Consider the following 57671-nt stretch of genomic DNA (forward strand, 5'->3'; position numbering starts at 1 on the left):
TCAGATGAATCTCGTTATACTCGCCGCCCATGATGCCGGTCGCAGCCGAGACATCATTCGCCACGATCAGGTCGCAGCCCTTGCGCGCGCGTTTTTCTGTGGCGTGCTCGATCACCTTTTCGGTTTCAGCAGCGAAGCCCACCACCAGCGCCGGGCGGCCTTCGGTCATGCCGGAAAGCCCCTTCAGGATGTCTGGGTTTTCGCCGAACTCGAACGACGGTGTACCGTCCTTGGATTTCTTCAGCTTCTGCGCGCCGCCGTTTTTCACATGCCAGTCCGCGACCGCCGCAACGCACACGGCGATATCTGCTGGAAGGGCTGCGGTCACGGCCGCTTCCATCTCACGTGCTGTTTCCACGTCCACGCGGGTCACGCCCGCGGGCGTTTCCTGCGCGCATGGCCCTGCCACAAGCGTGACATTGGCACCAAGGCGGCAAAGCGCCGCCGCAACCTCAAAGCCCTGACGGCCCGAGGACCGGTTGGCGATATAGCGCACGGGATCAATGGGTTCATGGGTCGGCCCGGCGGTCACGACCGCGTGCTTGCCGCTGAGCAACAGGTTGTCGCCACCGAAAAAGTCTTCGACCGCGGCGACCATATCCATCACTTCCGCGAGGCGCCCCGGCCCCACTTCGCCGCAGGCCAGCATGCCGTCGCCGGGCTGCACCACATGGATGCCGTCGCCCCTAAGCGTCTCAAGGTTTCGTTTGGTCGCCGGATGGTCCCACATCTGGGCGTTCATGGCGGGTGCGATCATCACAGGCTTGTCTGTCGCGAGAAGGATCGTGCTGGCCAGGTCATTGGCGATGCCGTTTGCCATCTTGCTCATGAGATCAGCCGTCGCGGGCGCGATCAAAATCAGGTCAGCTTCGCGGCTAAGGCGGATATGCCCCATCTCGGCTTCGTCCTTCAGCGAGAAGAGGTCCGTATAGCATTCATCACCCGTCAGGGATGCCACCGAAAGCGGCGTGATAAATTCCTGCCCGCCCGCGGTCAGCACACCGCGTACGCTTGCGCCGCGCTCCATCAGGCGGCGCGCAAGGTCAAGCGCCTTGTAGGCCGCGACCCCGCCGCCAATGATCAGCAGTATTCTCTTACCCTTGAGCATAAAGCGCCCTTTTCAAAAAACCGGTCCCCGACATATAGGCGGGAACCGGTTGTGTCTCAAGGCGGATTTATCCGCACAAGGCTGTGATAACGCCTCAGCTGTCGCCCGACGCTGCGCGGTTGTCCAGGCTGAACTCACCGCCGCCAAAGCGCATCAGGAACAGGAATGCACCTGCCATGGCCAGATTCTTCAGGAACATGGTCTGCTGGGTTTGGTCGGCGAAATCCGCATGGAACATCACGGCGGTGACAAGGCAGAAGCCCGCCAACAAGAAGGCCACAAGCCGCGTCTTGAAGCCGATCAGGATCGCGATCCCCGCCAGCAATTCAAAAAGCGCGGCGGGCCAGAAAAGGAAGCCCGGCACACCGGCAGCTTCCATATATTCGGTCATGCCCGCGCCGCCACTTGCGACCTTGGCGAAACCGGCACCGATAAAAATAAGCGACAGGAACAGGCGGCCCAAGGGGGCCGCGAATGGGTCAAACTTCGATAACAGATTATCCATAAATCCCTCCCCTGTTATGGAAGGGACAGTGTCTGCCAAATTGTGTGGGGGCGCAAGTACTAGGCGATAAGCGTTGGCGCAGGGTAGAAAGTCATCCCTATTTCCCCTATCAACCACAGAAACCAATTCCCTGCAGGAAGGCTTCCAAATGGCTAGCGAAACAAACAAGAATCATTGGATCAGGCTGGGAACCGTTGTTGGCGTGCATGTCGCAGGAGGGGTTTCCCTCCTTGCCTTAGTGCATATTTTTGACCTGACTGACGAGACGCTGACCTATCTGGCCTTCGGGCTGCTCATAATCGTGGCAAGCCTGTTAATCTGGTCTCTCATGTTGTTCAGGTGCCCCTTCTGTAGAAAGAACCTGATCATCAGAACTATAGTCCTGTTCGAGAGGAATATACCCTGCTCCAACATGTTTTGGGCACCAAATGAGTGTCCGAAATGTGAGAAGAGTTTGCCCTGATTTCTTCTTCCTAAAGCATCAGAATTTTGAGGATGGCGGCGCCGGTTATAAGGCCGAGCGCGAAAGGCCAAAGGCCGACCTTGGGTGCGGGCGCGGGTGCGGCTTCCCAGTCATCGTCTTCAGTCGGTTCTTCATCCTCTTCCGACAACCACTTTTCAATACGGTGCGGCAGGCGTTCAAGGAAGCGCGGAAGGTTCGCCACCATGTCGGCGAGGCGCGCTTCGGGAGACAGGTTGGCACGTATCCAGCTTTCAATCACCGGTTCGGAGATTTGCCACATGTTGGCCGTGGGGTAGAGATGCAGCGCCATGCCTTCGGCCATCACCATCGTGCGCTGCAGAAGAAGAAGCTGCGGCTGTGTCTGCATCGAAAAACGCTCGGTGGTGGCGAAAAGCTGGGCCAGCAGTTGCCCCGCGGAAATCTCTTCCACCGGCAGGTCCATGATCGGGTCGGCGATGGCGCGGAGGGCCTGCGCGAATTCTTCCAGGCTTTGGTTCTTGGGCACATAGCCCGCGTCGAAATGCACCTGCGCCACGCGGATGTAATCGCGCCGGATGAAACCATAAAGGATTTCCGCGAGGAACTGGCGCTCGCGCTTTGAAAGCCGCCCCATGATGCCGAAATCGATGGCGGCGATGGTGCCATCGAGCTCCACAATCAGGTTGCCCTGGTGAAGGTCGGCGTGGAAGAAGCCGTCCCGAAGCGCTTGCGTCAGGAACACCTGCACGACCTTCTTGCCCAGGGCTTCAAGGTCATGGCCCGCGGCTTCAAGCGCCCCACGGTCGGCGAGGCGCACGCCGTCGATCCACTCAAGCGTCATCACGCGGCGGGCCGTGTGGTCCCATTCGATATGCGGCAGGCGGTAGCCGCTTTCCCCGCGCATGTTTTCCGCGAGCTCTGCCGCCGCCGCGGCCTCAAGCCTGAGGTCCATCTCGCGAAGGGACGTTTCCTTGACCTTGTCGACAATCTTGGTCAGGCGCAGGCGGCGCGCTTCCTTGACATTCCGCTCGGCGATGCCCGCCAGCCAGTCAAACAGCTTCAGGTCACGCACGAAGCGGGCTTCGATATCGGGCCGCAGCACCTTCACCGCCACCGGCACGCCTTTTTCGGTCACGGCCTTGTGGACCTGCGCGATTGAGGCAGCCGCCACTGGCACTTCCCCGAACGACAGGAAATGGTCCTCTAGCTTGCCGCCAAGCTCGGCCTCAATCGTGGCGCGGGCTTTCGCGAACTTGAAGGGCGGCAGGCGGTCCTGCAAGGTGGTCAGCCCTTCTGCGAGCGGGCGGCCCACCAGGTCTGGCCGGGTAGCCAGCGTTTGCCCAAGCTTGATATAGGCCGGCCCCATGCTGGCCAGCGCAAGCGCCAGACGTTCGCCGTCTGACTTTGGCAGGCCGAACCTGTGCGGCACATAGAAAGTGAACAGGCGAAGAAGCCTTGGCGCCCACGCGGGCACCAGATCGATGCCAGCGAGCGCACGGATGGCACCGAAGCGGCGAAGGCCCACGGCCATCATATAAAGCTGGAAAAGATATCCAATCGTGCGCACGCGCCTGTCCCCTATCCGCCGCTTATTAAATCCGGGTGCCCTGATGGATCGCCACGATGCCCGCAGACATGGTGCGATATTTCACGCGACTGAAGCCAGCTTCCCTGATCATGGCCGCAAACTTGGTGGGCGTGGGGAAGCGGCGGATCGATTCGACAAAATATTGGTAGCTGTCGCGGTCCTTAGTGATGAACTCACCCATCGCCGGGATCGCGTTGAAGCTATAGGTGTCGTAGGCGTTCTGCAGCACGGGCACCACTTCAGGGCTAAACTCCAGGCAATAGAAGGTGCCGCCGGGCTTCAGCACGCGGTAAGCTTCTTCAAGCGCCTCGTTGATGCGGGTCACGTTCCGGATGCCGAAAGAAATCGTGTAGGCGTCAACCGACCGGCTGGCGAAGGGCAGCTTCATGGCGTCACCGCAGACAAACTCTGCCCGATCCGCGTAGCCCGCCTTCTCAGCCCGTTCCTTACCTACCGCCAGCATTTCGGCGTTGATATCGCACACCGTCACGGTGCCGCCCTTTGCCGCGTCAAGAAAGCGGAAGGCGATATCGCCGGTGCCGCCCGCGAGATCGAGCAGATGCATGCCGGGCCGGGGGTTGACCGTGTTGATCAGCGAATCCTTCCACAGACGGTGGATGCCCATGCTCATCACGTCATTCATGATGTCATAGCGCTTGGCCACGGAGTTGAACACGCCCTTGACCATGTCGGCTTTCTTGTCTTCGGCCACGGTCTTGAACCCGAAATGGGTGGTGGCCTCGCCCTCAGTTGGGGCCTGGGTGTGTGATTCGCTCATCTTATCGTCTTTGCTGCTTGACATTATGGTGGCTTGCCCTGTCATTTTGGCGGACCATAGCCCACGCGGCGGCCATGCGCCAGCCTCGTTTATAGTATAAGGACGAACGCGACAAAATGCCCGAACTCCCCGAAGTTGAAACCGTCAGGCGCGGCCTTGTGCCGGTTCTTGAAGGCGCTGTCATCAAAAGCGCTGCGGCAAACAGGCCGGACCTTCGCCTGCCCATCCCGGTCGATTTCGCTGAGCGTCTTACGGGCAACCGCATTGAGCGGCTCACCCGCCGGTCCAAATATATCCTGATCGAATGCGCCGACGGCCTTGTGGTGATCCTGCACCTGGGGATGTCAGGGCGCGTAACCATCACGCCCGCGGGAAGCCCTGCGCCTGAGGTGGGCAAGCACGACCATGTGGTGATCGTGACCGACCGCGGCGATCATATTGTTTACAATGACACGCGGCGCTTCGGCATCATCACCTTCACAAGCCGTGACGAGATGGACAGCCACCCGCTTCTGAAGAACATCGGGCCGGAGCCGCTCGGCAACCAGTTTAACCTAGATGTGCTGAATGCTGGCCTCAAGGGCCGCAAGAGCAGCATCAAGGCCGCGCTGCTGGACCAAAAGCTGGTGGCGGGGCTGGGAAATATCTATGTGTGCGAGGCGCTGTGGCGCGCGGGCATCAGCCCGAAGCGCACCGCCGACAGCGTGGCGGGCAAGCGCGCCGAACGGCTGTTTCCGATTATCCGGGAGGTTCTGACACAGGCAATTGAGGCCGGGGGATCAACGCTGAAGGACTATGCCCGCGTGGACGGAGAGCTTGGTTATTTCCAGCACAGCTTCCAGGCCTATGGCCGCGAAGGAGAAGAGTGTTCAAAGCCCGGCTGTGGTGGTACGGTCTCGCGTATTGTGCAGTCGAATCGATCCACATTCTATTGCCCAAGTTGCCAGCGATGAAGGGAAACCGGTAAACCATGCGCCTATTGCCAGCACTGTTGATCCTGCTCCTGAGCCTTTCCGCGCGCGCCGAGGAAAGCTTCATCGACGGATTCCCGGATGTACCCATGTTACCGGTGATTCGTTCCATTGAGGGTGAACCCGTTGTGTTCGACACCCCCGGCGGGACAGTGGCGGAAGCAACCTTGATGCTTGAAGGCACCGCCGCCAAAGCCATGGAATCATACAGGGAATCGCTGACCGCCCTTGGCTGGACATGTGACAATCCAACAACCGCAATGCATTGCTGGCGCGAAGAGAATCGGCTCACCTTCAAACATCCTGCCAACAATGAAGCCGGTGACCGGCTTATCTTGCGCCTCGAACCCAAGCAGTGACGAAATATGGGGCGCTACACCCCATTCCCGATAAAGGTCTTTTCAAATGGCTTCGAGGGCAGTAGGAGTCTCAGCCACAGATCAGAGCAATAGAAGGCTGAAAGATGACTTTCGAAACCATTCTGCTGGACAAGCAAGAAGGCGTGGGGCTGATCACGCTTAACCGCCCCGATGCACTTAACGCGCTGAACAGCAAACTGCTGCAGGAACTGGGGGAAGCGCTGCTCGCGCTCGACGCAGACGCCGAAATTGGCGCCATTGTTGTCACCGGCAGCGAAAAAGCTTTTGCGGCTGGCGCCGACATCAAGGAGATGTCGAGCCGGTCATTCGCAGAAGTCCTGAAAATGGATATGTTTGCTGAAATCAACAATGTGTTTGCCCGTGTGCGCAAACCTGTGATCGCGGCAGTATCGGGGTATGCCCTTGGCGGCGGCTGTGAAATCGCCATGGCGTGTGATTTCATTATCGCCGCAGAGAACGCCAAGTTCGGCCAGCCCGAAATCAAGTTGGGTGTTATTCCCGGCATTGGCGGCTCTCAGCGCCTGACGCGCCTCGTGGGCAAATCCAAGGCCATGGACATGATGCTGACAGGTCGCATGATGGATGCGTCCGAGGCTGAACGGTCCGGTCTTGTCAGCCGTGTGCTGCCAACCGAAGACATGCTCGATAGCGCCATGGAAGTGGCATCATCGATCGCGGACCTCTCTGCGCCAAGCGTGGCACTGGCCAAGGAAGCCACCAACCGGGCGCTGGAAACAACGCTCGCGGAAGGGCTTCTGTTTGAACGCCGGGCGTTCCATTCGCTGTTCGCGACAGAGGACCAGAAAGAAGGCATGAATGCCTTTATCGAGAAACGCCAGCCGCAGTTTAAAAACTGCTAGGGCGTAAATCGGCGAGAAAACTGGGCCTAGCCTATTGACTGGGGCCAATATCGGGTATATAGACCCGACCTCGAATTAACTGGCGGACGCGGCCATAAGGGAACGCGGCCCCGATTGAACAAAGAAAGCAAGGACTGAAGCGCTGGACGGTTTTTGGAGCGCGGTCCGAAAAAGGTAGAAGAAATGGCAAATTCTGCACAAGCCAAGAAACGCATTCGTCAGAACGAACGTCGTCGCTTGATCAACAAATCCCGCGTAAGCCGCATCCGCACTTTCGTGCGCAAGGTTGAAGAAGCAATTGCTTCCGGCGACAAATCGGCAGCTGGTGACGCCCTCAAGGCCGCTCAGCCAGAAATCATGCGCGGTGTGACGAAAGGCGTTATTCACAAGAAAACGGCTTCCCGCAAAGTTTCCCGTCTGTCCGCTCGCGTTAAAGCGCTCGCATAAGGACAGCGTCTGGCGCGACCCGATTCGCTGCCGACAGGAAAAAGAATCCGATCTAAGCCACGCCATCCCGGCGTGGCTTTTTTTCATTTTTGCAGAGCTCTCCGGGAACAAAAAGAGCACATCATTCAGGTCAATTTTAGTCGAATCAAGATGTTGTATGCCGCTCTGATTCACGCCATAGGGCTGTGAAGAATCTTTGTGTCAAGCGATAGATTCAGTTGCTGGGGCAAGACCCCAGATGTATCTTCCAGTCTTACGCGATGGGCCAGCCGGGCAACCAACCATCCCAATTTGGGAGCCGCCCGAATGTGGTTCAGGCCTGACAACCGGAGAGACCTGCCAGGGATCTCGAAGGGGGCTGGGATCACGCCGTCGCACTTGAAAATAACAGATCGGGACCATGGACCTGACTGGCGCTTTGCTGGAGAGGCAGGAGCAGTTGTGTCAGCATCAGGTTTATTGTGAGAATTGTCACTAAAGAGGTCCGGGCATTGGGCATTGTGCCGAGAGTAGTAAGGGGTTAGGTCGCCCGATGGCTGATAGGGAGAGCGATAAAATGGGGGCTTCTAGGGGGGCTGCATCCGCTATGGACGCAAACTTTGCCGCGTCGCCGTGGCCAAAGGTTTGCGACAAATTCAAGCATGAATTCGGCCAACACGCCTATACTACCTGGCTGGGGCAGCTGGGCTATCAGGGCGTGGACAGCGGCACGGTAGAGCTGACCGCACCAACAAAATTCGTCCGCGACTGGATCACCCGGCATTACGCGCCGCGGCTGAAGGACTATTTTCTTGCGGAAGATCCACGCATCAAGGGGTTGTCGATCCGTCTGGCAGCGCGTCAGGCCGCAGCTGGTGCAAGACCGGCTGAGCGCGCACCCGTTAGCCCAGTGGAGGTGGACCCTTCCACCGGCGCAGACGAAAGCGCCGCACTTGACCCCAAGTACACCTTTGACAGCTTCGTTGTCGGCAAATCGAACGAGCTGGCGTACGCCGCAGCAAAACGCATTGCCGAATCGGGCGAGGTGACCTTCAATCCACTGTTCCTGCATGGCGGCGTGGGGCTTGGTAAAACCCACCTGATGCATGCCATCGCCTGGGAAGTGAAGCGCCAGAACCCAACCAAGCGCGTGGTCTATATCTCGGCGGAAAAATTCATGTTCGAATTTATCGCCGCGCTCCGTTTCAAGGACACCCACGCCTTCAAACAGAAGTTCCGCGCCGTGGACCTTCTGATGGTTGATGACGTTCAGTTCATCGCCAACAAGGAAAGCACGCAGGAAGAATTTTTCCATACCTTCAACGCGCTCGTAGACAACCGCTGTCAGGTGGTGATCACCGCCGACCGGTCGCCAACCGACCTTGAAGGCATCCAGGAACGCATCATCAGCCGCCTGGGCTGGGGCCTGGTGGCCGACATCCACCCGACCGACTATGAACTCAGGCTCGGCATCCTCCAGTCGAAAGCCGAGCAGGCAGAGAGCGTGATCGTGCCCGCCGAGGTGCTTGAGTTCCTAGCCCGCCGCATCACGTCGAACGTGCGCGAGCTTGAAGGCGCGCTTAACCGCGTGATGGCCTACGCAACGCTTGTGGGCCGCCCAATCACCATGGATATGACCCGCGACGTGCTGCAGGACCTGATCCGCGCCAACGACCGCAAGCTGACGATCGATGAGATCCAGCGCGCCGTGGCCGACTATTTCAATCTGCGCCTTGCCGAAATGCTTTCCGAGCGCCGCGCCCGCAACATCGCACGCCCGCGCCAGGTGGCCATGTATCTGTCGAAACAGCTCACGAGCCGGTCCTTGCCGGAAATCGGACGCCGGTTTGGCGGTCGTGACCATACAACGGTGATGCATGCGGTCCGGAAGATCGAAGACCTGCGCCGCGACGACAGCCAGCTGGACGACGATATCTCGCGCCTGACCCGCCTTCTCGAAGGCTAGACCGTCGGCCTGACGGCCAAAATGGACGCAAAAAGTACGAAAGGGCCCCGATGGGCCCGTTAATTTTTGAGCCCAGCCCCTATATCCCCTTCAAAATCCCATCAATATATTTCGACACATGGACCGCGTATGCCACGGAACATCTGCCTGATCTTTACCTTTTTTTCCCTCATCGCCACCTCTCCCACTTCTGCATCCACCGAATCCCCCTGGCGCCTTCAACGCGCAATCGGCACACCCGACTGGCTGACAGTTTCCGGCGAACACCGCCAGCGCCTTGAGCTGGTAAACGGGCAGTTCCGCCCGGGTCGCACTGGCAATGACCAGGCCCTGATGATGCGGACCCTGATCCACGCCGTTGCCGGCCGCGGCCCATTCAAGGTCGGGCTGGAACTGGGCGACAGCCGGGTCTATTTCAACAGCAGTGACACGCCCATTGGCGGCGCAGACGTCAACACCGCAGACATTGTTCAGGCCTACCTCAGCGCTGAGACAGACAGCCTGTTCGGCACCGACACAAAAGCCATACTGAAGCTGGGCCGCCAGACCTTGAACCTGGGCAGCGGGCGGCAGGTGTTTCGCCCTGGATACAGGAACGTGGTGCGGCCACTGACCGGCGCTTACCTCCGGCTGGACACCGCAAATGGAGACGAGCTTCACGCCTTCTACAGCGTGCCAGTATCAACCCTGCCAAACGACCGGAATGCCATCCTTGATAACGGCCATGCCTTCGATAAGGAACTTTGGCAGCAGCGTTTCTTCGGCCTGCATTACCGGCGTGCTAATTTGCTTGGCGGTATCGCGCCGGACCTCTGGGGCGAGGCATACCTTTACGGCTTCCGCCAGGACGACCGCGAAAGCGCACAAACCCCTGACCGGCGGGTCACCGACATTGGCGGGCGGTTGTTCCGCGCACCCGCGTCCGGCGAGTGGGATATGGACGTGGAAGCCTCCTGGCGCTTTGGTGACCAGCTGGCTTCGGCCCTACCCGGAGAGACGGAAAGCCTGGACGTAAGCGCCAACATGCTGTTCGCAGCTGTCGGCTACACGTTTGAGACCGTCGCAGCCCCACGGCTGGCGCTTGAATATTTCGTCACCGGCGGGGACGACGACCCAGCTGACGCCACCTATGGCCGCTACGAACGCTATTTCAGCGACCGGCGCCGCGATCTTGGCAACACAGGTATCTTTGGCCCGCTCAATGCCGTGAACCAGGAGCATATCCGCCTGAATAGCCGGATGCACCTGTCGACAGACACCAGCCTGCAGGCCACCTATGCTGCGGCCTACCTGGCAAGCGGTACAGACACCTGGGACAGCACAGGGCTTCGGGACGCAAGCGGGGACAGCGGGGACTTCGTCGGCCACCTGATCGAGGGCACGCTACGCCACTGGCTGATCCCCGGAAGCCTTCACCTGGAGGCTGGCGGCTCCCTGTTTGTTTTCGGTGGGTTCACCAAAAATGTACCCGGCGGACCGGACGGCACCCGCGCGCTGTACGGCTTTGGTCAACTGACTTTCCACTTCTGATCAGGACGCCTGCCAGAGCGATTTTTTCCGCCTTGCCACGTCTGCCGGAATGGGGCTTGCGACTCGGCAGTTTTCCTTCGATTCCAAACCACAAAAAAAAGCGCCTTTTGGGCGCTTTTTCGTTTGGTTTAAGGCTGAAAATCGCTATTGTTCCTAAAGACACAAATCCTCATCCAGTAGGGTGTTGAAATCACCCGTCCCTGACCCGGATTTTAAGCATGAAATTCCGGCACGGGGGCACCGACTCGATTTCACCACCGGGAACTGGATGAGAGGGGAGCGCCCCAGCCGCGAGGCGGGGTTAATAAAGTTAGGCAAGAAGAATATTTCCATGAAAGTCACCATCGAACGGAATTCACTTTTGAAAACGCTGGGACACGTGCAGTCGGTGGTCGAGCGCCGCAACACGATCCCTATTCTGTCGAACGTGATGGTCGAGGCTGAAGGCGACATGGTCTCGATGACAGCAACCGACCTCGATATCGCGATTATCGAGCGCGTATCCGCGAGTGTTCAGCAACCGGGCTCCACCACGATCCCGGCGCACACGCTGTTTGACATCGTGCGTAAACTGCCAGACGGCAGCGAGGTTGAACTGACACTTGAGGAAGGCGAGCGCCTGGTGGTGAAAGCTGGCCGGTCCCGCTTTACGCTGGCGTGCCTCGACAAGGAAGATTTCCCGGTCATGAACGACGGCGACATGCCGCACCGTTTCGACCTGGCCGCCGAAGAGCTGAAGCGCCTCATCGACAAGGCCCGCTTCGCCATCTCGACCGAAGAAACACGCTACTATCTGAACGGTATCTACCTGCATGTGGCCAACAGTGAAGACGGCCAGCGCCTGCGCGCCGTCGCCACAGATGGTCACCGCCTTGCGCAGGTTGAACAGGAGGTGCCAGACGGCGCTGCCGGCATGCCGGGCATCATTATCCCGCGCAAGACCGTTGGCGAAGTCAGGAAGTTGATCGACGAATTTGAAGGCAATGTGAATGTGTCCCTGTCGGACACCAAAATCCGCTTCTCGTTCGACGGCGCCGTGATCACCTCCAAGCTGATCGACGGCACGTTCCCGGACTACAGCCGTGTGATCCCGGAAGGCAACGACAAGATGCTGGAAATGGACTGCCGCCTGTTTGCAGAGGCAACAGACCGGGTTTCCACCATCAGTTCCGACAAGACGCGCTCTGTGAAGCTGTCGCTTGGCCAGGACCAGTTGACCCTGTCGGTCAACAGCCCGGACAGCGGTACGGCAACGGAAGAGCTGGCGGCTTCATACGGCTCCGACCCGCTCGAGATCGGCTTCAACAGCCGCTATCTTCTCGACATCCTGGCGCAGATCGAAGGTGAGACCGTACAGGTGTTCCTCGCGGACCCATCCGCACCGACTGTTCTGAAGGATATGATCGACGAAGGCGCGCTCTATGTCCTGATGCCGATGCGGGTCTAAGGCCCCTTTGGTTCAGAGGCTTCAGGCCGGAAATGTTTGGGATTATTGGAAGACACGATGACCAATGGGGTACATCTTAAATCGGCGGGGTTCAGCCATGGCTGAACCAGCCCATGCCGTGGGTGAGGATGGCACAAGTCCTGCGCCCCAAAGCCATGGTGTCTTTGTCTCTTCCCTGATGCTGACGGATTTCCGGTCCTATAGCCGCACCAAGATCACGCCCACGGGGGACCACCCCCTGGTGGTGCTGGCGGGCCCCAATGGGGCCGGCAAAACGAATGTGCTGGAAGCCCTGAGCTATCTGGCGCCCGGCCGGGGCCTCAGGCGTGCGCCGCTTGACGAGGTCACCAGGCAGACAGCGCCAGGCCCCTGGGCCGTGGCTGCGACGCTGGCGCTGGAGGGCGACGATGTCCGCATCGGCACCGGGCTTGAGGGCAATATGGGCGAAGGGGCAACCCGCCGCCTGGTACGGATCGACGGGGAAGCGGTCTCGAGCACCAACCTGCTTGGCGACCGATGGTCGGTAACCTGGCTGACACCGCAGATGGACCGCCTTTTCATCGAAGGCCCGTCTGCGCGGCGCCGGTTTCTCGACCGCATGGTCCTTGGGCTCTACCCGGACCACAGCCGACAGGTCGGCGCCTATGAGCGGGTGATGCGCGAGCGTAACCGGCTTCTGTCGGATAAGGGCATGGGCGCGGACATGGCCTGGGTTTCGGCGCTGGAGACGCGGATGGCCGAACATGCTGTGGCTGTCGCGATCGCCCGGCTCGATTTCGCCGGGCAACTGGCGGGACAGCTGGAAGCGGCTGATGAAAGCCCCTTCCCGCGCGCGGAACTCGCGATCGACGGCTGGCTTGAGGGCCTGATCGCCGAAGGGATGGCAGCGGTGGAAGCGGAAAGCGCCTACCGCGAGAAATTGATGAGCCTCCGGGCGCGCGACGCCAGAAGCGGCCGCGCATCGGAAGGCGTACACAAGACGGACCTGATCGTCACCCATGCACCAAAGGGCATGCGCGGCGAACTATGTTCCACTGGTGAGCAGAAGGCGCTCCTTATCGCGCTTGTGCTCGCCAACGCGAAACTGCAGGCGGCCCAGAAGGGCCAGGCGCCGCTGATGCTGCTGGATGAAGTAGCTGCGCACCTGGACGAAAGCCGCCGCGAGGCGCTCTTTGAAGCGCTATCGAAGCTTGGCAGCCAATGCTGGCTGACAGGCACCGACCGGGAGCTTTTCACAGGGCTTGAGGGCCGGGCGGAATTTTTCGATGTGCGGGACGGCCAGATCCAGCCGCTGCACACATAAGGATAACAGGATCACAAAGGTATGAGTGAAGACATGACCGATACACCAGACGTAATGGCTGAAGAAGTGGCAGCAGAATATGGCGCGGATTCCATTAAGGTCCTGAAGGGCCTTGATGCCGTACGGAAGCGCCCGGGCATGTATATCGGCGACACCGAGGACGGCTCCGGTCTTCACCATATGGTGTTCGAGGTATCCGATAACGCGATCGACGAAGCGCTCGCAGGCCACTGTGACCTTGTGACCATGACGCTGAACCCGGACGGCAGCTGCACGGTAACCGACAACGGCCGCGGCATCCCGACCGACATTCACGAAGAGGAAGGTGTCTCCGCCGCCCAGGTGATCATGACCCAGCTGCACGCCGGCGGTAAGTTCGACCAGAACAGCTACAAGGTATCGGGTGGCCTGCACGGCGTGGGTGTATCGGTTGTGAACGCGCTTTCCGATTGGCTTGAGCTCCGGATCTGGCGCGATGGCAAAGAACACTTTATGCGCTTTGAAAAAGGCGAGCCTGTTGAAGACCTGGTGGTCGTGGGCGACGCAGCTGGCAAGAAAGGCACAAGCGTGACCTTCATGCCGTCTCTCGATACATTCAAATTCATCGAGTTCGACTTTGACAAGCTTGAGCACCGCTACCGGGAGCTCGCTTTCCTGAACTCGGGCGTGCATATCCTGATACGCGACAATCGTCACGCGGACGTCAAGGAAGTTGATCTCTTCTATGAAGGCGGCATCACGGCTTTTGTGAAATATCTGGACCGCAACAAATCCAGCCAGATTGGTGACCCGATCACCATCATGGGTGAAAAAGACGGCATTACGGCCGAAATCTCGCTGCAGTGGAACGACAGCTATCATGAAAATGTACTGTGCTTCACCAACAACATCCCGCAGCGCGATGGCGGTACGCACCTTGCGGCCTTCCGCGCAGCCCTGACCCGGACCATCAACAACTATGTGACCGAAAGCGGCTTGGCGAAAAAGGCCAAGGTTACGCTCGCGGGCGACGACAGCCGTGAAGGCCTGACCGCGGTAGTATCCGTAAAAGTTCCGGACCCGAAATTTTCCAGCCAAACCAAAGATAAGCTGGTGTCATCAGAGGTTCGCCCCGCGGTCGAAGGCCTGATGAACGAAAAGCTTCTGGAATGGTTCGGCGAGCACCCGAATGAAGCTAAAGCGGTTGTCCAGAAGATCATCGACGCCGCCACCGCACGCGAGGCCGCGCGGAAAGCGCGCGAGCTGACGCGGCGCAAGGGTGCGCTTGATATCGCATCGCTGCCGGGCAAGCTGGCGGACTGCCAGGAACGCGACCCGGCGCTTTCCGAACTCTTCATCGTGGAGGGTGACTCGGCAGGTGGCTCCGCGAAGCAGGGGCGGAATCGGAAGAATCAGGCGATTCTTCCGCTCCGTGGTAAAATCCTCAATGTGGAGCGCGCGCGCTTCGACCGCATGCTGGCATCGAACGAGATCGGCACGCTGATCACAGCACTCGGCACCGGGATCGGACGCGAGGATTTCAACCCTGACAAGCTCCGCTACCACAAGATCATCATCATGACCGACGCCGACGTGGACGGCGCGCACATCCGGACGCTTCTTCTCACCTTCTTCTATCGGCAGATGCCGGAAGTGGTGGAGCGAGGGCATCTTTATATCGCCCAGCCGCCCCTATATAAGGTCGGCCGCGGCAAGTCAGAAGTCTATCTGAAGGACGACCGCGCGCTCGATGACTATCTGATCGGCCAAGGCAAGTCCGACGTGGTCATCACCGACAGCACAGGCGCCCAGCACGCCGGTGGCGAGATTGAGCATCTGGCCAACGAAGCCCGTGCCATCAAGGCAATCATGGCGAATGTGCCCCAGCGCTATAACGCGACGTTGATTGAAACCATGGGCCTCTTGGGCGGTTTTGACGAGAAGTTGCTGGATGACCAGCCCGCCCGCCAGGCCATGGCCGACCGTATTGCGGAGCGCCTTAACGTGCTCGCGACCACTGAAGAAGAAAACGGCTGGTCCGGCACCGCGGCAGAGGACGGCGGCTATAGCTTCGCCCACGAAGTGCGCGGCGTGATCGACATGCACAAGATTGACGCCCATTTTATCGAAAGCCAGGAAGCCCGCAGCCTTCACAAGCGCATGGCAGAAGTGCGCGGCCTGTTTGCAGAGCCAATCACGGTCGCCCGCAAGGAAGAAGAGCGCAGCGTGGGCACGCCGCTTGAGATGCTTGCCATGATCATCGCCTTCGGGCGCAAGGGCCTTTCGATCCAGCGCTATAAGGGCCTGGGCGAGATGAACCCAGAACAGCTTTGGGAAACCACACTCGACCCTGATGTGCGCTCGCTCCTTCAGGTGAAGGTGAGCCAGGCGGATACAGCAGACGAGATCTTCTCCAAGCTGATGGGCGACGTAGTTGAGGAACGCCGTACCTTCATCCAGGACAACGCGCTATCTGTCGCCAACCTGGATATCTAAGGCTGTGTGTCGTGTCTGTCGGCTGACACATAAAGTGAGACAATTGACACATAAAGTGAGACTGTGTGACGCATAAAGTGAGACAAAGTTTCGCAGAAAAAAGGCAGTTAGCGAGGAGCTAGCTGCCTTTCTTGTTTCTGGGGGTACCTACCCGGACATGTTTTGTAGAGAAATCCCCGACCGGGTATTAAAAAACTCCCGACACCTGTCGGCTGACACATAAAGTGAGACAAGGTTTCGCAGAAAAGAGGCAGTTAGCGATCCGCTAGCTGCCTTTGTTGTTTCTGGAGGTACCTATCCAGACATGTTTGGTGAAGATATTAACCTCCCCAACAAACACTGCCATTTCTAGAGCGAGAGCTTTCGTCCCAAGCGATAGAAATCCACTGCTGCTTCGCTGAACAGCAGCAGGTGCATTAGACAGAGAGAATAATCTTTCCGTCTCTACCCCGCAGCGGTCGATACGCACCTCTACCTGCGGAATAAAAGCAACATGTTCGCCCCAGCCTACACATCATTTTACTTTGTTTTCTATCGACCTTTTTGCAACAGATCATTACCGTAACCCCATAAATTATAATATTTTAAGGGATCAATATTCGACTCCTCACGAATCTCGCCCTATAAGATTGTTTGAACTCAAATAATTTAGCCTCACTGACTAGTCACCTGTATTTGAGTACCCGCACCTGCATAGGCCGGAGGCTATGCCGCACTTGTGCACAAAAATAAAACTGGGAGATACTTTGTGATTACCGCCAAGAAGGCCCTAAAATTAAGCCTTTTGACATCCGCCCCCATCTTTGCTGCTGCTCATACAGTAGTAGCAGAAGAAGCCGAATATGGCGCCATCGAAGAGGTTGTGGTAACCGCCACCAAACGCGCCGCCAGCACACAGGACATTCCCGTGGCTGTACAGGCCATGGGCATGACCGCACTTGAACAAACTGATGTGGATGTCTTTACCGATTATCTGCTGCAATTGCCTGGCGTATCCGCTGGCGGCAGTGGCCCAGGCCAGGGCACTATTTATATCCGCGGTCTGGCATCCACCACACCCAACCTGACGACGGCTGGTGTGGCAGGCCTTGCGCCAAACGTGGCCCTCTATCTTGACGAACAGCCTGTAACGCAGGTTGGCCGTAACCTGGACGTTTACGCCGCTGACCTGAACCGGATTGAAGTTCTGCCCGGCTCGCAAGGCACACTCTTCGGCGCCAGCAGCCAGGCCGGTACGATCCGCCTGATCACCAACAAGCCGGATACACTGGAATTCCAAGCGAAAGTCTCTGGCGGCGTGTCCTTCACCAAGGGCGGCGAGATGAGCGAGAAGGTTGAGGCGATGATCAACTATCCGCTGATCGATGACAAACTCGCAGTGCGCGGTGTCTTCTATGTGGATAACCAAGGCGGTTACATCGATAACGTGCCTGGCACCATCACGGCCGCTGAAAGCGCGCGCTTCAAAGACACTGAACTGCGCCCGAACGGAACACCAACCAGCCCAGGCTTCCAGGCGGGCGCTGACATGTCTGGCGTCACCTTCCTTGAAGCCACTAACCTTCCGTATGTAGAAGAAAACTTCAACGACGCGTCCTATACTGGTGCGCGCTTTGGCCTGCGTTACTACCCGACACCTGACTGGGAAGTGAACCTGGGCCACACGCGCCAGCGGATCGACAGTGAAGGCGTCTTCTTCTTCGATCCTGAACTGGACGACCCGGATGAGCTCTCGGTACAGCGTTATTCGCCTGACGAAATCCGCGATGATTTCGACAACACGTCACTCACGATCGAAGGCCGCCTTGGCGCACTTGAGGTGGTGTATGCCGGCGCTTACCTGAACCGCGACACAGACCAGACGGTGGACTATACCGACTATCTGTTCGTGGGCCAGTATCTGCCTTACTACATCTGTGACGGCTCGGTTACTTATCCGGGTGACGCTGCCCCATCCGGCACCTGTCAGGCGCCGAACCTCTATGTGGCATCTGAAACGGAAACAGAGGTCTGGACGCATGAACTGCGCTTTAATACGCCGTCCGACAAACGCGCGCGGGCAACCTTCGGCGGCTTCTACAGCGACCAAAAACTGATCGAACGCAATGACTTCACCTACCCAGGTTCGCAGTTCGCAGAAAGCTTCACACCGGGCGTGTTCGGCTGGCCACAAAACGGCCCGCTGCCAGGTTCCAGCGTTAGCGATCCGACCCCACGGCCGCTTGGCGTGATCTTCTTTAACGACATCACCCGCACAGACAAACAGGTCGGCTTGTTTGGTGAAGCGACGTTTGACGTGATCCCGGATACGCTTTCCATCACGGCCGGCGCGCGCTGGCACGATGTGGATGTGCGCCTGAAAGGCAGCGCCAACTCGTCCTTCTATAACTTCGGCGGCGAAGACGTGAACGCCTTTGGCACCAACCTGGACACCCAGTTTGACGGCACCCAGGTGATCAACGGTGTACCAGTACCGAAAGGCGCAGAAGCCAAAGGCTGGGTATTCAAGGGGAACGTGTCCTGGACCCCGAACGACAATACGCTGATTTACTTCACCTATTCTGAAGGCTTCCGTCCTGGCCTGCCTAACCGGCCTGCTGGCGCAGGCGGCGGTGCCGTGCCAGCCGTTGTCCGGACCGACGAAGTGACCAACTATGAACTGGGTTGGAAACTGGACCTGTTTGACAATAGCGTGCGCTTCAACGGTAGCGCCTTCATTGTCGACATCAAGGACCTGCAGACCACCATTTTCGACCCGACTGTAACGAACCTGTTCTTCTCGGATAACGCAGCAGACGCGCAGATCAAAGGCATCGAAGGTGACCTGCAGTGGGCTTCCCAGTCCATTCCGGGCCTGAGCGCCTTTGCCGCCTTCTCCGTCCTCGACACAGAGATCAAGGAACTGGTGGGCGCCAGTGTGGCCATCGCCCAGCCAGGCGAAGACCTCTCCTACGCGCCAAGCTTCCAGGGTAACCTGCGCGTGCGCTACGAGTGGCTGATGGACAACGGCCTTGAGGCCCACATCCAGCCGGCAATCGCTTATTCCGGTTCGTCTTATTCGGACATCGTGCTGATCAACCGCGCCAAGCAGGACAGCTACTTCCTGATGAACCTGGCGTTCGGTGTGCGGAAAGACGGCTGGATGGTTGAAGTGTTTGGTGAAAACCTGACCGACGAGCGGGCACAGCTCAACAACAATCTGGTGTTCGACCGCGAGCGGATCACCACCAATCGTCCGCGTACGTTTGGTGTTCGCTTTTCGTACGAATACTAATCGGGGTAACAGCCCAAAAAATTACCGAAGGCGCTCCGACTTGGGGCGCCTTCGCTCTTTCCCCTTCACGCTCAGCCGCTATAGTAGGCCCATGCAGGACACGTCCCACACACAGGCGCTCAAACAGGCGCAAAAATTCATTTACGACGGGCGCTTCGATGAAGCCCTGAAAAGCCTGGACGGCGTACTTGATGCCGCGCCAGAGCATATCGACGCGCTCTATATGAAAGCCGTGTGCGAACGCTATGCAAACAATGCGGCTGCGGCGCTTGCAACACTGAAAACCCTTAAGCGCATCAGCCCTGATTTCGGTCGTGCACTGCAGGAAGAAGGCCATCTGTACCGCGCGCTTGGAAAAACCATGGAAGCCCTTTCGGCCTATCAGCTTGCATGCCGCGCCAACCCGGCGCTGGTCGCCAGCTGGCAAGCGCAGGCAGACCTTCTGCGGGCTATGGGCCGCACCGGGGAGGCCGGGCAAGCTGCCGCGCAGGCAGCGCGCCTTTCATCCCTGCCGCGCGAACTACAGGCCGTGACCAACCTTATTTATGAAGACAAGCTCCTGAAGGCTGAAAAGCTGTGTCGCACCTTCCTGCGGGCAAACCCGAAGCATATTGAGGGCATGCGCTTGCTCGCTGACATCGGCGTTCGCTTTGGCGTGCTGGATGAGGCCGAGTTCCTGCTGGAAAGCGCGCTGGCGTTCGAACCTGAAAATGTGCAAGTACGGCTTGATTATATCGCCGTACTTCGGAAGCGGCAGAAGTTCGACAGGGCACTTGAAGAAGCCAAGTCGCTGTTTGATAGCGATCCAAAAAATCCCGTGTTCCTCAGCCATTATGCGATTGAAAGCCTGCAGGCGGGAGATTATGACACTGCGCTTGAGATGTTCGACCGCATCCTTGAAAAGCTGCCACATGACGCCACCACGCTGACATCCAAAGGCCATGCCCTCAAGACCATCGGCAAGCAGCAGGAAGCCGTAGCATCCTACCGCGCAGCGTTCGCCGCACAGCCAAACCACGCAGACGCCTATTACGCGCTCGCGAACCTCAAGACCTACCGCTTTGAAGATACTGAGATTGCAGCCATGGAAGAGCAGATCAGCAGCGGCGCGCTACCGCTGGATGGACGCATCCAGCTTGAGTTTGCGCTGGGCAAGGCATACGAGGACTGCAAGGATTATGACCGCTCCTTCCCCCACTATGAGGAAGGCAACGCATTAAAGCGCCACCAGTGCCGTTACAAGGCTGACCAGATGCAGGAAGAGCTTGAAACGCAAGCCAGCGTCTGCACCAGAGAGCTTTTTGAAAAGCAAACGGGCCATGGCTGCCCTGCCCCTGACCCCATCTTCATTGTGGGCCTGCCGCGCGCAGGCTCCACGCTGTTGGAGCAAATCCTTGCGTCCCACAGCTTGGTGGACGGCACCATGGAGTTACCGAACATCCTGTCGCTGGCGCACAAGCTGCGGGCGCAGAAAAGCGTGCAAGCGGAAGACGGTTACCCCAAAAATCTGTGGCATTTGAGCGCCGATGAGCTGCACGCCTTTGGCGAACAATATATCGAAGACACGCGTATTCACCGGCATGATGCGCCGTTCTTTATCGACAAGATGCCCAACAACTTCCGCCACATCGGCCTGATCCAGCTGATTTTGCCGAACGCCAAAATCATTGATGCACGACGGAATCCGTTGGCCTGTTGTTTCTCTGGCTTCAAGCAACTGTTCGCTGAGGGCCAAGAATTCACCTATGGCCTGGCGGAGATCGGCCGCTATTACCGCGACTATGTCACGCTGATGAGCCATTGGGACAATGTGCTGCCCGGCAAAGTGCTGCGCGTGCAATATGAAGATGTGGTCTCTGACCTCGAGACCCAGGTGCGGCGCATCCTTGATCATTGCGGCCTGCCGTTCGAAGATGCCTGCCTTGAATTCCACAAGACGGACCGGTCTGTTCGCACCGCCAGTTCCGAGCAGGTGCGCCAACCGATCAACACCAAGGGGCTTGAACCCTGGCGCCCGTTCGACGCCCATCTGGGCCCACTGCGAGAGGCCCTTGGGCCACTCGCCAAAGCCTAGCAAAAAGCCTTATACCCGCGCGATGTTCAGGAAGTTGATGTGCTTGTCATACTGGCTGAGAATATCGTGGATCAGCTGTTCTTCGGTCAAGCCATACACGCAGTAATCCTGGCTACCTTCCAGAAGATGCACCTCAGCCCGGTAAAAACGCTTGGCTTCATCATCCCTACTGATATAGGCGAAGTCCGGCTGCATCAGACGCCTGGGCTCAATGGCATAGCGGAAGTCGATCTCGTCACCATGCAGGATTTTGATCTCTGTACCGCCGTGCAGAATTTCCACTTTCGCATCATGGTCACTGACCTGCATTTCTGCCGCGACTTTCTGAAGCGCGGGCCGCACCACGTCATCCAGAAAGGCTTCAACTTCGGCCTTGCCCGGATAGGAAAGAAGCGCGTTAAGGCGCTGTTTCCATGAAGCGCCCTTGCCAACGATCTGCACGTCTGGCACTGCCGACGCGCCTTTGGCTTTTGCCGCTTCCATCCGAAGGCCCTTCATCAGCCCAAAGCAGGCGATGATGATCACAAAGGTGAAGGGCAGCGCAGTGGTGATGGTGGCTGCCTGCAAGGCTGCCAGCCCACCCGTGAGCATCAGAACTGCTGCCACAACACCTTCTGCCACAGCCCAGAAAACACGGGGCCACAGGGGCGGGTCCATATGCCCGCCGGATGTGATCGTATCAATCACCAGCGACCCGGAATCCGAAGACGTGACAAAGAAGGTAATGATCAGAATGACCGTAACAAAAGAAACCACGCTAGAGAACGGTAGCTGCTCAAGGAAAGCAAACAGGCCCAAAGGCAGGTTATTGGCTATCACGTCGGCGATGCCCGCCCCTGCAGCTTCAAATGATAGTGCGCCATTGCCGAAGGCAGTCATCCAGATGAAAGTGAAAATGGAAGGCACTAGCAACACACCAATGACAAATTCCCGAATGGTCCGCCCGCGGGAAATACGCGCAATGAAAATACCAACGAAAGGCGACCAGCTTATCCACCAGCCCCAGTAAAACAGGGTCCAACTGCTCATCCAGGCATGGTCGCCGCTATAAGCGTTCAGGCGAAAGCTACGCTCAACAATCGTGCCTATGTAAAGGCCCAGGTTCTGAACAAAACTGTTGAAGAACAAAAGCGTCGGCCCAAGAATGATCACAAACAGAAGCAGCAGAAACGCCAGGATCATGTTCAATTCCGACAGCCGCTTGATCCCGGCGTCTAGGCCAGAGACGACAGACACGGTGGCGCAGGCCGTGATCACGACAATAAGAGTGGCCTGTACATCGGTGCCCACGGGCACATCAAACAGATGGTTCAGCCCGGCATTCACCTGCGACACGCCAAAACCAAGCGATGTGGCCACGCCAAACAGGGTGCCCACCACCGCCAGCACATCAACCCCGTGCCCGATCGGTCCGTGGATACGGTCACCCATGATCGGGTAGAGGGCGGACCGGATGGTCAGTGGCAATTTATGGCGGTAGCTGAAGTAAGCCAGAATAAGACCAACGATGGCATAGATCGCCCAGCCGTTGATCCCCCAATGGAAGAAAGTAAGCTGCATGGCTTCCTTTGCAGCCTCAATAGTGCGTGGGTCTGCGTCGGGCGGCGCCAGATAGTGGGTGATCGGCTCCGCCACACCAAAGAACAATAGGCCAATTCCGATTCCCGCTGAAAACAACATGGCAAACCACGACAGGAAGCTATAATCGGGCTTAGCGTGGTTGGGTCCAAGGCGCGTCTCGCCGTGTTGGCTGAAGGCCAGATACAGGCAGAAAACCAGAAAACCCGTGACCGCCAGCATATAAACCCACCCGGCAGTTTCCGAAATCCATAGCTGCAGTGAGGAAAACAAGGTTGCGGCGCTGTCGCCCGCGACAATGGTGCCAATAACGATCAAACTGATCGCGATGGCCGCAGGGAAAAACACAGGGGGCAAGATGCCAAGCTTTGATGCGTTTACCTGGTCTTCCTCATTCATCGCAAACATAAAGGGGCCGCCTAACTCTTTTGACTTCAAATATAATGGCCACACTTAACCACATACTAAAACAAAAGAAAACAGCCACTTTCTATGAGGGGTCTTCACATTTTTCAACATATGCCCAGACATAACAATTTGAATTCGATAGAACTCTGCGTTCTCCACTCAGGCACTTAACCCACCCTGAGCCAGCCAGACTGAATTCCACACCCGAGGACCGCTTCTGGCGAGTTTGAGACGCCTGACAGGGAAAACTGAAGGTCTGCTCTTGGATGGAAAGGCGGCCCAATTGATGAGACGAAGGTCAAACGTTAACTAAATCTTGTTTTTAAGTCGCCTGAGAAACAACCAAACGGCTGCAATTGCAGGTGGCGCCAATATTGCCGCAAGGATTTCCCAGCCTGAAAACAGGCCCGCTTTCTCCCCGCCCTTGAGCAAGAGACTAATGATGCCGAGTAGATAGTAACTAATGGCAACAACCGAAAGGCCCTCCACAGTGTGCTGCAGTTTTACCTGTTGTTCGGCGTTCGTTTTGATCGTTTTCAGAATGGCATTATTCTGAAGGCCCATGGCTATTTCCATATGGCCCTGAAACATGGCTGACGCTGAATCAATCCGAGCGAGCAGCTTGTCCTGCCGACGCCTGAGCGATTCACAAGTGGCCATTGCCGGCCCCATCCGTCGCTCCAGAAAAACGGAAGGGCGGGTTTTCCCCTCCATGCTTTCTTCCCTAAGATCCTGCAAGCGCTGTTGTACGATTGCCGAATAGGCATGCGTGGCAGACAAGCGATATTCTGTTTGGTCTATCAAACGACTAACCTCTGAACTGACTGCCTGAAGCTTTTCGAACCAGTGCTTGAGGCTTTCAAGCTCCATGTCCTGAAGGCTGGCGTCATGGATGATCGTTGAAAACCGTCCCTCAATTTCACTGAGGATACCATGAGCCTTCCGTGCGACCGGGAAGCCCAACATGGCCATCATTCGATAGGTTTCTATTTCCAGCAATCGCTGGGTGATACGTCCTGCCCTTGATGGAACCACAGAATCCAACCACAGAACAATTTTGGAAAACCCGTCCATATCAATTCGGAAATCAGTCCAGACCTTCGCGGTATCGCCGCCAATGATGGCACCCGCAGACTGGTTAAAACCCACAAGCTCACGGATAGTATTTTCGGGCAACGCCTGATTACCGCCAATAACATATAGCTGGCAGGCGACCAGGCGCTTTCCCTTGTGGGTATCCAAAATTTCGGTGATCCGGTTCGCCAGTTTCTTGCCGTCTTCCGACTCGTTCAACAGCACAAGCGTAAAGCTGGCGAACTCGCTATGTTGCTCCCACTTGATCTTGAGATTGTCTGTTTCCACGATGATTTGCGGTGACTCAAATGTGGACAGGTCTTTGTCGAGCAGCCTGAGCGCCTTTTTCACCGCCGCCCCAGGATTTGCCTTCTTCCGGAAGCCGGTCAGCCAGGCGAAATGCAATATCCGTCCCGGTGTGGGAATAGACAGCGGTGGCCTGCTGTGGATTTCCGCATCAATTTTATACCTTAACTCATGTTCTCTCATATCAGTATCGCCCGTACCCGTATTCTGGCCTGCATTTGGCTGGAAAGCGGAAGCTCACTTGCCGGTCAGGACAAGACCTGGAAATCTATTTTCCAGAAGGGCCTCCCCGCTGACGACCGCCCACCGACCTGTCTACTGACCGCACAGAGTGCAAAGGCGCTCTGCACCGCCACTTTTTCGCCAACTGAGCACTGCCTGCACCCAGCTCTGAAAACTTGTCGAAGCAAAAAGCCAGCCATTTGCAATCTATGTGTCACCCGACCGGGCTTGCTGGCAGGACACCAAAAATCAAAGTGGAAGTTTACTTATCAGATCGGCACCAATCCTTTCGGTTTTGACGCCGTATTTTGTCGTCCATTCGCAGAGAAATAAACTTAAGGCATTGATTTAATTGAATAATGAATAAGTGGCACATGCCTTGCGGATAGGACAGTTGGAATAGGGACAATTTGCCACACCGCTATAGGATAGGGGAGGAGAAGCTTGGCATGACCGAGACATTTTACGATGTAATGAGGCGGCAAGGTATCACGCGCCGCAGTTTTCTTAAATTTTGCAGCCTAACAGCCGCGGCCCTTGGGCTTGGACCGGCTTTTGCGCCGAAAATTGCGCATGCGATGGAGACCAAACCCCGGATACCTGTTTTGTGGCTGCATGGGCTTGAATGCACTTGCTGTTCGGAGAGTTTCATCAGATCCGCGCATCCGCTCGTGAAGGATGTAATCCTTTCCATGATCTCGCTGGACTATGACGACACCATCATGGCAGCGGCCGGTGATCAGGCTGAGGCTATTATCGATGAAGTGGTTGAGAAATATAAAGGCAACTACATTCTGGCCGTAGAAGGAAACCCCCCTCTCAATGAAGACGGCATGTTTTGCATTATTGGTGGCAAGCCGTTTGTCGAACAACTGAAATATGCAGCAAGTAACGCGAAGGCCATTATTTCCTGGGGGTCATGCGCATCCTGGGGATGTGTGCAGGCAGCGCGGCCAAACCCAACCCGCGCGACACCAGTGCACAAGGTTCCCGGCCTGCCGGACAAGCCGATCATTAAAGTACCCGGCTGCCCGCCTATCTCGGAGGTAATGACAGCCGTCATCACCTATATTCTCACGTTCGAGAAGTTCCCGGAGCTGGACCGTCAGGGCCGGCCGAAAATGTTCTATTCACAGCGCATCCACGACAAATGCTACAGGCGGCCGCATTTTGACGCCGGACAATTTGTCGAAAAGTTTGACGATGAAGGCGCCCGCAAAGGCTATTGCCTCTATAAGGTCGGCTGCAAGGGCCCAACCACCTATAACGCCTGCTCCACCGTTCGTTGGAACGGCGGCCTGTCCTTCCCGATCCAGGCGGGTCATCCCTGTATTGGCTGTTCGGAAGACGGCTTCTGGGATAAGGGCAGTTTCTATGACCGCCTGACCGACATCAAAGGATTTGGAATAGAAGAGAATGCCGATGAAATCGGCGGCACAGCGGCCACCATTGTTGGTGCGACCGCAGCTGCGCATGCGGCTGTCAGCGCCGTCAAACGTGCACGCGAAAAAGGAGGGGAAAGCTAATGTCGTCGATCACAACCCCAAACGGATTTAATCTTGATGACAGCGGCAAGCGCGTGGTCGTTGATCCGGTAACCCGGATTGAAGGCCATATGCGCTGCGAAGTTAACCTGGATGAAAACAATATCATCCGCAACGCGGTATCAACCGGCACCATGTGGCGCGGGCTTGAGGTTATCCTCAAAGGACGTGACCCGCGGGATGCCTGGGCCTTCACCCAGCGCATCTGCGGTGTTTGCACAGGCACGCACGCCCTGACATCGGTGCGCGCGGTTGAGGATGCGCTCGGGATCATGATCCCGGAAAATGCCAACTCAATCCGGAATATCATGCAGTTGTCGCTGCAAATTCACGACCACCTGGTGCATTTCTACCATCTGCATGCGCTGGATTGGGTAAACCCGGTGAACGCCCTTAAGGCAGACCCGAAAGCGACATCCGAACTTCAGCAGGCGGTATCGCCGCGGCACGCGAAATCTTCGCCCGGCTATTTCCGGGATATCCAGAACAGGCTGAAAAAGTTTGTTGAATCAGGCCAATTGGGGCCGTTCAAGAACGGCTACTGGACAAACCCGGCCTACAAACTGCCCCCGGAAGCCGACCTGATGGCCGTAACGCACTATCTGGAGGCCCTTGATTTCCAGAAGGAAATCATGACCACCCGTACCATCTTTGGCGGCAAGGATACTCACCCCAACTGGCTTGTGGGTGGTGTGCCCTGTGCGATCAACATGGACGGCCCGATGGCTGCAGGCGCACCCATCAACATGGAACGCCTGAACTATGTTTCCCAGATTATTGATCGGTCCATCGAGTTTATCGAGAATGTCTATATCCCGGACATTATCGCCATCGGCTCCTTCTATAAGGACTGGCTCTATGGTGGTGGTCTTTCCAGCACCAGCGTCCTTTCCTACGGCGATATCCCGGACAAGGCCAATGACTATAGCGCCAGTAACCTGATGATGCCGCGCGGCGCTATCATCAACGGCGACCTCAGTAAAGTGCATGAAGTGGACTTGCGCGACCCAAGCGAAATTCAGGAATTTGTTCCGCACTCCTGGTACCAGTATCCGGACGAAACAAAAGGCCTGCACCCTTGGGATGGCATTACCGAGCCGAAATACGAGCTTGGGCCAAACGCCAAAGGCACACGCACCCACATCAAGCAGCTGGACGAAAACGCCAAATATAGCTGGATCAAGGCGCCGCGCTGGAAAGGCCACGCGATGGAGGTGGGCCCACTTGCCCGCTATATCGTTGGCTACGCCCAGGGCCATGAAGAAATCAAGGAGCAAGTTGACAGCACCTTGTCCGCCCTGAACGTTCCCTTGAACGCTCTGTTCTCCACCCTTGGCAGGACAGCAGCCCGGGCGCTTGAGGCCCAGTGGGCTGCACGCAAGCAGCGCTATTTCATGGACAAGCTGATCGCCAACATCAAGGCCGGCGATACTGCCACGGCCAACACCGAAAACTTTGACCCCAAAACCTGGCCGAAGGAAGTGAAGGGGGTTGGTTTCACTGAGGCGCCCCGTGGTGCCCTCGCCCACTGGATCAAGATCAAGGACACCAAGATCGACAATTACCAGTGCGTTGTACCAACCACCTGGAACGGTAGCCCACGCGACAAGGAAGGCAACATTGGTGCTTTTGAGGCTTCACTCATGAATACCAAGATGGAACGTGCCGAAGAGCCGGTCGAAATCCTGCGCACACTACACAGTTTCGATCCATGCCTTGCCTGTTCGACCCATGTGATGGGCCCGGACGGCGAAGAACTAAGCACCGTGAAAGTCAGGTAAGGGAGATTATCATGAAAACACATACGAAAATTGGTCTGGCTTCAATCGCCGCCCTTACTGTAGCCGGGGCTGCATCAGCCCACACAGGAGGCAATCTTGCAGGTGTGGGCGCAGGGCTTCTGCACCCGCTGGTCGGGCTCGATCACCTGATCGCCATGTTTGCGGTTGGTTTATGGGCTTCGCTCGCACCAGCAAAAAAGGCAATCCAGGGGCCGCTGGCCTTCCTGGCAGCCCTTGTCGTTGGCTTCGGGCTTGGCCTTGGCGGCGCCTCTGCCTCCTTCATTGAGACCGGGATCATTGTGTCGCTGATTGCGCTTGGTGGCCTGATGCTTCTGCGCCACAAGGTGCCCATGGCTATGGCGCTTGCCTTGATTGGCGGCTTTGGCCTCTTTCACGGTCACGCGCATGGTGCCGAGGCCACAGGCGCTGTAGGCGGTTACATGGTGGGCTTCCTTGCCACAAGCATAGCCCTGCATCTTCTTGGCTATGCCGTAGGGTCGATTGTATCGCGCAACAAATATGCCGTTCCAGCAATGGGCGCGTCTGTTGCCGCAGTCGGGCTTATCCTGGCCAGCGCATAGGAGGGAGGCATGACGTCCACTCAAACTCCCAGCCATACCGAAGAGGCCGTATATGTCTATGAAGCGCCTATTCGAATCTGGCACTGGATAAATGTTTTTGCCATTCTGACCCTCTGCCTGACAGGTTATTTCATCGGATCACCGCCGCCGACAATGTCTGGTGAGGCATACGATTCATACCTGTTCGGCTGGATACGGTATCTGCATTTCGTCTCTGCCTATATTTTCCTGATCGGTTTCCTGTTCCGCCTCTATTGGGCTTTTGCAGGAAACAAGCATGCCAAAGAGATTTTCGCGCCGAAATTCTGGACAAGGAAGTTCTGGTCAGAGGTGAAGCACGAAGTTGCCTGGTATGCCATGCTGGCCAAGGAGCCCCTGAAATATACGGGGCATAACCCGCTGGCGGCTTTGGTTATGCATATCATGTTTGTCTGGGGCAGTGTCTTTATGATCATTACCGGCCTTGCCCTTTATGGCGAGGGAACAGGCATGGGCAGCTGGCAGTTCGACTATTTCTCCAGCTGGGTTATCCCACTGTTTGGTCAAAGCCAGGATGTGCATACATGGCACCATCTGGGCATGTGGTGCATTATCTGCTTCATGATCATTCATATCTACGCAGCGGTGCGGGAAGACATCATGTCGCGGCAATCGATCATATCGTCCATCTTCTCTGGCTGGCGAACCTTCAAGGATAGCAGGTCGTCTAACCAGAAATAGAACCAACCAGTTTCCGACTGGAACAGGTAGAAAATAGCGAGGCCCGCCTGGTCTCGCTATTTTTGTATTATATTCTTCCACCTATTGCGCATAATGGAATGTTACTTTCCACTTAATGAGGGGGTGGAATACAAACTTCCAGTATTTCTGCCAGTTTGGAAGCTGACATGCTTCTGGCACGGCCCTTGCCTTTCATGGCGACGGGAAGAGCGCCCCTTGAAGGGGCAACGGGGAGAAGTCGGCTATGGGTGAAACCCAACCATCCGTCCTGATATTGGGCATCGGCAACCTGCTATGGGCAGATGAAGGTTTCGGCGTGCGCGCCGTTGAAAGCCTGCATCAAAACTGGTCTTTTCCGCCCAATGTCAAAGTCATGGATGGCGGCACACAGGGCATCTATCTGGTTCAGCATATTCGTGACGCGGATATATTGATCGTGTTTGATGCCGTTGACTACGGCCTTGAGCCGGGCACGCTCAAACGCGTCGAGGGCGACGAAGTCCCGAAATTCCTGGGGGTCAAGAAAATCTCGCTTCACCAGACCGGTTTCCAGGAAGTTTTGGCCATGGCTGAAATGATGGGGGACTATCCCAAGCATCTGCTTCTCGTGGGTGTGCAGCCCGTTGAACTTGATGACTATGGCGGAAGCCTTCGCCCACAGGTAAAGGCGCAAATTCAGCCAGCCATCGAGATGGCGCTTGGCTATCTGATCGCCCATGGCATCAACGGCGAAAAACGAAGCACCCCGCTTGATGAAGAACTGACAATCGCATGTGAGCATATGGTCCTGAGCCGCTATGAGGCCGAACGCCCGGACGATGCCATGGCTTATAGAAAAGGAGATGCCCGCATTGTGGCTGGCGAAGGCTGGCAGGGACCTGAGGATTTCGAAGCCGAGATTGACGAAATATTGCACAGCCAGGGCCAAAGCTGATGTGTGTCGGCCTGCCGATGAAAGTGCTGGAAGCCGGTTTTGGCCAGGCCCTGTGCGACTATCGCGGGGAACAGCGCACCATTGATACCATCCTTGTTGGAAATGTGGAGCCCGGCCAATGGGTCATGGTCTTTATCAATGCCGCCAGAGAAATCATCAGTGAAGACGATGCCCTGAAAAGCCTGAATGCCCTGATTGCCCTTGAAAAGGTAATGCAGGGCGAGACCGACATCGACCATCTGTTTGCCGACCTTATTGCAAAAGAAGCGACGTAATCGGCGCAATCGGCAAAACGACAAGAATAATTGAGGGAGCAAAAACCAATGTATTCACCCCTATTGGAATCAATCGTTGAACGCGAAAATTTCAAGATCATGTCTGCTGATGAGCTTGAAGCCTATGCGCCGGACCGGGAGGATATTGTCCTGTTCTTTGCGGGCGACGCCGCAAGAATGGCAGATAGCGACGATGTGGCTGTGGTGCTGCCTGAACTTGTTAAGGCATTTGAGAATATCTTTGAAGCAGTGATAGTCCACCGGGAAAGCGAACGGGCCCTGCAGCTCAAATACCGCTTTAACGCCTATCCAGCACTCGTTTTTCTGCGCAAGGGCGACTATCTGGGAACCATTCAGAAAATTCAGGACTGGACTGATTATATCAATGAAATCAGTGACATCCTAAAGCGTTCACCCAGCGCACCGCCGCCCTACAGCCTGCCTGATGGCTGCGCCACCCAGCCCCAACAACCTGCAAACTAGAAGGCAAGCCCATGTCAGATACACCTCTCAGCTTTACTGGACCCGCGGCCACAGGGCCAGGCACCCAACCCCTTGATGAAGACGGCGCGCAGCTTGAATATATGGACATGCCGAAGGAAATGTCGGTTTATGAGGCGCCTGACCTGCCAGAGCCCGAAGAAGCCAGGGGGATGAAGGCCGCCCTCACCATCCTCCAAGACGTCCTTACTACATTGAAAGCGGGAGGCCTGAACGGCAAGGATCGCTATTTTGACCTGACCGGCCTGTCTGAAGACAATCTTGACTTCGTCAATCAGGTGCTGGGTGAAGGCGAGGTTTCGGTTATCGCGGGCCCCGATATGCAGGCACAGGAAACCATCCTCGCGGGCGTCTGGCGCATCCGGGGCAAGACAGACGGCGGCGATGTTCAGGATTATATCGAAGTCGCTGATTTCCCGTCGATTGCCAAAGAAATTGCCGGCCAGGGCGCAAAATCAAAGGTCGAGATCCCGCGTGTTTTTATGGAGGGTGTGTTTAACGCACCTGCCCTCCTCAGCGAAATCAACGAACATATCCCCGTGGCAGAAAAGCCGGGCGGCATTCACGCCATTAACCTGTCGCTGCTACCGCACACGGAAAATGATCTTCAGTTCATCACCCAGCAGGTGGGCGAAGGCAATGTGATTGTGCTTTCGCGCGGCTACGGCAACTGCCGCGTGTCGTCGACCAAAACCAAAAACACATGGTGGGTGCAATATTATAATTCGCAGGATACCGTCATCCTGAACTCGATCGAGATCACCAAATTGCCGGAAGTTGTTTGCGCGGCCCCCGAAGACATGGAGGAAAGCGCCGACAGACTGACAGAAATTCTGGGAGTTTATGTCTGATGGCGTCCTTCTTTGACGGGTCCTATGGAGGTGATGCACAAAGTTTGGCCGACGACGCCAAACTGGAATGCAAAATCTGCTGGCATGTCTATGATCCGGCTGAAGGCGATACCTATTGGCAAATCCCTAAAGGCACACCTTTTTCAAAGCTCCCGGACCACTGGAGCTGCCCTGAGTGTGACGCCGAAAAGTCAGGATTTCTGGAAATATCTGAATGACAAACCCAGACGCCATAAATGATCTGCCCTTATGGGTGGCTGACTGCTTCAGGGAGATTGAAGCAAGCCGCATGGCGGGACTGCCTTTTCTGAACCATAAGCTGGAAGTCGAGCCAGTCGGCTTTCAGGAGTGGGGAGGTGGCTATCTGGGAATATTGATCACGCCCTGGTTTCTGAGCATTCTGTATCTGCGCGAAGAATGGGAAGACGCCGCCCCAGGCGTTGGCGAAAAACGCATGCTATCGCTCCCTTCAGGAAAATTTGAATTTATCGGCAGCCATGAAGAAGCCCTGGGCACCTACCTTTCCTGCTCTCTCTTTTCTCCGGTACTGGAATTTGAGGACCAGGAAACAGCGCGCGCCGTCGCGCAGACGTCGATGCTTGAACTTCTGAACACGGAAACAAGTGTTAGCGAAAAAGAACAGGAAATGGCGCAGATCTGGCGCGGCGAATTGCCTGCAAGCCCGGCCAAGCCAAGCCCTGAGGACAGCTTTGATCAACCTTCAGACAGCACGGAGCAGGCGGAAGAAAAAGTGCCACTTTCCAAAACCGAGATGAGCAGGCGGCGATTTATTTCTGCCGGCCACGCCCGTAATGCCAGCGAGGCATCTTCATGACGTTCGAAGGCAAAATCACCATTGCGTTTCCGCGTGAAGAAAACGGGCGGGTGCAGGTGGGCATGCGCGAAGCCTTCAAGCCAGAAAAAATACTGGAAGGCATTTCTTGCGAGGAGGCGATATCGCGCATCGGAGCCCTTTATTCTCTTTGCCGCACAGGTCAGACACAGGCGGCTTTCACGGCCTTTGAACAAGCCAAAGCCGTTCAGCCGACCGGCCATGAAAGCCGCATAAGGGAATGCCTGATCCTTACGGAACGGCTGGGGGAAAACCTTATGCGGCTGGCGATTGACTGGCCCAAATGGACGGGCGCTACAGCGCCGAAATTCGCCTTCCCTGCCGCCAAGGTCCTTGTGGATGCCATCAAGACTATCTTCGACGAGGAGAATGCCTCTGGGTCACAAGGGCCAAAAGGTCTTGAACCAACCCTGGCGCAGATTGAGAAATTCATCGAATGCGAAATTCTTGAAATACCCCTGGCGCGCTGGCTGAGCTTGCGCGGGAACGAGATTGATAGCTGGTGCCTGAACGGACAACAGCTTCCAGCCCGCGCCATGGCTTATGTCATCAAAAACCGCTGGCAGCAGATTGGCGCCGCCCAGGACCCGGCGCCTACCATGGCGGCCGAAACCTCAACCGACGCCACAACGGTGGAAACCAGCCTCTATACCCGCTGGAGAAACGAAAAGCTTATCGGTTCATGCGAAACAGGGCCAAGAGGTGGGCTTCTGGCAAGGCTCCTGTGCCGCCTTGTGGAGATTGCAAAATTACCGGACCTCATCCGAAATACCTATTCGGGGGACAAGGCAATTGAAACCAAATGCTCCCTGGAGGGCGGGTGTGCCAGCGCAACAGTACAGGTAGCAAGAGGCCGCCTTATCCATAGCGTGAAACTGGATGGCAACATAGTGACCCGGTACCGGATTTCCTCGCCGTCCCATGTGAATTTCAGCCCTGACGGCATGGCTCAAAGAATTTTCCAGCAGATATTTGAGAAAAACAGATCGCAACTCTCTGATGTCGCCAATATGATGGTACGTACCGCCGACCCGTGCGTTCCATATGTTCTGGAGGGTGTCTGACATGCATGAAATGGCGATTTGTGAAAGCATCCTGCAGACCCTTCAGCAAGAAGCGGCTGCGCAGGGTTTTTCGGTTGTCAGAAAAGTCCGCCTGGAAATCGGGCCTTTCTCCGGCGTCGAAGTTGATGCGCTGAAATTTGGTTTCGACGTGGTGACGAAAGGGTCACTTGCGACAGATGCCGCTCTCGAAATCATAGAGACAAAAGGCACGGCCTGGTGTCTGCCTTGTGCTGCATCTATCACGATCAAGAACAGATATGACCCCTGCCCCACCTGCAATTCGCACCAGTTGCAAATAACCGGCGGGGAAGAACTGAGAATCAAGGAACTGGAGGTAGACTGATGTGTACAGTATGCGGATGTAGTGACGGCAATGTACAGATTGAAGGCAAGGATGGGCAGCATGCTCATGCGCATGACCATAGCCACGATCACAGTCATGACCACCACCATGGTCACGGGCATCATCATGATCACGACCACCACCATCATGACCATACTCATGCGCATGATTATGGCGCCGGTATTGCAGGTACCAGCGTACCCGGCCTGAGCCAAAGCCGCATCGTGCAGATCGAACAGGATATTCTGGCCAAAAATGACCAGTATGCCGCCAGAAACAGGGGATATTTTATGGATCAGGGCATCCTTGCTCTGAACCTCGTTTCCTCCCCTGGTTCAGGAAAAACCACGCTGCTGGTCCGCACCTTGAACGACCTGAAAGGCAAAACCGCCTGCTCTGTGGTTGAAGGCGACCAGCAGACAAGCGCAGACGCAGACCGCATCAGGGCAACCGGCGCACCCGCCATTCAGGTGAATACCGGCAAGGGATGCCATCTTGACGGCCATATGGTGGGCCATGCCCTTGAAACCCTGAAGCCGGAGCCCGCGAGCCTCGTCTTCATTGAAAATGTTGGCAATCTGGTGTGCCCAGCTGCGTTTGATCTGGGGGAAGCCCACAAGGTGGCTATCCTTTCCGTCACCGAAGGTGAGGATAAGCCCCTTAAATATCCTGACATGTTTGCGGCTTCCGGCCTGGTGCTCCTGAACAAGGTTGACCTGTTGCCTTATGTCGAGTTTGACGTGGATGCAGCCATCGAGAATATCCGTAAGGTGAACCCAGCCGCCAAAATACTGCAGGTTTCCGCCACCACCGGAGAGGGCATGGACAACTGGCTGTCCTGGCTGTCTGCTGCTCACTCCATGATTTTGGCCGGGCACCCCCTGTCAGAACAAAGCGCATAGGAGGCGCCGATGTGCCTTGCATTACCCGCAAAAATAGTCGCGCTTGAGGGCGAAGACATGGCTGTTGTCGCACTGGAGGGCGTGAAAAAATCCGTGTCCATCGCCCTGATCGAAGACGCGCAAGTTGGCGACTATGTGCTGGTGCATGTGGGATACGCCCTTCACAAAGTAAGCGAGGAAGAGGCCGAGCGAACACTGACAATCATGGCCGAGGCCGGCGTGCTTACCGAAGAAGTGCGGGAAAGCCTTGGGGAAGCCTCATGAAATATATCACCGAATTCCGCCAGAAGGATGTCTCTGCCAATCTGGCGCGGGCGATCGCGCAAGAGGTACAACCCGACCGCACATACCGTGTCATGGAGTTTTGCGGGGGCCACACCCACGCCATTTTCCGCTACGGGGTGCAAGACCTGATGCCCGCAAATTTTGAATTTATCCACGGCCCCGGCTGCCCTGTTTGTGTGCTGCCTATCAGGCGGCTGGACGATGCGATCGAGCTTGCCGAAAATCATGACGTGATCCTTTGTTCCTATGGTGACATGATGCGGGTTCCCGGCACCAAGCAGAACAGCCTTCTGAAGGCAAAGGCACGCGGCGCTGATGTTCGTATGGTCTATTCAACCCTTGATGCCCTGAAGATCGCAGCAGACAACCCGACCAAACAGGTGGTGTTCTTTGCCATTGGGTTCGAGACCACGACACCGCCCACGGCCGTGGCCGTCAAGAAAGCGAAAGAAGCCGGGCTTTCAAATTTTTCGGTCTTTTCAAACCACGTGCTAACGCCTGCCGCTGTAGGTGCCATCCTCGACACCCCCGGCACGCCGGATGAGCCGCCCGTTGAACTTGACGGATTTCTGGGACCATCCCATGTCAGCACCATTATCGGCACCCGCCCCTATGAAGCTGCCGCACAGAGATACAAAAAGCCTGTTGTCATCACGGGGTTCGAGCCGCTTGATGTGATGATGGCGGCCCTCATGATCGTGCGCCAGATCAATGAAGGGCGTCATGACGTCGAAAATCAATATACCCGTGTGGTGACCGCAGACGGCAACAAGAAGGCGCAAGCCCTGGTCGCTGAGGTCTTTGAGCTTCGGGACAGTTTTGAATGGCGTGGGCTTGGCCAAATTCCGAACAGCGCCCTGAAACTGAGGGACAGCTTCGCAGACTATGATGCCGAAAAACGCTTCGATATTGCACCCAAACAATCCCGGGAGGTCAAATCCTGTGAATGCCCGGCCATTCTGCGCGGCACCAAAGGCCCGCTGGACTGCAAACTGTTTGGCAAAACCTGCACGCCGGAAACGCCTTATGGGTCATGCATGGTGTCGTCAGAAGGGGCCTGTGCCGCATATTATAGCTACGGCCGTTTCCGCGCAGACCAGAGCGAGGGCAAAGTCGCATGACGGGAAAAACCAATAAAGCCTGCATTGAAATGGCGCACGGCGGCGGTGGTCGCACCATGGACCGGCTGATCACCGATATATTCAGGAAACATCTGGACAATGAATATCTGTCGCAGGCCAATGACGGGGCGCTTTTGCCCAAAGCAAGCGGCAGGCTGGTGATGGCAACAGACGGGCATGTGATCTCGCCGCTGTTTTTCCCCGGCGGCAATATCGGTTCCCTTGCCATTCATGGCACTGTCAACGACGTGGCCATGATGGGGGCAACGCCGCTTTATATCTCGGCCTCTTTCATTCTGGAAGAAGGGTTCCCCTTGGAGGACCTCGAGGAAATTGTCCGTTCCATGGGGGATGCCGCGAGACAAGCAAATGTATCTGTTGTCACCGGTGACACCAAGGTTGTCGAAAAAGGCAAGGGCGACGGGGTCTTTATCAGCACAACAGGCGTTGGCGTGATTGAGGATGGTTTGGCAATCGGCGGCGACAAGGCCGTGCCGGGGCAAGCTATCCTGATCAATGGCACCGTTGGTGACCACGGCGTCGCCATCCTTTCAAAACGCGAAAACCTGGAGTTCGAGACCGAGATTGTCTCGGACAGTGCAGCCCTGAACGGCCTTGTAAGCGACATGCTCGCTGCTGCCCCATCCATATCAGTGTTGCGTGACCCGACGCGAGGCGGGCTTGCCGCCACGCTGAATGAAATCGCGGGGCAATCCGGCGTGGGCATGTTGATTGAAGAAGAGAAAATCCCCCTCAAGCCCGCGGTATCCGGCGCCTGCGAGCTCTTGGGACTGGACCCCCTGAATATTGCAAACGAAGGCAAGCTGGTCTGCATCTGCAATGCCGAAGATGCAGACAAATTGCTATCCGTGATGCACGCGCACCCTTTGGGTAAAGAAGCATCCATGATCGGCGCGGTCACACAAGACCCAAACAAGATGGTCAGGATGACAACCATGTTTGGCGGCACCCGAATGATCGACTGGCTTGCGGGCGAGCAGTTGCCGCGCATATGTTAATGGGATTGGAGGAATAAATGACGGACCTGCCATCCATTCTGATTGTAGATGATGAAGTCAGATCGCTTGAATCCCTGGAACGTATTCTGGGGGGGCAGTTTGACGTCAAGACCGCAAAGAATGTCGCCGAAGCAAGCGAAATACTGGAGAATGAGTGGATTCAGGTAATCCTCTGTGACCAGCGAATGCCCGACAAGACCGGGGTGGAGTTCCTGACCGACGTGCGCTCGCGCTGGCCCGACATCATTCGCATGATCATTTCAGGCTATAGCGACCCAAACGACATTATCGAAGGCCTCAATGAAGCAGGCATCTATCAATATATTACCAAGCCCTGGCACCCGGAAAACCTGATCCTGACGCTGGAAAACGCTGTGCGCCTTTACAAGCTGCAGCGCGAGCATGAACTCCTTGCTATTGAGCTGAAAATGTCAGTCTCGAATGCTGAAAGCAAGATGTCTGACCGACGGAACAAGCTGCGGCAGGAGTATGATTTCAATGACGGCATTGTGCGTTCCAAAAACAGCCCCATGAACGAAATCTGCGAAACCCTGCGGCAAGTGGCCCCCTATGATGTCTCTGTAGTGATCACGGGAGCGTCCGGCACCGGAAAAGAGCTGGCAGCCCGCGCGCTACATTATGGCAGCCTGCGGTGGAACAAGCCATTTGTGGTCGAAAACTGCGGAGCCCTGCCTGACCAACTTCTTGAAAGCGAACTTTTCGGCCACAAGCGGGGCGCCTTCACGGGCGCTGTCACCGATCATGTAGGGCTTTTTGAACGGGCCGATGGCGGCACCGTTTTTCTTGATGAGATTGGCGAGGTTTCAAAGGCTTTCCAGGTCAAGCTGTTGCGCGTTCTCCAAGAGGGCGAGATCAGGCCCGTTGGCAGCGGAAAAAGCAAGAAGGTGGATGTACGTGTAATCGCGGCGACGAACAAGAACCTTGAGGACGAAGTAAAAGAAGGGCGTTTTCGGGCCGACCTTTATTACCGGCTCACCGGCATGATTATTCACCTTCCTTCATTGAAGGATCGCGCGGGCGACATCCCGGTGCTGGCCCACGCCCTGCTCACAAACACGATGAAAAAGCTTGGCAAGAAGGTCCAGGGCCTTGATCAGGAAGCGATCGAATGCCTGTGCGACTATGATTGGCCAGGAAATGTGAGGGAGCTTCAAAATGAAATACAGCATATGCTGGTGGTGGGCGAAGAAGGAAAGCTTCTAGGGGCCAACCTGATTTCAAGGCATATCCTGCATGCAAGTCCCACCGATGAAGAGGGCCACCTTGACAATTTTGCCACCCTTGAAGGCACACTGCGGGAGCGGGTTGACGCACTTGAGGCCTGCATCATCAAGGAAACTCTGATCAGGCACCGCTGGAACAAATCACAGGCCGCGAAAGAACTTGGTTTGTCACGCGTTGGCCTTCGCAGTAAGCTAGACAGGTTTGGTCTTGAAAATGTGAAACCCATCCGCACAAATCGAAAGACCGCAACAGGTAAATAGGCTTAATGCATTCTTCAACCGACAAAACCGCCCCACCGCATGCGCCAATGTCCTCCGTCCTGGGGCAGCAGATCGGGCCTGCCGGAGAAGAAGCCTGGATTGAAGTCGTCCAGAAAATGGACGAAGTCTATAGTGACCTCGTTAACTCCCAAACCGAGCTTGAAAACAAGAATGAGCAACTGAAAAAAGCCTATGAGGAACTGGACGACGCACACAAAAAGCTGACCCTGGCCCAGGAAAGATTGATTGTATCAGAAAAAATGGCGGCGCTTGGTCGCCTGGTTGCCGGTGTCGCTCATGAACTGAATAATCCGATCAGTTTTGTCTTTGGCAACATGCACGCATTGAAACGCTACGGCAGCCAAATTTCTCAATTCTTTGAACTCCTGCGAAAAAAGCAACCTTCGCCTGAAGTGGAAGACCTGATCGCAGAGCAGAAAATAGACAAGATTTTGGCCGATATTACGCCCCTTGTTGAGGGCACGCTGGAGGGAGCTGAACGTGTCAGCGATATTGTCCAGGGTTTGCGTCGCTTTTCTTCCAATCAGGAGGAAGCCCCCGGTCAGTTCAACCTGGTGCGGGTTATCAGAACTGCAGTAGACTGGGTGATAAAGGCTGAAAGAGCCAACCCGACCGTCAAGCTTGATCTTCCCGAAGCGATGGAAATAACTGGAAGAAAAGGCCAGACACATCAAATACTTGTCAATCTGGTCCAGAATGCTGTGGACGCCCTTTCAGACACCGAAAACCCCGAAATTCGGGTCTCATGCCGGTCAGTTGACGATGCCGTGGAAATATCCATTGCCGACAATGGCCCCGGCATACAGGCAGAAGAGATGGACAAGATATTTGAACCCTTTTTCACGACCAAACCCGTTGGCCAGGGAACCGGTCTTGGCCTCTATATCAGTTACGGTATGGCTCTCAAGCAGGGGGGCAGCTTGACAGCCACAAATAACGAAAATGGCGGTGCCACATTCACACTGAAGGTGCCGCACGATGGCCAGTAAGACCCAAAAGAACCTGATCTGGTTGCAGTCCGGTGGCTGTGGTGGCTGCACCCTGTCGCTCCTCGGGGCCAACAACCCGGATGTTTACAGCCGGTTTGAGGCCGCCAACATCAACCTTCTTTGGCACCCGTCATTAAGCGAGCTTTCCGGAAAGCCGGTCATTGACCTGTTCAACCAGATACTGGATGACAAGCTTGAACTGGATTTTCTGTGCCTTGAAGGGGCGGTGATGCGCGGACCCAACGGCACAGGCCGCTTTCATATGATGTCGGGCACAGACGAGCCCTATATGAACTGGATCGCAAAGCTTGCAGCAAAGGCAAAATATGTGGTTGCCGTTGGTTCCTGTGCAGCATTCGGCGGCATTACAGCCGCCGGCGATAATCATGTTGAAGCCTGCGGCCTTGCTTATGACGGCGTTGAGAAAGGTGGCCTGTTGGGCGGAGATTTTTCTTCAACAGATGGGCTTGGGGTAGTCAATATTGCGGGCTGCCCTGTTCATCCGGAATGGGTCACTGAAACCTTGCATCAGATGTCTGCGGGTACGCTTGAAAGCGATGACCTTGACGAATGGCAACGCCCGCTAGCTTACACCAAATATCTGGTGCATCATGGTTGCTCCCGCAACGAGTTTTATGAATATAAGGCCAGCGCTGAAACGCTCGGCAATCAGGGTTGCATGATGGAAAACCTTGGCTGCAAGGGCACCCAGGCCCGCGCTGACTGTAACATCAGGCCATGGAACGGCGTGGGTTCCTGCATCGAGGGTGGATACCCCTGCATCAACTGCACGGCCCCCGGCTTTGAAGAAGCAGGGCATGCCTATACAAAAACCCCGAAGATTTCCGGCATCCCGATCGGGCTTCCGACCGACATGCCAAAAGCCTGGTTTGTGGCGCTGGCGTCCTTGTCCAAGGCAGCAACGCCCGAACGCCTCAAGGAAAACGCACGGCGTGATCATCTGGACTTTGTGCCCGGCAACAAGAAAGGGCGTTCCAAATGAGCCGCTTGATCATGGGCCCCTTTAACAGGATTGAAGGTGACCTTGAAGTCCGGTTGGATGTGTCGAGCGGCTATGTGAACAAGGCTTTTGTCACATCGCCCATGTACCGGGGGTTCGAACGCATCCTTACTGGCAAACCTGTTTCCGATGCCCTTGTATATGCCCCGCGCATTTGCGGTATCTGTTCTGTGTCCCAGTCCGTTGCGGCGGCAAAGGCAATGGCCATGACCCAGGGCCTTACGCCTTCACCCAACGGCCTCATTGCTACCAATCTCATTCATGCCTGCGAAAATGCGGCCGATCACCTGACCCATTTCTATCTATTCTTCATGCCCGATTTTGCCCGCGAAATATATCAAGGAGAAAGCTGGTACGAGGAAATCGCGGACCGCTTCAAATCCGTGTCCGGAAGGGCGCCAGCAGAAATGCTGCCCGCCCGCGCAAACTTCATGCAGATTATGGGGCATCTGGCAGGCAAATGGCCACATACGCTGACCATCCAGCCCGGCGGCGTGACCAAACAGATTGGCAAGAGCGAAAAGACTGCCCTTGAGGTCATATTGGCCAGCTTCAGAAGGTTTCTTGAAGGCTCTCTCTTTGGCTGTGCGCTTGAGGAAATTGCAGGCATCTCGAACATACAAGAGCTATGGGCCTGGCACAGCAATGACCGGGCATCCAAAAGCGATTTTGGCAGGTTTCTTCATGTCTCCAAAGCGTTGAGGCTGGAAAGCCTCGGCCACACAAACAACGGCCTCATGAGCTTTGGCGCATATGAAGTGGGTGGCGAGTTTCTGTTCAACCGTGGAACATATGCCGATGGGGCACGACAAGCCCTTGCGCCTGAGACCATTACTGAGGAAGCAACAAGCTCCTGGTATGAAGACCTTGAGACCCCCAAAAACCCTTATGACGGCTCCACACTGCCCCAAATAGATAAAGAGGATGCCTATAGCTGGTGCAAATCCCCAAGATATGATGGGCGGGTGATGGAAGTGGGCGCCTATCCCCGGCAGGTGATATCGGGACATCCGCTTGCTGTCGATCTTTGGGCCAACGGTGGCGCGAATGTTTTCTCGCGCGTCGTCTGCCGAATGCTTGAACTCGCTATCCTTGTGCCCGCGATGCAGAAATGGGTGGGCGAGCTTGAAGACAAGATGCCTTTCTGCGTTCGGGGTAGCAGCGAGACGATCACCGGTAACGGCCTTGGCCTGACAGAGGCGGCAAGAGGGTCGCTTGGGCACTGGCTATGCGCAGAAGATGGCATAATCAAAAATTACCAGATTGTTGCCCCCACTTCCTGGAATTTTTCGCCCAGGGATCACCAGGGCATACCGGGCCCACTTGAACAGGCCCTCGAAGGGGCCCCGATCAGAAGCGGGGAGACCGAACCCGTTTCCGTGCAGCATATCGTGCGCTCCTTTGACCCCTGCCTCGTTTGCACGGTTCATTAAAGACCAGCTGGTTTTCGCATGGCCGCCAAACCCCAACAGGACCATTTCCTAATTCGCATCGAAGGCCTTGTACAGGGTGTCGGCTTCCGGCCAACCGTTTGGCGCATCGCAACCGAAATGAAACTGGTGGGCCAGGTTCTCAATGACGGCGAGGGCGTCAAGATTCAACTGGCGGGAAGCGTAGAAGAAGCACGCAATCTGCTGAGCGAGCTTCGCCGACAGTGCCCACCTCTGGCTCGAATTGACACGGCCGAAATCACACCTTTGGGCCAAGCTGGGCCCTTTGAAGGTTTCCAGATTGCCAAGAGCACCCACGACAGGAAGTCGGCCGGTATTGTGGCTGATGCAGCCACCTGCCCCGAATGCCTTGACGAAATCATGGACCCAGCTGACCGGCGGGCGGGGTATGCTTTCACAAACTGCACCCATTGCGGGCCGCGCCTTTCTATCATTCGCGCCATTCCGTACGACCGGAAAAACACCTCAATGGCCTCGTTCGAAATGTGCCCAGCCTGTCAGGCGGAATATGAAAACCCTGCTGACCGCCGCTTTCACGCCCAGCCCAATGCCTGCCCCGATTGCGGTCCACAAATCTGGTTCGAGACATTGGATGGCCGCCTGGACGCCGATGCCATAACAGTAGCTGTCAATAAGCTGAAAGCAGGCAATATCCTTGCGATCAAAGGGATTGGTGGTTTTCACCTTGCCTGTGACGCCACAAACAGCGAAGCCGTTAAGATGCTCAGGCAGAGGAAGGCCCGCGACAAGAAACCTTTCGCCATGATGGCCAGGGATATCACTCAGATCAAACGATATTGCACGGTAAACGGCGCGGAAGAAGCCAGCCTTACTTCAAAAGCTGCGCCAATCGTCCTTCTTGAAAAGCGACAAGATGCCAGCGCCCTGCCTTCCACTCTTGCCCCTGGCACCCACAAGCTAGGCTTCATGCTACCCTACAGCCCCCTGCATCACCTGATCATGGCCGATCTTGACCACCCTATCGTGCTGACATCAGGAAACCTTTCAAGTGAACCACAAGTAATCAGCAACGATGCCGCCCGCCAGAAACTACACAGCCTAGTTGACGGCTACTTGATGCACGACAGGGACATCGTCAACCGGGTGGACGACAGCGTAGTGTGCCACAGCGCCAGTGGTCAGTTGGTGATGCGGCGGGCGCGGGGATTGGCGCCAGCGCCCATCAGGATCGCCTTCCATACTAATAGGCCGATCCTGGCAATGGGCGGTGAGCTCAAGTCGAGCTTTTGCCTCTTAGACGGAAACCAAGCGATCCTGTCGCAACATATCGGTGACCTGGATGAGCCGTTCACCTTCACCGATTACCAGAAAATGCTGAACCTCTATCTGAAGCTCTATGACTTCCGGCCAGAAATCATCGCCATCGATAGCCACCCGGATTTCAAAGCAAGCCAGCTTGGGCAAAAACTGGCACAGGAGTTCGGGGCCGAACTTATAACCATCCAGCATCATGAAGCCCATTTCGCAGCCTGCCTGGGCGAAAATGAAGCCGGGTTTTCCGAAACCAAGGCCCTTGGCATCATTCTGGATGGTTTTGGTCTTGGGACAGATGGTGCCATCTGGGGTGGTGAGTTTTTTGTTGGAAATCTCTCAAGCCGACAGCATGTCGCCCAGTTTTCGCCTCATGCGCTTCTTGGGGGGGATAAAGCCACGCAGGAGCCCTGGCGAAACGCGTACGCGCACATGACCGCTGGACTTACCGATGAGCAAAAACAAGTCTATGCGAACCTGCCCATTTTCGAATTTTTCCGGCAGAAACCGCTGGCCGTTCTTGACCGGATGCTGGAGACAGGACTGAACTCACCACTGTCATCATCGGCGGGCCGCCTTTTCGACGCCGTGGCCGCCTGCCTTGGCATCTGCACGGGGCGTCAGTCCTTTGAGGGTCAGGCCGCAATCGAACTTGAGGCCACCGCAATGCCCTCAATGCAAACAGCCAACCCATATCCTTTCGAAATTCTGGAAGAGGGTGGGGCCGGGCAGCTTTCTTTTGCCCCGATGTGGGGGCCACTTCTGCACGATATGATGGGTGGCAAAGCCATTCCGCAAATCGCAGCAAACTTTCACCTGACCATCGCAGAAGGGATCGTGGCGCAGGCCCAGCTCATCGCGGGCCAACACGGCTTGAACGATATTGTCCTCTCAGGCGGGGTTGCCCAGAATACTATTCTGCGCGAAACCCTTGGTGAAAAACTTGGCGCACAGGGATATCGTTTCCTGCTCCATCACCAAATTCCGCCAAATGACGGGGGCATTGCTTTTGGTCAGGCCGTTATAGCGGCCCAACGGTAGCCCCGCCCCTGCTTACGAAAACTGAAGGTCTGCTCTTAGATGGAAAGACGGCCCTGTCGGATAGTCTCATTTTATGAGTCACACAGTCTCATTAATTGCGTCACCCTAAATGAACCAAAACCGAATTGAACCAGCCGCCATACGTAAGGGGAGTCAGAAGACTGACAATGATGAATTGCGGCCATTCGAGCGCAATAATTTAGGGGTTGGCCTCGGTAAGCGAAAAACCGACCTGTCGCGGATTTGCTGAGTCAGCATATGATAGCCAAAATCTATCATTCAATCACAAAAATCATGTATTGAACTATCACCGCAAGCCTACATCTTCTAGTTCGGCGGCCACCCCCGCCAGGAAACAGAATTAAAGATGGTTTGTGCCGTGCAGGAACAGTCTCCACGGCCTTCTTTTTGCGAGTGAAAAAACGTGTCCGCCCCCAATCCCCCGAGCGCTGCATCATCCACGAACTTAAGCGAGGTTTATGCGTTTCTACGCTCCATCCTCGGGCCCGAAAAATCCTTCTACAAGCTCGCCGCCGTCTATGGCGTCGGCATCAGCCTGCTGAGCCTTGCGGTGCCTGTATCGGTACAGATGCTGATCAACACGGTGGCGAATATCGGCCTGGCCGCACCCCTGGTGGTTTTGGCGACCGTGCTCTTTGTCCTGCTGCTGGTGTCTGGCCTCCTGAATGCGCTCAGAATACATCTGATGGAAATATTCAGTCGGCGGTTCTATGCGCGGATGGTCGCTGAAATTTCCCTGCGCACACTGTATGCCCAGAATCCCTTCTTTGCGGACAACGGCAAGAACCCGTTGTTCAACCGGTATTTTGACATCGTTATCATCCAGAAATCAGTGCCTTATCTTCTGATTGGCGGCTTCACCGTCGTGCTGCAGGCCCTTGTTGGGTTTGTTATCGTATCGCTTTATCATCCCCTATTTCTGGTGTTCAACATCACGCTCTGCCTGCTGATCTGGCTCATCTGGGCCATGTGGGGCAAGAAGGCCATCAAAAGTGCGATCGAGCAATCCCATAAGAAACACGCGGTTGCCGCTTGGGTTGAAGACCTTGGGGCTTCAAACGGCTATTATAAATCCAGCCTCCATATTGAGAGGGCGCTCAAGCTCACTGATGCGAAAACGGCAGACTATATCGCGTCGAACAAGGCCCATTTTCGCTACAGCTTTTCCCAAACACTCGCCTTCCTGCTGATATATGCCGCAGCCAGCGCGGCGCTTCTTGGGCTGGGCGGCTGGCTGACTATTCTGGGCCAGCTCAGCCTTGGTCAGCTGGTGGCAGCGGAACTGATCCTCTCAGCCGTCTTTTTCGGCATCTCGCAGCTTGGGGTCTATCTTGCCAGCTTCTATGACATCATTGCCGCCGTCGAAGAACTCTCGCATTTCTACTCCGTCCCCCAGGAAGTGCCCAGAGGCACGAAAACCCCGCTGGAAACCAACAGCGTGCTGTCCTTCGACAATGCGCAGGGCTTCGGGCGGGATGAGAAGGTCACTTTCAACCTCACCATCGGGCAAGGGGATGTCATTTTCTGTGGCACCAAAAACCACGGTATACAACGCCTGTTCACAGACCTGTTGAAGCACCATGTGCGGCCCGATGGCGGCATCGTCAGCATCGGAGGCATTGATGTGCTGGATATCGAAGTGCATGAATTGCGGCAAATCATCACCATCCTTGACCGGCCGACAGTGATCAATGCCACCATCCGCGACTTCCTCCGCTATGCGGGTGAGGAAAAACACAGCGGAGACACCCTTGATATCCTGGATCAGGTAGGGCTCAGGAACGCTGTCACCCATCTCAAGAATGGGCTGGATACGGAGGTATCGACCACCGGCGCGCCCCTGTCACTCACCGAAGTGCTGAAGCTCAAGCTTGCGGCGGCGCTGATCTCAGGCCCCAAGGTGCTGGTGCTTAATCAGCTGTTCGACATCATCCCAGAGAATACGCTGGTCAACATCCTCGCGCTGTTCCGCGAGCGCTGGAATACGACCGTGATCTATTTCTCCAACAGGGATCATGCGTTGGGGTTCGAGAAATTCCTCTATCTGGGGGCAGACACGCAATCCTTCTTCACCAGCTTCGAAACTTTCAAACAAGAACTCCGGTAAAAGGACGAGGGCACCATGCCGTTCCGCGAGCGTCATATCAATCACTTCCAAACTCTTGCCAGCATTCGCATGCCCCGCATCATGCGCGTGATTGCCTGGATGCTAGGCCTGGGGACCTTGGCTATCATCCTGTTCCTGATTTTCACCCCCTGGGTACAGACCGCCTCGGGCTTTGGTACCGTCACGGCGCTTAATCCAACCGACCGGCAGCAGGAACTGAACGCGCTGGTTTCTGGCCGTATCAAGGAATGGTATGTGCGCGACGGTAGCCGCGTAAAGGCCGGGGACCCCATCGTCAAGGTCGTCGACAATGACCCCAATTTCCTTCAGAGCCTGGAAGCCGAGCGCGCCCAGGCAATGGCCAAACTGCGGGCCATGGAGACCGCGGTCCTGACCGCAGAGATAGATCTTGACCGAACCCGCAAGCTGCTGAATGAGGGGCTGGCGTCCCAGCGTGACTTGGAGCAAGCTCGCCTCCGGATCGAGAGCCTTCGCGGAGACACTGCCGACGCATCGGCGCAACTGAACCGCCTGGACATCGGCCTCTCCCGCGGCTCCACCCAGATGGTGAAAGCCCCACGCGATGGCTTCATCCACAGGGTTCTCGCAGGCGATACAGCCACTTTCGTCAAGGCAGGAGACCCTGTAGCAACCTTTATCCCCGAAAAGGTTGAGCGGGCTGTTGAACTTTATATCGACGGTCGGGACATTGGCCTTGCCCGCCTTGGGGACCGGGTGCGATTGCAGTTCGAGGGGTGGCCCGTCGTACAGTTCAGCGGCTGGCCATCCGTGGCGGTGGGAACATTTGGCGGCCGAATTGTCGCCATTGACCCGGCGGCAGGCACGGGCGGAAGGTTCCGGGTTCTGGTCAGTGAAGACCCGGATGACCTCCCCTGGCCTGACAACCGGCTGCTGCGTTTGGGCGCAAAAGCCAGGGGCTGGATTACCTTTGAGACGGTCACCGTAGGCTATGAAGTTTGGCGCCAGTTGAACAACTTCCCGGCCGAGTTTCGCCCGGAGGCCACAAAAGCCAACGCCGACGCGGGGGCGAAATGATGACACGCCTGATCCTGATCGCCCTGGCGCTGGTTGCAGCTCTCACTGGCAAGGCAGGCGCCTCACTGACCCTGCAGGAAGTCCTGACATCTGCCCGCGAGCATGCCCCGAAACTTTTGGAACAACAGGCAGCGCTCAGGGGCGCTGAAGGAAGTGTGCTGGCGGCTGAGGGCGCTTTTGACACCACTCTGGATGTGGAATTTCGCAGTCGCGCCACCGGCAGCTGGAGCGGAAGCTACCTGAAAGCCGATGCCAAAAGGGCACTGACAGACAATGGTGTCTCGGTCTATGGCGGCTACCGCGTATCAGACGGTCGTTTCCCCACATATGAAGACCAGTATTTCACCAACTCGTTGGGGGAATTCAAACTGGGCGTTCTTGTGCCGCTGTTGCAGGACCGCGCTTTCGACACGAACCGCTTCCGCGTGGCCGATGCGCGCCTGAAACGGGAGCAAGAGCAGATCAAAACGCTGATCCAGGCCATTGAAGTCCAGCGCAACGCCACAATTGCATACTGGGAATGGGTCGTGGCCGGACACCAGCTGAGGGTTTATGAGCATTTGCTTGCCATCGCGAAGCAGCGGGACACGGCGCTCAGCCGGCAGGTTGAAGAAGGCGCAATCGCCAACTTTGCATTACTTGAAAACCAACAGAATATCACCCGGCGGCAGACCCTGGTGATGAATGCGCGTCAGAAGTTTCTGATGGCCGCCAACAAGCTGTCACTCTATTACCGAAGCCCGAAGGGAATCCCACAGCAACCGGAAGAAGCGCAGCTGCCCGCCATGGCAGAGGTGTTTACCGGCATCGCTGGCGTAAACCTGACAACTGGCCCGACCGAGGCGCTGGTCGCCAAACGGCCGGAACTGGAAAGCCTGAATGTCGCGCTGGACCGCGCCCGCCAGAAACTTCGGCTTGGCGAAAACGGCCTAAAGCCCCAGCTTACCCTTATGGGTGAAGTGTCCCGAGATTTCGGGGGCATAGCCGAAGGGGGCAGCAGCCGGGACTCTACCGATGCCATCGTTGGCGTGCGCTTCTCGATCCCACTCGGTCAACGTGCTGCACGCGGCAGCTTTCGCTCAGCAAAGGCAGATTTAGACAGGCTGTCATTCCAGCGGCAGCGGTTAATGGAGCAGTTCATCGTTGAGCTTGAAAATCTCACGCTGGGCGTTGAAATGTCACAACAGCGTCTGATGCTGACCCGGCAGAATGCGGCCCAGACCCAAGCCATGCAAAAAGCCGAGGAAATTCGTTTTGCCAACGGTGCCAGCGACTTTTTTCTGCTTAACGTCCGCGAGGAAGCCGCCTCTCGCGCGCAAATCGACCACCTTCTGGCGGCGCTGGAGTTTCACGCCTCCATGGCCAGCTATTCTGCTGCGATGATGGATTTGGAAACCCTGGGGCTTGAGGAAATGCCGCTATAGGCAACCGCTTTGGGGATCTCACCTGCCCATTGGGTGGATCCCCGTCTGCTTATGAACGTGCGAACTGGTCTAGCACATATTGGTAATAGGCATCCGTGTCTTTGATCTTCATGATCACATCCACTTCGCGCATGGCCTTGTTGGGGATCATCGCGCCTTCCTTGTCACCACTGGTGACAATTTCGATATGCATCTTCTGTGGCTCATCAAACAGATCCGGCCGCGAGATATAGCAGGTGGTTACCATGTCCCACATGTCATAGAAGGGCTCGTCAGACACTAGGGCATAGCTCTGCAGCGCCAGGTCCGAATAGCGGTAGACCTTCCCCTGCACGAGAAGCTGCGCCATAAACTCCTTGGCGACCGGCACCGTATCCGTGACATCAAGCGGGAAGACGGTAATCTTGAATTTGGTATTGGCCAGAAGCCACTGCCCTGCGTCCGGGTCCCAGAAGACATTCCATTCGGCATAGGGGTTGGCGATGGGCAGCGTGTCCGGGTCAAGGTTGCCGGCAACATCCACCGCACCCGCCATCCAGATCATATGGTCGATCTTGGCCTCAAGCTCGGGGCGCCGCTTCAAAAGCTCCGCGATTGGTGTTGCCGGGCACAGGCACAGGAGGATGACCGGCTCCGGCACGCTATCGAGATACTGCTCCAGCCAGGCATCACCGTCCGGGTAGGGCGGCCAATCGGGGTGCGGGCCATAGGGCGCGAGCGCCGCAACCTCCCCCTGCTTGATGCAGTCAGCCCGGTACGGCCAGGGGAACGGGTTGAACCCCCGCGCGCCAGAGAGCGACAGCGGAATATCGGTGCGCCCGATATATTGCTGTATTTTCCATGCCGCATCCATTGCCGGGCCATAGATACAGTCGGCGTTGACGATGACGATACCGTCGAGCGAGACACCTTCCATGGTTGTGAGCAGGATGGTCGACATATATTCGTCGATGGCTGCGTCATGGACGAGAACCACACGTTTGGTCATTAGCTTTAGCCTTTCCCGTGGCCGCCATGGCCACCGTTTTTATCCGCATCCAAAATGAGGAAATTCTGCATCATGCCGGTGTCTTCATGGGGCAGGATATGGCAGTGGAACACCGACTTGCCGGTCCATTCCTTGAAGGTGTTGCGTATCCTGACCTGCTTGCCCATGGGCACCCAGATGGTGTCCTGTATCAGCACTTCATCAGGCGCATAGCGCACCTCGTTGGTCACCGTGCCGTCCGGCGCCAGGTCGGCCTCGCCGATCACTTCGAACGAGTTGACATGGATATGGAAGGGGTGGCCTTCGGTGTTGTCCTGGTGCCCGGGGGTCGAGTGATCAGGCGGATGGTTCGGATGACCGGGCGAGCCGATGATCCAGTCTTCCGTCTCACCTGTGTCGACCACATAGCTGATGCTGCGTTCATCATACTGGGCGTTATTGATCAGGAAATCGATGCCCACAACGGGATTCGCCTGCCCGGGAAACTGCATACCGAATGTGACATACCGGATGCGGCTGACCTCACTGTCCGGCGTGAGCGGGAAATGCCGCCGCTGGATCGGCAGGCTGGCTGGCAGTGCCATATCGTCGGTTTCGCTGGTGACTTCGATCCGCGCGAGAAGGCGCCCATCGCTATTGAGAAACTGCAGGCTCTGCGGCGCCTGCCTGAGCTCATAGATGCCGGGCTTGGAGATCGCCTTGACCAGAAATTCGCCCCTGTTTGCAGGCGCCAGCAACAGCTGATAGGCGGTATTGGGGGCGCCGGAGGGCAGCGCGGGCAATGTTTTCAACTTGGGCAGATTAACCCCGTCCATGCCAATCAGGTGCAGGTCGTGCGACTGCAGATAGATGGGCATCACGTCATCCGAATTGGCATTCAGGATGCGGAAGCGCGCCACTTCGCCCTGCTTCATCTTGTAGGTTGGCACGCCGCTGTCGATCTGCGTGCCTATGGGGCTCGTGGGATCTTTCTGGTTATGCACTTCCTTGTAGAAGGGCTCCCCATTCAGAAGGAAATACCTGAGCGCATAGTCACCCGTGGTGAAGCCGCCCTTCAGCTTTGTCGGCTCGGGCTTGCCGGTCTTGGGGTTATAGATGGTGACATTGCCGCCGAAGGTCTGCCAGATGGCATTCTGCTTTGGCTCATAGATATAAGTGCCCTCGCCGTCCTTATCCGGGTTATCGGTGGGGAACAGGCCGATATCCTGCACCACGATGATATTGTCCTTGGCGGCCTTGATCTCCGGCACTTCGTCGATGTCGCCTTCGATCAGGATGCCGCCCGCCATGCCGCTCACGGCCTGGACAACCGTCGACCCATGCTTGTGCGGATGATACCAGAAAAGCCCCGGCGGCTGATCGTCCGGGATCTGGAAGTTATATTGCTTGCTGCCGCCCTCAGGCGGGATAACAATCATTTCCGCCGTCGCGTCTGTTGTACCGACAGGCTCGAAAAGATGCGGCACCACTTCAAGGCCGTGCAGGTGCAGGTTGGTTGAATTCAGGTCGTGCGGCACATTGTGATTGCCGTCCCACCCTGAGGAATCGTATGGCGTCAGATTATTGACCACCTTGATATTCAACCTGTCTCCCGGCCTGGCCTTCAGGAGCGGACCCGGCACAGTGCCGTTCCAGGCGCGCAACTTCACGGGTGTGCCGTCCAGCTTCTTCTCAAGCCAATGGGCCTTCAGCGTATAATCCTTCCTGGGGCGGTCGGAATCGTCTGCCTGACCCTGTGGTTCCATGCCCTCGCTGGCATCCGACGCGCAAGCCGTCAGCGTTGCGACTGCCGTTCCGGTTGCCAGCAAGGCGCTTGAGCGGGACAGAAAATCCCGGCGGGTAACTTTTGTCATCGCGTGTTCCTTCTGGCTCAGAATTGATCCGGGTTGGTGCAGGCTGTTGGCTTGCCGTTATTGGCGAAGGTGGCGTATTGGGTGAAAGCCACCTCAAGCTGCAGCGATGTATCAAGCGGGATGGCGCCCGCATATTTCGGATCGGGATACGCCTGCGGGAACGGATAATTAGCGAAATAGGCCGCGTTTTCCGGGCTGCCGCCAGCTTCGCAGATGCCGGTGAACCCGAATGACGGCGGTACATTGGTGCCCATCACCGAAATAGCACCGTCCGCTGCCGCGAAAGCAGAGCCATGGCACGACACACAGGAAGACTGTGGGTTGTCAACCGGGCCGGCAAGCCGGGATGCGCAGCCCCAATGCTCATAAATGCCGACATCCAGGTTGAGAACGCTTTCGGTCGCCGGCTGGCTATCCTGGGCCGTAACCGCTGGGAATGTGTTCGGATCTGAGCCCCACTGCAGCCCAAGCGGCACGAGGCGCGCCAGCACCGTGTCGCCGTCAGCTTCAGCGGAATAGCCAAAGGTGCCATATACCCAGCGCGTTGGCGACCGTTCGTCAACCACAGCCACGTCCACCTGCGTCAGCCGCGTTTCCTGCAGCGCCCGCTGGCACAGATATTGTCTGTCGGGTGCCACTTCATGGCGGTTAACCAGCCAGACGGCAGAGTTCGCCAGGTATGGCACGCACTCAGGTGTCGCATTGGTTGTCAGGAATTTGGTGACCATCGTGCCTTCCGGGAACGGCAGGCCTTTCGGCACTGTCTGGCCTTCAAGCGTAGTCAGCGCCGGCTCGCCTGTATCTGGGATTGCCTGCCCAAGGGCATAGCCGCCCCACTTGTTGTACATACCCACCGCCCAGCTCTCAAAGCCGTGCGGGAACTGGGCCTGGCAGCTTGGGCTCATACTCTGCAGCATCGTCGCATTTGGCATGGGGCTGCCGATAAAGTCGGACAGATGCGCCGTGCGCTCGTTCGTGGTGCCGTGGGCGAATTCACGCCCGGCCGTCGGGTCGTACGCCATCCACGGCACATGGTACCACATGGTCTCGCCGTCGATTTTGGTTCTGAAGCCAACCTCGTTGGGCATGTTCGGGTCCTGCCCGCGGACCACCACGCTCATGATCGCCATGATATAGTCGTTCCAAGGGCCCTCTTCCCAATTGACCGGCACACCCGACGTGAAATCCACATCAATATAAAGCCATGGGCATTCGCTTTGGGGGCATTGGCCGGGGTCTTCTGTTGGATAGTCGTGGCTCAACTGAAATACCGGCCCTTGATAGCCCGGGGGCGGCGCGCTTACCGCATTTTGAAAGGCGAAATCCGCCGCTATTGATTGTTCAGCCGGCTGTGCGGGCGCTTGCTCGGTTTCCGCTGAAGAACAGGCCGCAACAGCGCCTATCGTCAGGGAAGAAACGGCAAGGGTGACAAGTTTTTTGTTAAAGCGATTTTTCATGGGGGTAGCTCCATTGAGTGACCTTGGAAACAAGCAATACGAGCAACAAGACTGGTTAAGGTGGAATAGATCACGCAAGCACAACCATGACAATAAGATTTTAAACTTTCTTCACACCTTTACACCAAATACGGGAATTTTTGGCGTTTCTGCCCACCATGTGACGGCACCAGATGAGCCGGAGCCCTTTCCGCCACAAGCAAGCTATCCAATTGGGGAGGTGGTGTTTTTTCGGGATTGCCCCGAAAATTGAGAGAATGGCCGTGAAAGAGATGAAATAAGTGGAGGGCTGCCTTGTGGCAGTTTAGATGGACCGCACCACCCTGCCCTTTCATCAATCCATCCTGCAGAAGCAGACGTATACCGTGAAGGCGGAGAAGACCGCTCAGACAGCGATGTCGCATTAGACCTAATCACCTGGGAAGATATAGACCATGTTTGACATGATAAGGAACAGGGGCGCAAAAGGCGCCCAGACAAGTGAAGTCGCCCTTGAGGCAACGCCAAAGGGCGTGGAACAGCATTTCGCTGCCATGTTTGATATGCTGCCCGTCAATGTCATGCTGTGTGACAAGGACAGCTGCGAAATCATTTATGCCAACAAGAAGTCGTTCGAGACCATGCGCTCCATCGAGCATCTTGTCTCGATCAAGGCTGAAGATCTTGTGGGCACCAACATCGATGTTTTCCACAAGGTGCCGAGCCACCAGCGGAATATCCTGGCAAATGAAGCCAACCTGCCGCACCGGGCAATCATCCAGCTGGGCGAAGAATTTCTGGACCTGAATGTGGAAGCTGTCCGGGACGAAAAAGGTGCCTACAGGTTTGCCATGCTGTCCTGGAGCGTGGTCACCGAGCAGAAGAAGGCCGAGGACAAGACACGCGAGCTGATGCAGGTTCTGGACAAGATGCCGATCAACGCCATGATCGCAGACCCGAACACCCTTGAAATGGTTTACATGAACGAAACCAGCCTCCAGACCCTGAAGACGCTTGAAAAATACCTGCCCATCCGTGCGGACGACGTGCTGGGGCAGTGCATCGACGTGTTCCACAAGAACCCGGAGCACCAGCGCAGGATTTTGCGGGACCCGAAAAACCTGCCATTCCATACCCGCATCAAGCTGGGGCCAGAGGTGCTGGAGCTGAATATTTCCGCCATTATTTCCAACACCGGCGACTATACGGCCGCGCTGGCGACCTGGAGCATCGTGACCCATGAGGTCCAGATGGAAAGCGCAGTCCGGGCAACCACGGACAAGATGAAGGAATATACCCGTAAGCTTGAGACCACGTCGAACGAACTTTCGGCGGGGGCGGAGCAAAACAGCTCTGTGGCCATGTCGGTTTCCGCGTCAGCCGAAGAGGCAACATCGAATGTGCAGACCGTAGCCACGGCAACAGAAGAACTGACAGCATCGGTTCATGAGATTGGCCAACGCACACAGCGGACATCCGAGATCGCCGCGAACGCAGCGGCAGAGGCCAAAAAAGCACAAGAGATGGTGGGTTCGCTGGATGAGGCATCGACCCAGATCGGTGCCATCGTCAAAATGATCGACGATATCGCCAACCAGACCAACCTTCTGGCGCTCAATGCCACCATTGAGGCCGCACGCGCCGGTGAAGCCGGCAAGGGCTTTGCTGTGGTCGCCAGCGAGGTTAAAAGCCTCGCTACACAGACATCCGGCGCCACTAAGGATATTTCCGAACAGGTTGGCGAAATCCAGCAGCAGATCACCCAGGTGGTCCAGGTGATCAACCATATCAGCGACGTGATCGGTGAAGTGAACGGCATTTCCGCCGATGTGGCCAGCTCAGTTGATCAGCAGCAGGCCGCAACGCAGGAAATTGCCCGCAGCATTCAGGAAGCCGCAACCGGCACGCAGGACGTATCCGCCAACATTACCGAAGTGGTTGCCACGTCACGGCAGACCGCGGCAGGTGCCATGCAGGTGCTGGAAGCATCGCAGATTCTCGACAGCGCCGCACAGGAACTGGCAATGGAGATTGAGAAGCTTCTCAAAAAATAACACACTTCCCAGGTGTGTTCCCTTCCCCTTAACTTGTATTTCAGGCTTTGGGGGAGGGATTTTCTATTATTTTACTTTAGCTTAACTAATCCGGCCTAGGGTTGCCTCCGATCTGGGGACTAAACTATGGGTTAGGATATTTATGCTCGACACGAGCGCGTTAAACCAAGATTTCGCCCTGGCCAGCAACCAGCATGTCTCCACCGCCAAAAGCGCGCTGTGGGCGGACTATGTCGTCGATGTCATGGGCCCGAAAGGCCTTCCGATCCTTTTCAAGGGCATTCTGCCCGCTGACCTGTCTGACAGTGACAGCCTGAGCCTGAACGGCAAACCCATCAGCTACCCTTACTTTGTCCAGCCCGGACAGTGGTTCAATAATGATACCTGCCTGACCTTTTACAGGAACATGCAAAGCATCACCCCGAACATGGTGGACGTGGGTGCCACTGCCGCGCAAATGGCGCTGAAAAAGCGCAATATCATGGAGCTGCGCCTGCTGACGCTCCCGAAAGCGGCCCTGATCCTGCGGAGCATTGCGCGCATCAACGCAAAATTGGCCCGCAACAAGACCCCCCGTATCATGGACCTGAAAAAAAACAGCGGGCATCTTGCCATCACCTATCATGAGGGCATGTATCACACCGCCGCCAGCACGGACTATTACCGGGGCTTCCTATGCGGCTGCCTCGATTTCCTTGGCTTCAGGGACGTCCGGTCAACGGTTCTTTTTGACCATATGGATAATGTCAAACAGGGCGAGACCGAGATTCTGTTCGAATGGGAAGAAAAGAGCTTCCCGGAAAAGTTCAAGATTCGGGCCCTTGAAAAGCACCTCAGCAGACGGGAAACAGAGCTTGTAAGGCTTCTAAGCGAAGGCTTTACGCTTCAGGAAATCAGCTATCTGACGGACATCACCTATGAGACCGTGAAGTTCCACCTGGCCAATGCCCGCAAGAAACTTAATTGCCGTACCCGCGAGGAGCTGGTTGCCAAGTTCATCACCCAGAGCCTGGGTGGCTGACCCAAGACCGACCGCCCGGCCTATCCCACCGTGTCACGGTGAACAAAGAACCCGGCGTCAATCCAGCCCTGCCGCACATCATCCCGCCATGACCGTTCAACATCGGCGAGCGGTCGCCCACTCCAGCCAGCGAGTTCCTCGAGTGCGGCACCAATATTGCCGTGTTGGCGAACCGCATAAAGGAACCGGTAATGGAAGGGGCTGAGGGGATAGGTACTGGTCTGGAAATCCCGCCGCGCGACGGCCAGGAACTCCTGCGCCGGGGGAGGATGCCCGGGCGCCTTGCCCGCGCGCACTTCATGATAATACCAGGCCACCGGGAAGCGGGAATGCGCCAACACCAAAGACGGCAGAAGCACCAGCTCATCGTCCGCCTCATCGCCTGTCGGCCAGGCCCTACCTTCATGCCCGGGCGCGTCAAACAGGTGAAAGAGCGCACGTTCATATGACGCCAGGTCGATCATGAAATCGATCCATCTTTCACGCTCGTCCACCGGCAGGTCGCGGTCGGGCCTGTTTTCATCGATCCAGGCTGCGAACCGGCGGCCAAGTTCATAAAGCGTATAGCTGTCTGACGGACAGGTGCGCAGATATTCGTCCGCAAAATCGCAGAACAGGTCTTCCCCCAGCGCATGGGCTGTGGCCGGGAACTGCTCGATCAGGCATTTCCTGAGCCTCAGGATATAGCTGCGCTGATAGATGCCCAGGCAGGCGGCGGCATCGATGTGCGCTCCCGGTTTGAAAGTAGCGTCCAAATTTGGCGCATCCACGCTACCGGGGGCAATGAGCGCCTCCATCATCCAGCGCTGCATGTCGGGAAGCGTGGCTGTGTTCGCGCTCATTGGCTTACCATCCTGCTGTCATTCATCACATTCGGCACCATGAAATCCACCGGGGTCGATGTGGCTGTGCCAAGGCGTTT

At 56.5% G+C, this 57671-nt stretch carries 49 protein-coding genes (2 of these 49 cut by a window edge); 38 read left to right on the forward strand and 11 right to left on the reverse strand.

All coding sequences use genetic code 11. From position 1 onward, the window contains the following. The 4 genes from coaBC to ubiE all read right to left on the reverse strand — a co-directional run. Window positions 1–1108, reverse strand: partial view of a bifunctional phosphopantothenoylcysteine decarboxylase/phosphopantothenate--cysteine ligase CoaBC gene (gene coaBC, locus ACFO5Q_RS12005; RefSeq protein ID WP_068148883.1) — the 5' portion only. It extends 95 nt beyond the left edge of the window; the window shows 1108 of its 1203 coding nt (coding positions 1–1108); the start codon lies at window positions 1106–1108; its stop codon lies off the left edge, out of view. Between the two features lie 94 nt (window positions 1109–1202). Next, the gene (locus ACFO5Q_RS12010; protein WP_068148886.1) at window positions 1203–1613 is read right to left on the reverse strand and encodes a DoxX family protein; all 411 of its coding nucleotides are present in this window, start codon (window positions 1611–1613) and stop codon (window positions 1203–1205) included. 473 nt (window positions 1614–2086) lie between these two features. Beyond that, window positions 2087–3622, reverse strand: a complete 1536-nt coding sequence (gene ubiB / locus ACFO5Q_RS12015; RefSeq protein ID WP_068148893.1) for a 2-polyprenylphenol 6-hydroxylase — start codon at window positions 3620–3622, stop codon at window positions 2087–2089. A gap of 25 nt (window positions 3623–3647) precedes the next feature. After that, window positions 3648–4421 carry a bifunctional demethylmenaquinone methyltransferase/2-methoxy-6-polyprenyl-1,4-benzoquinol methylase UbiE gene (gene ubiE / locus ACFO5Q_RS12020; RefSeq protein ID WP_068149146.1) on the reverse strand — a complete coding sequence of 258 codons (774 nt, stop codon included), beginning with the start codon at window positions 4419–4421 and terminating at the stop codon, window positions 3648–3650. Between the two features lie 116 nt (window positions 4422–4537). Here ubiE and mutM point away from each other — a divergent pair, with 116 nt between their 5' ends. The 11 genes from mutM (at window position 4538) to ACFO5Q_RS12075 (ending at window position 21127) form a co-directional block, all read left to right on the forward strand. After that, window positions 4538–5374, forward strand: coding sequence for a bifunctional DNA-formamidopyrimidine glycosylase/DNA-(apurinic or apyrimidinic site) lyase (gene mutM, locus ACFO5Q_RS12025; RefSeq protein WP_068148897.1), 837 nt, complete (start codon window positions 4538–4540; stop codon window positions 5372–5374). A 17-nt stretch (window positions 5375–5391) separates the two neighbouring features. Beyond that, a complete protein-coding gene (locus tag ACFO5Q_RS12030) occupies window positions 5392–5751 on the forward strand; it encodes a hypothetical protein (RefSeq protein ID WP_068148900.1) in 360 nt (119 codons plus the stop codon). Between the two features lie 104 nt (window positions 5752–5855). Further along, complete coding sequence (locus ACFO5Q_RS12035) at window positions 5856–6632, forward strand: enoyl-CoA hydratase (protein ID WP_068148902.1); 777 nt, start codon at window positions 5856–5858, stop codon at window positions 6630–6632. Window positions 6633–6815: 183 nt separating this feature from the next. After that, the gene (gene rpsT, locus ACFO5Q_RS12040) at window positions 6816–7079 is read left to right on the forward strand and encodes a 30S ribosomal protein S20 (RefSeq protein WP_068149149.1); all 264 of its coding nucleotides are present in this window, start codon (window positions 6816–6818) and stop codon (window positions 7077–7079) included. Between the two features lie 556 nt (window positions 7080–7635). Continuing rightward, window positions 7636–9024, forward strand: coding sequence for a chromosomal replication initiator protein DnaA (dnaA, locus tag ACFO5Q_RS12045; protein ID WP_380084366.1), 1389 nt, complete (start codon window positions 7636–7638; stop codon window positions 9022–9024). Window positions 9025–9153: 129 nt separating this feature from the next. Next, window positions 9154–10554 (forward strand): alginate export family protein, encoded by a 1401-nt coding sequence (locus tag ACFO5Q_RS12050; RefSeq protein ID WP_068148909.1) that lies wholly within the window; start codon window positions 9154–9156, stop codon window positions 10552–10554. A 331-nt stretch (window positions 10555–10885) separates the two neighbouring features. Beyond that, window positions 10886–12001 carry a DNA polymerase III subunit beta gene (gene dnaN / locus ACFO5Q_RS12055; RefSeq protein ID WP_068148911.1) on the forward strand — a complete coding sequence of 372 codons (1116 nt, stop codon included), beginning with the start codon at window positions 10886–10888 and terminating at the stop codon, window positions 11999–12001. A gap of 97 nt (window positions 12002–12098) precedes the next feature. Further along, a complete protein-coding gene (gene recF / locus ACFO5Q_RS12060; RefSeq protein ID WP_068148912.1) occupies window positions 12099–13304 on the forward strand; it encodes a DNA replication/repair protein RecF in 1206 nt (401 codons plus the stop codon). A 21-nt stretch (window positions 13305–13325) separates the two neighbouring features. After that, window positions 13326–15779: a DNA topoisomerase (ATP-hydrolyzing) subunit B gene (gene gyrB / locus ACFO5Q_RS12065; RefSeq protein WP_068148914.1), complete on the forward strand. Its 2454-nt coding sequence runs from the start codon at window positions 13326–13328 to the stop codon at window positions 15777–15779. A gap of 748 nt (window positions 15780–16527) precedes the next feature. Next, window positions 16528–19053, forward strand: coding sequence for a TonB-dependent receptor (locus ACFO5Q_RS12070; protein WP_197421145.1), 2526 nt, complete (start codon window positions 16528–16530; stop codon window positions 19051–19053). A 91-nt stretch (window positions 19054–19144) separates the two neighbouring features. Continuing rightward, window positions 19145–21127 (forward strand): tetratricopeptide repeat-containing sulfotransferase family protein, encoded by a 1983-nt coding sequence (locus tag ACFO5Q_RS12075; protein WP_068148917.1) that lies wholly within the window; start codon window positions 19145–19147, stop codon window positions 21125–21127. 9 nt (window positions 21128–21136) lie between these two features. Here ACFO5Q_RS12075 and ACFO5Q_RS12080 read toward each other — a convergent pair whose 3' ends face one another. Continuing rightward, entirely contained in the window at window positions 21137–23113 is a 1977-nt protein-coding gene (locus tag ACFO5Q_RS12080; protein WP_197421149.1) for a BCCT family transporter, read from the reverse strand. Window positions 23114–23422: 309 nt separating this feature from the next. Further along, window positions 23423–24676, reverse strand: coding sequence for a DUF3422 domain-containing protein (locus ACFO5Q_RS12085; RefSeq protein ID WP_082719926.1), 1254 nt, complete (start codon window positions 24674–24676; stop codon window positions 23423–23425). Between the two features lie 488 nt (window positions 24677–25164). Between ACFO5Q_RS12085 and ACFO5Q_RS12090 the strand changes: the two genes are divergently transcribed. The 24 genes from ACFO5Q_RS12090 to ACFO5Q_RS12205 all read left to right on the forward strand — a co-directional run bounded on the left by ACFO5Q_RS12090 (window position 25165) and on the right by ACFO5Q_RS12205 (window position 49397). Further along, window positions 25165–26241, forward strand: a complete 1077-nt coding sequence (locus ACFO5Q_RS12090) for a hydrogenase small subunit (RefSeq protein ID WP_068148924.1) — start codon at window positions 25165–25167, stop codon at window positions 26239–26241. After that, window positions 26241–28040, forward strand: a complete 1800-nt coding sequence (locus tag ACFO5Q_RS12095) for a nickel-dependent hydrogenase large subunit (RefSeq protein WP_068148926.1) — start codon at window positions 26241–26243, stop codon at window positions 28038–28040. Before ACFO5Q_RS12090 ends, ACFO5Q_RS12095 begins: the two co-directional genes overlap by 1 nt. An 11-nt stretch (window positions 28041–28051) precedes the next feature. Next, window positions 28052–28621 carry a HupE/UreJ family protein gene (locus tag ACFO5Q_RS12100; RefSeq protein WP_068148929.1) on the forward strand — a complete coding sequence of 190 codons (570 nt, stop codon included), beginning with the start codon at window positions 28052–28054 and terminating at the stop codon, window positions 28619–28621. A gap of 9 nt (window positions 28622–28630) precedes the next feature. Beyond that, window positions 28631–29341: a Ni/Fe-hydrogenase, b-type cytochrome subunit gene (gene cybH / locus ACFO5Q_RS12105; protein WP_068148930.1), complete on the forward strand. Its 711-nt coding sequence runs from the start codon at window positions 28631–28633 to the stop codon at window positions 29339–29341. Between the two features lie 244 nt (window positions 29342–29585). Beyond that, on the forward strand, window positions 29586–30275 hold the full coding sequence (locus ACFO5Q_RS12110; RefSeq protein WP_068148933.1) for a HyaD/HybD family hydrogenase maturation endopeptidase: 690 nt from the start codon (window positions 29586–29588) through the stop codon (window positions 30273–30275). Further along, window positions 30275–30550 carry a HypC/HybG/HupF family hydrogenase formation chaperone gene (hypC, locus tag ACFO5Q_RS12115; protein ID WP_068148936.1) on the forward strand — a complete coding sequence of 92 codons (276 nt, stop codon included), beginning with the start codon at window positions 30275–30277 and terminating at the stop codon, window positions 30548–30550. Before ACFO5Q_RS12110 ends, hypC begins: the two co-directional genes overlap by 1 nt. A gap of 48 nt (window positions 30551–30598) precedes the next feature. Next, window positions 30599–31033 (forward strand): thioredoxin domain-containing protein, encoded by a 435-nt coding sequence (locus ACFO5Q_RS12120; RefSeq protein WP_068148942.1) that lies wholly within the window; start codon window positions 30599–30601, stop codon window positions 31031–31033. A gap of 11 nt (window positions 31034–31044) precedes the next feature. Further along, a complete protein-coding gene (locus ACFO5Q_RS12125) occupies window positions 31045–31902 on the forward strand; it encodes a hydrogenase expression/formation protein (protein WP_068148946.1) in 858 nt (285 codons plus the stop codon). Continuing rightward, entirely contained in the window at window positions 31902–32120 is a 219-nt protein-coding gene (locus ACFO5Q_RS12130) for a rubredoxin (RefSeq protein ID WP_068148950.1), read from the forward strand. The genes ACFO5Q_RS12125 and ACFO5Q_RS12130 overlap by 1 nt, the downstream gene beginning before the upstream one ends. Then, window positions 32117–32737, forward strand: a complete 621-nt coding sequence (gene hybE, locus ACFO5Q_RS12135) for a [NiFe]-hydrogenase assembly chaperone HybE (protein WP_068148951.1) — start codon at window positions 32117–32119, stop codon at window positions 32735–32737. The genes ACFO5Q_RS12130 and hybE overlap by 4 nt, the downstream gene beginning before the upstream one ends. Further along, the gene (locus ACFO5Q_RS12140) at window positions 32734–33819 is read left to right on the forward strand and encodes a hypothetical protein (RefSeq protein WP_068148954.1); all 1086 of its coding nucleotides are present in this window, start codon (window positions 32734–32736) and stop codon (window positions 33817–33819) included. Before hybE ends, ACFO5Q_RS12140 begins: the two co-directional genes overlap by 4 nt. Before the next feature lies 1 nt (window position 33820). Beyond that, window positions 33821–34162 carry a hydrogenase maturation nickel metallochaperone HypA gene (gene hypA / locus ACFO5Q_RS12145; protein ID WP_068148958.1) on the forward strand — a complete coding sequence of 114 codons (342 nt, stop codon included), beginning with the start codon at window positions 33821–33823 and terminating at the stop codon, window positions 34160–34162. Beyond that, window positions 34162–35064: a hydrogenase nickel incorporation protein HypB gene (hypB, locus tag ACFO5Q_RS12150; RefSeq protein WP_068148962.1), complete on the forward strand. Its 903-nt coding sequence runs from the start codon at window positions 34162–34164 to the stop codon at window positions 35062–35064. Before hypA ends, hypB begins: the two co-directional genes overlap by 1 nt. Window positions 35065–35073: 9 nt before the next feature. Beyond that, window positions 35074–35328, forward strand: a complete 255-nt coding sequence (locus ACFO5Q_RS12155; protein ID WP_068148964.1) for a HypC/HybG/HupF family hydrogenase formation chaperone — start codon at window positions 35074–35076, stop codon at window positions 35326–35328. After that, a complete protein-coding gene (gene hypD, locus ACFO5Q_RS12160; RefSeq protein WP_068148967.1) occupies window positions 35325–36470 on the forward strand; it encodes a hydrogenase formation protein HypD in 1146 nt (381 codons plus the stop codon). The genes ACFO5Q_RS12155 and hypD overlap by 4 nt, the downstream gene beginning before the upstream one ends. Further along, entirely contained in the window at window positions 36467–37489 is a 1023-nt protein-coding gene (hypE, locus tag ACFO5Q_RS12165) for a hydrogenase expression/formation protein HypE (protein ID WP_068148970.1), read from the forward strand. Before hypD ends, hypE begins: the two co-directional genes overlap by 4 nt. A 17-nt stretch (window positions 37490–37506) precedes the next feature. Continuing rightward, entirely contained in the window at window positions 37507–38994 is a 1488-nt protein-coding gene (locus ACFO5Q_RS12170) for a sigma-54-dependent transcriptional regulator (protein WP_068148972.1), read from the forward strand. Window positions 38995–38999: 5 nt separating this feature from the next. After that, entirely contained in the window at window positions 39000–40004 is a 1005-nt protein-coding gene (locus ACFO5Q_RS12175) for a sensor histidine kinase (protein ID WP_068148975.1), read from the forward strand. Beyond that, a complete protein-coding gene (locus ACFO5Q_RS12180) occupies window positions 39994–41007 on the forward strand; it encodes an NADH-quinone oxidoreductase subunit B family protein (RefSeq protein ID WP_068148979.1) in 1014 nt (337 codons plus the stop codon). Before ACFO5Q_RS12175 ends, ACFO5Q_RS12180 begins: the two co-directional genes overlap by 11 nt. Then, the gene (locus tag ACFO5Q_RS12185; RefSeq protein ID WP_068148982.1) at window positions 41004–42458 is read left to right on the forward strand and encodes a nickel-dependent hydrogenase large subunit; all 1455 of its coding nucleotides are present in this window, start codon (window positions 41004–41006) and stop codon (window positions 42456–42458) included. Before ACFO5Q_RS12180 ends, ACFO5Q_RS12185 begins: the two co-directional genes overlap by 4 nt. An 18-nt stretch (window positions 42459–42476) precedes the next feature. Then, entirely contained in the window at window positions 42477–44789 is a 2313-nt protein-coding gene (hypF, locus tag ACFO5Q_RS12190) for a carbamoyltransferase HypF (RefSeq protein ID WP_068148985.1), read from the forward strand. A 424-nt stretch (window positions 44790–45213) separates the two neighbouring features. Beyond that, window positions 45214–46917, forward strand: coding sequence for an ABC transporter transmembrane domain-containing protein (locus ACFO5Q_RS12195; RefSeq protein ID WP_068148989.1), 1704 nt, complete (start codon window positions 45214–45216; stop codon window positions 46915–46917). Between the two features lie 15 nt (window positions 46918–46932). After that, on the forward strand, window positions 46933–47973 hold the full coding sequence (locus ACFO5Q_RS12200) for an HlyD family secretion protein (protein WP_068148994.1): 1041 nt from the start codon (window positions 46933–46935) through the stop codon (window positions 47971–47973). After that, the gene (locus tag ACFO5Q_RS12205) at window positions 47970–49397 is read left to right on the forward strand and encodes a TolC family protein (protein ID WP_068148997.1); all 1428 of its coding nucleotides are present in this window, start codon (window positions 47970–47972) and stop codon (window positions 49395–49397) included. The genes ACFO5Q_RS12200 and ACFO5Q_RS12205 overlap by 4 nt, the downstream gene beginning before the upstream one ends. 49 nt (window positions 49398–49446) lie before the next feature. Here ACFO5Q_RS12205 and ACFO5Q_RS12210 read toward each other — a convergent pair whose 3' ends face one another. From ACFO5Q_RS12210 to ACFO5Q_RS12220, 3 genes are read right to left on the reverse strand one after another with little or no spacing between them, the layout of a single operon-like run. Further along, entirely contained in the window at window positions 49447–50385 is a 939-nt protein-coding gene (locus ACFO5Q_RS12210; RefSeq protein ID WP_068148999.1) for a nucleoside hydrolase, read from the reverse strand. Window positions 50386–50390: 5 nt separating this feature from the next. Further along, window positions 50391–52238 (reverse strand): multicopper oxidase family protein, encoded by a 1848-nt coding sequence (locus ACFO5Q_RS12215; protein WP_068149001.1) that lies wholly within the window; start codon window positions 52236–52238, stop codon window positions 50391–50393. Window positions 52239–52255: 17 nt separating this feature from the next. Next, a complete protein-coding gene (locus ACFO5Q_RS12220; protein ID WP_068149004.1) occupies window positions 52256–53695 on the reverse strand; it encodes a hypothetical protein in 1440 nt (479 codons plus the stop codon). 13 nt (window positions 53696–53708) lie between these two features. Here ACFO5Q_RS12220 and ACFO5Q_RS12225 point away from each other — a divergent pair, with 13 nt between their 5' ends. From ACFO5Q_RS12225 to ACFO5Q_RS12235, 3 genes are all read left to right on the forward strand, one after another. After that, window positions 53709–53948, forward strand: coding sequence for a hypothetical protein (locus ACFO5Q_RS12225; protein WP_156431985.1), 240 nt, complete (start codon window positions 53709–53711; stop codon window positions 53946–53948). 181 nt (window positions 53949–54129) lie between these two features. Then, window positions 54130–55728 carry a methyl-accepting chemotaxis protein gene (locus ACFO5Q_RS12230; RefSeq protein ID WP_068149006.1) on the forward strand — a complete coding sequence of 533 codons (1599 nt, stop codon included), beginning with the start codon at window positions 54130–54132 and terminating at the stop codon, window positions 55726–55728. A 142-nt stretch (window positions 55729–55870) separates the two neighbouring features. Then, window positions 55871–56749, forward strand: coding sequence for a helix-turn-helix transcriptional regulator (locus ACFO5Q_RS12235; protein ID WP_068149009.1), 879 nt, complete (start codon window positions 55871–55873; stop codon window positions 56747–56749). A 20-nt stretch (window positions 56750–56769) separates the two neighbouring features. Here the strand turns inward: ACFO5Q_RS12235 and ACFO5Q_RS12240 are convergent, their stop codons facing one another. Then, on the reverse strand, window positions 56770–57591 hold the full coding sequence (locus ACFO5Q_RS12240) for an HvfC/BufC N-terminal domain-containing protein (protein ID WP_068149014.1): 822 nt from the start codon (window positions 57589–57591) through the stop codon (window positions 56770–56772). Further along, window positions 57588–57671, reverse strand: the end of a protein-coding gene (gene bufB, locus ACFO5Q_RS12245; RefSeq protein ID WP_082719928.1) for an MNIO family bufferin maturase. It continues 888 nt past the right edge of the window; 84 of the gene's 972 nt are visible here — the last part of the coding sequence; its start codon lies off the right edge, out of view — the gene reads right to left on this strand; it ends in the stop codon at window positions 57588–57590. The genes ACFO5Q_RS12240 and bufB overlap by 4 nt, the downstream gene beginning before the upstream one ends.

Source organism: Kordiimonas lipolytica (assembly GCF_042651265.1).
Classification (GTDB): domain Bacteria; phylum Pseudomonadota; class Alphaproteobacteria; order Sphingomonadales; family Kordiimonadaceae; genus Kordiimonas; species Kordiimonas lipolytica.

Coding starts and splice junctions, on each gene's coding strand:
- hypC (WP_068148936.1), top strand. CDS start 30,275: ATGTGTGTCGGCCTGCCGATGAAAGTGCTGGAAGCCGGTTTTGGCCAG.
- dnaN (WP_068148911.1), top strand. CDS start 10,886: ATGAAAGTCACCATCGAACGGAATTCACTTTTGAAAACGCTGGGACAC.
- ACFO5Q_RS12220 (WP_068149004.1), bottom strand. CDS start 53,695: ATGAAAAATCGCTTTAACAAAAAACTTGTCACCCTTGCCGTTTCTTCC.
- ACFO5Q_RS12125 (WP_068148946.1), top strand. CDS start 31,045: ATGTCAGATACACCTCTCAGCTTTACTGGACCCGCGGCCACAGGGCCA.
- ACFO5Q_RS12110 (WP_068148933.1), top strand. CDS start 29,586: ATGGGTGAAACCCAACCATCCGTCCTGATATTGGGCATCGGCAACCTG.
- ACFO5Q_RS12175 (WP_068148975.1), top strand. CDS start 39,000: ATGCATTCTTCAACCGACAAAACCGCCCCACCGCATGCGCCAATGTCC.
- ACFO5Q_RS12030 (WP_068148900.1), top strand. CDS start 5,392: ATGCGCCTATTGCCAGCACTGTTGATCCTGCTCCTGAGCCTTTCCGCG.
- ACFO5Q_RS12010 (WP_068148886.1), bottom strand. CDS start 1,613: ATGGATAATCTGTTATCGAAGTTTGACCCATTCGCGGCCCCCTTGGGC.
- ACFO5Q_RS12170 (WP_068148972.1), top strand. CDS start 37,507: ATGACGGACCTGCCATCCATTCTGATTGTAGATGATGAAGTCAGATCG.
- ACFO5Q_RS12080 (WP_197421149.1), bottom strand. CDS start 23,113: ATGTTTGCGATGAATGAGGAAGACCAGGTAAACGCATCAAAGCTTGGC.
- ACFO5Q_RS12200 (WP_068148994.1), top strand. CDS start 46,933: ATGCCGTTCCGCGAGCGTCATATCAATCACTTCCAAACTCTTGCCAGC.
- ACFO5Q_RS12205 (WP_068148997.1), top strand. CDS start 47,970: ATGATGACACGCCTGATCCTGATCGCCCTGGCGCTGGTTGCAGCTCTC.
- ACFO5Q_RS12100 (WP_068148929.1), top strand. CDS start 28,052: ATGAAAACACATACGAAAATTGGTCTGGCTTCAATCGCCGCCCTTACT.
- ACFO5Q_RS12185 (WP_068148982.1), top strand. CDS start 41,004: ATGAGCCGCTTGATCATGGGCCCCTTTAACAGGATTGAAGGTGACCTT.
- gyrB (WP_068148914.1), top strand. CDS start 13,326: ATGAGTGAAGACATGACCGATACACCAGACGTAATGGCTGAAGAAGTG.
- ACFO5Q_RS12130 (WP_068148950.1), top strand. CDS start 31,902: ATGGCGTCCTTCTTTGACGGGTCCTATGGAGGTGATGCACAAAGTTTG.
- dnaA (WP_380084366.1), top strand. CDS start 7,636: ATGGGGGCTTCTAGGGGGGCTGCATCCGCTATGGACGCAAACTTTGCC.
- ACFO5Q_RS12230 (WP_068149006.1), top strand. CDS start 54,130: ATGTTTGACATGATAAGGAACAGGGGCGCAAAAGGCGCCCAGACAAGT.
- hypA (WP_068148958.1), top strand. CDS start 33,821: ATGCATGAAATGGCGATTTGTGAAAGCATCCTGCAGACCCTTCAGCAA.
- ACFO5Q_RS12215 (WP_068149001.1), bottom strand. CDS start 52,238: ATGACAAAAGTTACCCGCCGGGATTTTCTGTCCCGCTCAAGCGCCTTG.
- hypF (WP_068148985.1), top strand. CDS start 42,477: ATGGCCGCCAAACCCCAACAGGACCATTTCCTAATTCGCATCGAAGGC.
- ACFO5Q_RS12240 (WP_068149014.1), bottom strand. CDS start 57,591: ATGAGCGCGAACACAGCCACGCTTCCCGACATGCAGCGCTGGATGATG.
- ACFO5Q_RS12085 (WP_082719926.1), bottom strand. CDS start 24,676: ATGAGAGAACATGAGTTAAGGTATAAAATTGATGCGGAAATCCACAGC.
- ACFO5Q_RS12050 (WP_068148909.1), top strand. CDS start 9,154: ATGCCACGGAACATCTGCCTGATCTTTACCTTTTTTTCCCTCATCGCC.
- ACFO5Q_RS12120 (WP_068148942.1), top strand. CDS start 30,599: ATGTATTCACCCCTATTGGAATCAATCGTTGAACGCGAAAATTTCAAG.
- ACFO5Q_RS12035 (WP_068148902.1), top strand. CDS start 5,856: ATGACTTTCGAAACCATTCTGCTGGACAAGCAAGAAGGCGTGGGGCTG.
- ACFO5Q_RS12095 (WP_068148926.1), top strand. CDS start 26,241: ATGTCGTCGATCACAACCCCAAACGGATTTAATCTTGATGACAGCGGC.
- mutM (WP_068148897.1), top strand. CDS start 4,538: ATGCCCGAACTCCCCGAAGTTGAAACCGTCAGGCGCGGCCTTGTGCCG.
- ubiE (WP_068149146.1), bottom strand. CDS start 4,421: ATGAGCGAATCACACACCCAGGCCCCAACTGAGGGCGAGGCCACCACC.
- ACFO5Q_RS12180 (WP_068148979.1), top strand. CDS start 39,994: ATGGCCAGTAAGACCCAAAAGAACCTGATCTGGTTGCAGTCCGGTGGC.
- cybH (WP_068148930.1), top strand. CDS start 28,631: ATGACGTCCACTCAAACTCCCAGCCATACCGAAGAGGCCGTATATGTC.
- hypE (WP_068148970.1), top strand. CDS start 36,467: ATGACGGGAAAAACCAATAAAGCCTGCATTGAAATGGCGCACGGCGGC.
- ACFO5Q_RS12140 (WP_068148954.1), top strand. CDS start 32,734: ATGACGTTCGAAGGCAAAATCACCATTGCGTTTCCGCGTGAAGAAAAC.
- recF (WP_068148912.1), top strand. CDS start 12,099: ATGGCTGAACCAGCCCATGCCGTGGGTGAGGATGGCACAAGTCCTGCG.
- rpsT (WP_068149149.1), top strand. CDS start 6,816: ATGGCAAATTCTGCACAAGCCAAGAAACGCATTCGTCAGAACGAACGT.
- ACFO5Q_RS12155 (WP_068148964.1), top strand. CDS start 35,074: ATGTGCCTTGCATTACCCGCAAAAATAGTCGCGCTTGAGGGCGAAGAC.
- ACFO5Q_RS12235 (WP_068149009.1), top strand. CDS start 55,871: ATGCTCGACACGAGCGCGTTAAACCAAGATTTCGCCCTGGCCAGCAAC.
- ACFO5Q_RS12210 (WP_068148999.1), bottom strand. CDS start 50,385: ATGACCAAACGTGTGGTTCTCGTCCATGACGCAGCCATCGACGAATAT.
- ACFO5Q_RS12090 (WP_068148924.1), top strand. CDS start 25,165: ATGACCGAGACATTTTACGATGTAATGAGGCGGCAAGGTATCACGCGC.
- hypB (WP_068148962.1), top strand. CDS start 34,162: ATGTGTACAGTATGCGGATGTAGTGACGGCAATGTACAGATTGAAGGC.
- hypD (WP_068148967.1), top strand. CDS start 35,325: ATGAAATATATCACCGAATTCCGCCAGAAGGATGTCTCTGCCAATCTG.
- ACFO5Q_RS12075 (WP_068148917.1), top strand. CDS start 19,145: ATGCAGGACACGTCCCACACACAGGCGCTCAAACAGGCGCAAAAATTC.
- hybE (WP_068148951.1), top strand. CDS start 32,117: ATGACAAACCCAGACGCCATAAATGATCTGCCCTTATGGGTGGCTGAC.